At 30.9% G+C, this 57,671-nt stretch carries 50 protein-coding genes (1 of these 50 running past the window's edge); 46 read left to right on the forward strand and 4 right to left on the reverse strand.

What is annotated here, in order from left to right; all coding sequences use genetic code 11:
- Nucleotides 1-164 precede the first annotated feature (164 nt).
- The 10 genes from BD821_RS13400 to BD821_RS13405 all read left to right on the forward strand — a co-directional run bounded on the left by BD821_RS13400 (nucleotide 165) and on the right by BD821_RS13405 (nucleotide 7,962).
- Nucleotides 165-317, forward strand: coding sequence for a hypothetical protein (locus tag BD821_RS13400; RefSeq protein ID WP_169993997.1), 153 nt, complete (start codon nucleotides 165-167; stop codon nucleotides 315-317).
- On the forward strand, nucleotides 318-626 hold the full coding sequence (locus BD821_RS05020) for a PTS sugar transporter subunit IIB (protein WP_104409582.1): 309 nt from the start codon (nucleotides 318-320) through the stop codon (nucleotides 624-626).
- Nucleotides 627-786: 160 nt separating this feature from the next.
- Entirely contained in the window at nucleotides 787-2,091 is a 1,305-nt protein-coding gene (locus BD821_RS05025; protein WP_029452187.1) for a PTS sugar transporter subunit IIC, read from the forward strand.
- A gap of 58 nt (nucleotides 2,092-2,149) precedes the next feature.
- Entirely contained in the window at nucleotides 2,150-2,455 is a 306-nt protein-coding gene (locus tag BD821_RS05030; protein ID WP_104409583.1) for a PTS lactose/cellobiose transporter subunit IIA, read from the forward strand.
- An 11-nt stretch (nucleotides 2,456-2,466) separates the two neighbouring features.
- The gene (locus BD821_RS05035) at nucleotides 2,467-2,757 is read left to right on the forward strand and encodes a hypothetical protein (protein ID WP_035794306.1); all 291 of its coding nucleotides are present in this window, start codon (nucleotides 2,467-2,469) and stop codon (nucleotides 2,755-2,757) included.
- 13 nt (nucleotides 2,758-2,770) lie between these two features.
- Nucleotides 2,771-5,443: a sigma-54-dependent transcriptional regulator gene (locus BD821_RS05040; protein WP_104409584.1), complete on the forward strand. Its 2,673-nt coding sequence runs from the start codon at nucleotides 2,771-2,773 to the stop codon at nucleotides 5,441-5,443.
- A gap of 73 nt (nucleotides 5,444-5,516) precedes the next feature.
- Complete coding sequence (locus BD821_RS05045; protein WP_104409585.1) at nucleotides 5,517-6,428, forward strand: N-acetylglucosamine kinase; 912 nt, start codon at nucleotides 5,517-5,519, stop codon at nucleotides 6,426-6,428.
- 14 nt (nucleotides 6,429-6,442) lie between these two features.
- A complete protein-coding gene (locus tag BD821_RS05050; RefSeq protein WP_341456781.1) occupies nucleotides 6,443-6,571 on the forward strand; it encodes a hypothetical protein in 129 nt (42 codons plus the stop codon).
- Nucleotides 6,568-7,656, forward strand: coding sequence for a DUF871 domain-containing protein (locus BD821_RS05055; RefSeq protein WP_104409586.1), 1,089 nt, complete (start codon nucleotides 6,568-6,570; stop codon nucleotides 7,654-7,656). The genes BD821_RS05050 and BD821_RS05055 overlap by 4 nt, the downstream gene beginning before the upstream one ends.
- Nucleotides 7,657-7,788: 132 nt before the next feature.
- A complete protein-coding gene (locus tag BD821_RS13405; protein ID WP_169994000.1) occupies nucleotides 7,789-7,962 on the forward strand; it encodes a hypothetical protein in 174 nt (57 codons plus the stop codon).
- 22 nt (nucleotides 7,963-7,984) lie between these two features.
- Here BD821_RS13405 and BD821_RS05060 read toward each other — a convergent pair whose 3' ends face one another.
- On the reverse strand, nucleotides 7,985-9,058 hold the full coding sequence (locus BD821_RS05060; RefSeq protein ID WP_104409587.1) for a 2,3-butanediol dehydrogenase: 1,074 nt from the start codon (nucleotides 9,056-9,058) through the stop codon (nucleotides 7,985-7,987).
- A gap of 273 nt (nucleotides 9,059-9,331) precedes the next feature.
- Nucleotides 9,332-11,278: a sigma-54-dependent Fis family transcriptional regulator gene (locus BD821_RS05065; RefSeq protein WP_104409588.1), complete on the reverse strand. Its 1,947-nt coding sequence runs from the start codon at nucleotides 11,276-11,278 to the stop codon at nucleotides 9,332-9,334.
- A 444-nt stretch (nucleotides 11,279-11,722) separates the two neighbouring features.
- On the opposite strand from BD821_RS05065, the gene BD821_RS05070 reads away from it, so the two are divergent.
- From BD821_RS05070 to BD821_RS05100, 7 genes are all read left to right on the forward strand, one after another.
- Nucleotides 11,723-12,790, forward strand: coding sequence for a DUF3298 and DUF4163 domain-containing protein (locus BD821_RS05070; RefSeq protein WP_104409589.1), 1,068 nt, complete (start codon nucleotides 11,723-11,725; stop codon nucleotides 12,788-12,790).
- A gap of 183 nt (nucleotides 12,791-12,973) precedes the next feature.
- Nucleotides 12,974-13,906 carry an ABC transporter ATP-binding protein gene (locus BD821_RS05075; RefSeq protein WP_104409590.1) on the forward strand — a complete coding sequence of 311 codons (933 nt, stop codon included), beginning with the start codon at nucleotides 12,974-12,976 and terminating at the stop codon, nucleotides 13,904-13,906.
- 12 nt (nucleotides 13,907-13,918) lie between these two features.
- Nucleotides 13,919-15,067 (forward strand): ABC transporter permease, encoded by a 1,149-nt coding sequence (locus tag BD821_RS05080; protein ID WP_104409591.1) that lies wholly within the window; start codon nucleotides 13,919-13,921, stop codon nucleotides 15,065-15,067.
- Between the two features lie 27 nt (nucleotides 15,068-15,094).
- Nucleotides 15,095-16,207 (forward strand): ABC transporter permease, encoded by a 1,113-nt coding sequence (locus BD821_RS05085; protein ID WP_104409592.1) that lies wholly within the window; start codon nucleotides 15,095-15,097, stop codon nucleotides 16,205-16,207.
- Nucleotides 16,208-16,256: 49 nt separating this feature from the next.
- Nucleotides 16,257-17,339 carry a sensor histidine kinase gene (locus BD821_RS05090; protein WP_169994004.1) on the forward strand — a complete coding sequence of 361 codons (1,083 nt, stop codon included), beginning with the start codon at nucleotides 16,257-16,259 and terminating at the stop codon, nucleotides 17,337-17,339.
- A gap of 19 nt (nucleotides 17,340-17,358) precedes the next feature.
- Nucleotides 17,359-17,997: a response regulator transcription factor gene (locus BD821_RS05095; protein ID WP_104409594.1), complete on the forward strand. Its 639-nt coding sequence runs from the start codon at nucleotides 17,359-17,361 to the stop codon at nucleotides 17,995-17,997.
- A gap of 266 nt (nucleotides 17,998-18,263) precedes the next feature.
- The gene (locus BD821_RS05100) at nucleotides 18,264-18,587 is read left to right on the forward strand and encodes a hypothetical protein (RefSeq protein WP_104409595.1); all 324 of its coding nucleotides are present in this window, start codon (nucleotides 18,264-18,266) and stop codon (nucleotides 18,585-18,587) included.
- Between the two features lie 193 nt (nucleotides 18,588-18,780).
- Here BD821_RS05100 and brnQ read toward each other — a convergent pair whose 3' ends face one another.
- The gene (gene brnQ / locus BD821_RS05105) at nucleotides 18,781-20,091 is read right to left on the reverse strand and encodes a branched-chain amino acid transport system II carrier protein (RefSeq protein WP_104409596.1); all 1,311 of its coding nucleotides are present in this window, start codon (nucleotides 20,089-20,091) and stop codon (nucleotides 18,781-18,783) included.
- 307 nt (nucleotides 20,092-20,398) lie between these two features.
- On the opposite strand from brnQ, the gene BD821_RS05110 reads away from it, so the two are divergent.
- A complete protein-coding gene (locus tag BD821_RS05110; RefSeq protein ID WP_029452202.1) occupies nucleotides 20,399-20,740 on the forward strand; it encodes a single-stranded DNA-binding protein in 342 nt (113 codons plus the stop codon).
- Between the two features lie 195 nt (nucleotides 20,741-20,935).
- On the opposite strand, the gene BD821_RS05115 is transcribed toward BD821_RS05110, so the two are convergent.
- Nucleotides 20,936-23,593: an FAD-dependent oxidoreductase gene (locus BD821_RS05115; protein ID WP_104409597.1), complete on the reverse strand. Its 2,658-nt coding sequence runs from the start codon at nucleotides 23,591-23,593 to the stop codon at nucleotides 20,936-20,938.
- A gap of 579 nt (nucleotides 23,594-24,172) precedes the next feature.
- Here BD821_RS05115 and BD821_RS05120 point away from each other — a divergent pair.
- The 28 genes from BD821_RS05120 to BD821_RS05260 form a co-directional block, all read left to right on the forward strand.
- Nucleotides 24,173-24,643: a COG2426 family protein gene (locus BD821_RS05120; RefSeq protein ID WP_104409598.1), complete on the forward strand. Its 471-nt coding sequence runs from the start codon at nucleotides 24,173-24,175 to the stop codon at nucleotides 24,641-24,643.
- A gap of 310 nt (nucleotides 24,644-24,953) precedes the next feature.
- Complete coding sequence (locus tag BD821_RS05125) at nucleotides 24,954-25,904, forward strand: AAA family ATPase (RefSeq protein ID WP_104409599.1); 951 nt, start codon at nucleotides 24,954-24,956, stop codon at nucleotides 25,902-25,904.
- A 9-nt stretch (nucleotides 25,905-25,913) separates the two neighbouring features.
- Nucleotides 25,914-27,035, forward strand: coding sequence for a DUF58 domain-containing protein (locus BD821_RS05130; protein ID WP_104409600.1), 1,122 nt, complete (start codon nucleotides 25,914-25,916; stop codon nucleotides 27,033-27,035).
- Nucleotides 27,036-27,037: 2 nt separating this feature from the next.
- Nucleotides 27,038-28,318 (forward strand): hypothetical protein, encoded by a 1,281-nt coding sequence (locus BD821_RS05135; RefSeq protein WP_104409601.1) that lies wholly within the window; start codon nucleotides 27,038-27,040, stop codon nucleotides 28,316-28,318.
- Between the two features lie 291 nt (nucleotides 28,319-28,609).
- A complete protein-coding gene (locus BD821_RS05140) occupies nucleotides 28,610-28,963 on the forward strand; it encodes a DUF6514 family protein (RefSeq protein ID WP_104409602.1) in 354 nt (117 codons plus the stop codon).
- Nucleotides 28,964-29,309: 346 nt separating this feature from the next.
- Nucleotides 29,310-29,696 (forward strand): holo-ACP synthase, encoded by a 387-nt coding sequence (gene acpS / locus BD821_RS05145; protein WP_104409603.1) that lies wholly within the window; start codon nucleotides 29,310-29,312, stop codon nucleotides 29,694-29,696.
- A 115-nt stretch (nucleotides 29,697-29,811) separates the two neighbouring features.
- A complete protein-coding gene (locus tag BD821_RS05150; protein ID WP_104409604.1) occupies nucleotides 29,812-30,423 on the forward strand; it encodes a germination lipoprotein GerS-related protein in 612 nt (203 codons plus the stop codon).
- A gap of 632 nt (nucleotides 30,424-31,055) precedes the next feature.
- The gene (locus BD821_RS05160; RefSeq protein WP_029452212.1) at nucleotides 31,056-31,409 is read left to right on the forward strand and encodes a type II toxin-antitoxin system PemK/MazF family toxin; all 354 of its coding nucleotides are present in this window, start codon (nucleotides 31,056-31,058) and stop codon (nucleotides 31,407-31,409) included.
- A 369-nt stretch (nucleotides 31,410-31,778) separates the two neighbouring features.
- Nucleotides 31,779-32,621, forward strand: a complete 843-nt coding sequence (locus tag BD821_RS05165; RefSeq protein ID WP_104409605.1) for a YitT family protein — start codon at nucleotides 31,779-31,781, stop codon at nucleotides 32,619-32,621.
- Between the two features lie 309 nt (nucleotides 32,622-32,930).
- On the forward strand, nucleotides 32,931-33,626 hold the full coding sequence (ftsE, locus tag BD821_RS05170) for a cell division ATP-binding protein FtsE (RefSeq protein ID WP_104409606.1): 696 nt from the start codon (nucleotides 32,931-32,933) through the stop codon (nucleotides 33,624-33,626).
- Complete coding sequence (gene ftsX, locus BD821_RS05175) at nucleotides 33,607-34,497, forward strand: permease-like cell division protein FtsX (RefSeq protein WP_104409607.1); 891 nt, start codon at nucleotides 33,607-33,609, stop codon at nucleotides 34,495-34,497. The genes ftsE and ftsX overlap by 20 nt, the downstream gene beginning before the upstream one ends.
- Before the next feature lie 146 nt (nucleotides 34,498-34,643).
- Nucleotides 34,644-35,900, forward strand: coding sequence for a S41 family peptidase (locus BD821_RS05180; RefSeq protein WP_104409608.1), 1,257 nt, complete (start codon nucleotides 34,644-34,646; stop codon nucleotides 35,898-35,900).
- An 86-nt stretch (nucleotides 35,901-35,986) separates the two neighbouring features.
- Nucleotides 35,987-37,354 (forward strand): PDZ domain-containing protein, encoded by a 1,368-nt coding sequence (locus tag BD821_RS05185; RefSeq protein WP_242971464.1) that lies wholly within the window; start codon nucleotides 35,987-35,989, stop codon nucleotides 37,352-37,354.
- A 211-nt stretch (nucleotides 37,355-37,565) separates the two neighbouring features.
- The gene (gene uvrB / locus BD821_RS05190; RefSeq protein ID WP_104409609.1) at nucleotides 37,566-39,545 is read left to right on the forward strand and encodes an excinuclease ABC subunit UvrB; all 1,980 of its coding nucleotides are present in this window, start codon (nucleotides 37,566-37,568) and stop codon (nucleotides 39,543-39,545) included.
- A 38-nt stretch (nucleotides 39,546-39,583) separates the two neighbouring features.
- Nucleotides 39,584-42,409: an excinuclease ABC subunit UvrA gene (gene uvrA / locus BD821_RS05195; RefSeq protein WP_104409610.1), complete on the forward strand. Its 2,826-nt coding sequence runs from the start codon at nucleotides 39,584-39,586 to the stop codon at nucleotides 42,407-42,409.
- 272 nt (nucleotides 42,410-42,681) lie between these two features.
- Nucleotides 42,682-43,128, forward strand: a complete 447-nt coding sequence (locus BD821_RS05200) for an FHA domain-containing protein (protein ID WP_104409611.1) — start codon at nucleotides 42,682-42,684, stop codon at nucleotides 43,126-43,128.
- A 39-nt stretch (nucleotides 43,129-43,167) separates the two neighbouring features.
- Nucleotides 43,168-44,367 carry an FtsW/RodA/SpoVE family cell cycle protein gene (locus BD821_RS05205; RefSeq protein ID WP_029452221.1) on the forward strand — a complete coding sequence of 400 codons (1,200 nt, stop codon included), beginning with the start codon at nucleotides 43,168-43,170 and terminating at the stop codon, nucleotides 44,365-44,367.
- A 1-nt stretch (nucleotide 44,368) separates the two neighbouring features.
- The gene (locus tag BD821_RS05210; RefSeq protein WP_104409612.1) at nucleotides 44,369-45,847 is read left to right on the forward strand and encodes a peptidoglycan D,D-transpeptidase FtsI family protein; all 1,479 of its coding nucleotides are present in this window, start codon (nucleotides 44,369-44,371) and stop codon (nucleotides 45,845-45,847) included.
- 43 nt (nucleotides 45,848-45,890) lie between these two features.
- On the forward strand, nucleotides 45,891-47,756 hold the full coding sequence (gene uvrC, locus BD821_RS05215) for an excinuclease ABC subunit UvrC (RefSeq protein WP_104409613.1): 1,866 nt from the start codon (nucleotides 45,891-45,893) through the stop codon (nucleotides 47,754-47,756).
- A gap of 17 nt (nucleotides 47,757-47,773) precedes the next feature.
- Entirely contained in the window at nucleotides 47,774-48,502 is a 729-nt protein-coding gene (locus tag BD821_RS05220; RefSeq protein ID WP_104409614.1) for a phosphatase, read from the forward strand.
- Between the two features lie 95 nt (nucleotides 48,503-48,597).
- Complete coding sequence (gene murB, locus BD821_RS05225; protein WP_104409615.1) at nucleotides 48,598-49,512, forward strand: UDP-N-acetylmuramate dehydrogenase; 915 nt, start codon at nucleotides 48,598-48,600, stop codon at nucleotides 49,510-49,512.
- A 133-nt stretch (nucleotides 49,513-49,645) separates the two neighbouring features.
- Nucleotides 49,646-50,734, forward strand: coding sequence for a histidinol-phosphate transaminase (gene hisC, locus BD821_RS05230; RefSeq protein ID WP_104409616.1), 1,089 nt, complete (start codon nucleotides 49,646-49,648; stop codon nucleotides 50,732-50,734).
- A 207-nt stretch (nucleotides 50,735-50,941) separates the two neighbouring features.
- The gene (gene rapZ, locus BD821_RS05235) at nucleotides 50,942-51,826 is read left to right on the forward strand and encodes an RNase adapter RapZ (RefSeq protein WP_104409617.1); all 885 of its coding nucleotides are present in this window, start codon (nucleotides 50,942-50,944) and stop codon (nucleotides 51,824-51,826) included.
- Nucleotides 51,823-53,163, forward strand: a complete 1,341-nt coding sequence (locus BD821_RS05240; protein ID WP_104409618.1) for a gluconeogenesis factor YvcK family protein — start codon at nucleotides 51,823-51,825, stop codon at nucleotides 53,161-53,163. The genes rapZ and BD821_RS05240 overlap by 4 nt, the downstream gene beginning before the upstream one ends.
- Nucleotides 53,164-53,180: 17 nt before the next feature.
- Complete coding sequence (gene whiA / locus BD821_RS05245; protein ID WP_029452229.1) at nucleotides 53,181-54,134, forward strand: DNA-binding protein WhiA; 954 nt, start codon at nucleotides 53,181-53,183, stop codon at nucleotides 54,132-54,134.
- A 2-nt stretch (nucleotides 54,135-54,136) separates the two neighbouring features.
- Nucleotides 54,137-55,438: a DRTGG domain-containing protein gene (locus tag BD821_RS05250; RefSeq protein WP_104409619.1), complete on the forward strand. Its 1,302-nt coding sequence runs from the start codon at nucleotides 54,137-54,139 to the stop codon at nucleotides 55,436-55,438.
- 11 nt (nucleotides 55,439-55,449) lie between these two features.
- Complete coding sequence (locus BD821_RS05255; protein ID WP_104409620.1) at nucleotides 55,450-55,734, forward strand: Dabb family protein; 285 nt, start codon at nucleotides 55,450-55,452, stop codon at nucleotides 55,732-55,734.
- Between the two features lie 57 nt (nucleotides 55,735-55,791).
- Nucleotides 55,792-57,671, forward strand: partial view of a methyl-accepting chemotaxis protein gene (locus BD821_RS05260; protein WP_104409621.1) — the 5' portion only. Its footprint extends 133 nt past the window's final position; only the first 1,880 of its 2,013 coding nucleotides appear in the window; it begins with the start codon at nucleotides 55,792-55,794; its stop codon lies off the right edge, out of view.

Below are 57,671 nucleotides of genomic sequence, written 5' to 3' on the forward strand. Positions count from 1 at the left end.
AATGGATAATTTATGTATTGGGGAGATGTTTTTGCATCTCCTTTTATTTATATAGTTTTTTATACTAGTTCTGCCTACTAAAATTATACTCTAACTTAATTATACATCATAATGATAGAAAGTTTAATGGGTAAATGAAAATAGTTTCTGTATTTCCTTTTTTTGTGTATCAATTAATAAAACAAATAGTGTATCATAAAACTAAAAAGATGATACACTACTCATCAAAAGTAGATTTATCAATACTTAAAATAATTGGCATAATAATTGCTATAAATAATAATATAAAATATTTTAATGAAGGGTGGGGATTTTAAATGAAAGTTTTAATGGTTTGTTCAGGCGGAATGTCAAGTTCTATAGTGGTTAAAGCTATAAAACAGGAAGCAGATAAGAAGGACTTTTTACTAGAAATAAAAGCTGTTGGTACCAGTGATTTTGATGAGGAACTTAGAGAAGGTGGATACGATTTAGCCATAGTGGCACCTCAAGTAAAGCACAGATTTTCAACTTTTGAGGAAATAGCTAAGATGGCAAATGTACCTATAGAAATGGTAACACCAATGGGCTATACACCAATAGGAGCATCCAAGGTACTAGATCAAATTAGAAAATACTCAAAGTAAGGAATGTAAAACAAAATATTCAACGCGGAATATCTAAATAAGATACTTAAAATGAAATGTTCAAAGCAAGAAACTAAAAGAGCAAAATCCAAGAAAATATGCAAAACAAAATATTCAAAGTAAGATATCCAAAACAAAATACAAATATAGGAGGAAAGAAATGGAGAAGTTCTTAAAATGGATAGAAGAAAGTCTTATGCCACCAATGGCCAAGCTATCGGAGCAAAGACACTTAAAAGCTATAAGAGATGGGGTTATTTCCACATTATCTTTAATTATTGTAGGTTCATTCTTTTTAATAATTGCTCAGCCACCAGTACAATCTTGGGCAAAGGCTATTGCACCACATGTTGGTCAAATAATGATACCTTATAGATTAACTATGGGATTAATGTCACTATATGCGGCTTATGGTATGGGATATAGTCTTGCTAAATCTTACAAATTAGATGGTGTCAGTGGAGGAGTACTTTCACTTACTGCATTTTTATTTACAACTATACCACTAAATGTAGACGCTTTCGTAAAAACTGCAACAGCTGCAGGAATTGAAGGCGCAGCACCAATGGGTTGGGTATTACCAATGGCAAACCTCGGAGGATCAGGAATGTTTGCAGCTATTATTTCTATGATATTTGCTGTAGAAACTATGAGACTTTTGAAAAAGCATAATATAACTATAAAAATGCCAGAACAAGTTCCGGAATCAGTTTCTAGATCTTTTGAAGCATTAATTCCAGCTGCTGTTATTATAACTGTAGTTTGGTTTATAAGAGTTTGGTTAAATTTTGATATTCAAACTGCTATTATGAATTTATTTAAACCTATTGTAAATGTTGCAGGAAACAGCTTAGGTGGAGTTTTAATTCCAGTAATTTTCGTAACGTTACTTTGGTCAGCAGGGATTCATGGTATGTCTGTTATTGGATCTTTAGTTAGACCTATATGGCTTGTACTATTAGACCAAAACACAGCAGCTATTGCATCAGGAAGCGCACTTCCAAATATTGCAGTAGAACCATTTTTCCAATGGTTTATATGGATAGGTGGAGCTGGAGCGACTTTAAGTTTAGCTATAATTATGTGTTTTTCTAAATCAGAGTATTTAAAAAGAGTTGGAAGATTTTCAATTATACCAGGTATATTTAATATAAATGAACCACTAATATTTGGTGCACCAATAGTAATGAATCCAATTCTTGCAATACCATTTATACTTGGACCAGTTGTATCAGGAATTATAGCCTATGCAGCTACAGCGGCAGGACTAGTTTCTAAAGTTACAGTTATGGCACCTTGGACATTACCAGCCCCAATTGGAGCCTTCGTTGCTACAGGAGGAGACTGGAGAGCAGCAGTTCTTGTAATAATTAATATTGCAATTGTTGCAGTTATATATTATCCATTCTTTAAGGCTTATGAAAAAAAGATGATTTTAGAGGAAAAACAATCAGAAATTGCTTAAAAATCATAGTGCCGTAGTCTTTGATTGCGGCACTACTTACAAAATAGGAGGGCTTTCAATGGAACAAGAAATTTTTGAAATAATATCACATGCTGGAGATGCCAGAAATTTTGCATACGAATCATTAAAGGCAGCAAGAGAAAACAACATGGAGAAATCCAAAGACCTACTTAAAAATGCTCAAGAAGAATTAGATCTAGCTCATAATACTCAAACAAAGTTAATACAAGCAGAAATAAATGGTGAAGATCTTAAGATGTCCCTACTTATGGTTCATGCTCAAGATCAGTTAATGACTGCAATTTCAGAAAAAAGTCTTATAGAAGAAATGATAGAAATGTTAAAAATAATCCACAAGAAATAGAGGGGATATTTATGATATCAAAAATTGCTTATATTGTATTTTTAATAGTGGTAGTTCTAGGTTCTGTATACATTACAAAGCGCATCACTAAAAGATTTAATATAAATCGATGGATAATCGGTGGAGTGGCTCCACTAATTTTAATAATACCATCTCTACTTTTTAAAGAAATAAATCCAATAGTTTGGAACTTACTTCTTTTAATATTTAGTGTAATGTGCATAATGTTTTTTGAAATGACAAGAATAAAATTAGAAAAAAACGAAATAAAGGGTATAATAAATTATAACAAAAACAAATAAGGCGGGTTAAACAATGAAAATTGATATTGTTTATAATACACTAAGTGCACAATGTACTAAGCAATTAAGAGAACAAGGCAAAGTTACAGGCGTTAGTACTGAATATTTATCTAAGCTTTTGGATATGAAAAGAGCAAATGTAGCAAGGGAACTTGGAAAGCTTATAAATGAAGGTACTATTTCAAAAGGTGAGGGAAGACCAGTGCTTTATTATGTAAATAATAATAGCAAAGGTGATAAAGCTCAAAATGAAAACCTAAAGCAAAAACCTTCTGTATTTGACAGTATTATAGGTAAGAATTTTAGTTTAAAACATCCTATAGCCCTTGCAAAAGCTGCTATTGTATATCCACCAAAAGGTCTTCATACTTTAATTGTTGGAGAAACTGGAGTTGGAAAATCATTTTTTGCAAAATGTATGTTTAAATATTCTCTAGAAGTTAATAATATTAATAATAATGGAAGTTTTGCTGTACTTAATTGTGCGGACTATGCTAATAATCCACAACTTTTATTGTCACATCTTTTTGGAGTGGAAAAGGGGGCCTATACTGGGGCCACAGAAAATAAAGATGGAATTATTGAAAGGGCAAGAGATGGGATATTATTTTTGGACGAAGTTCATAGATTGCCATCAGAGGGCCAAGAAATGTTATTTACATTAATAGATGAAGGAAAATACACACCTCTTGGAAGCACAAGGGAGGTTACCATAAATACTATGATTATCTGTGCTACAACAGAAAACATAGAATCTTCACTTTTAAAGACTTTTAAAAGAAGGATACCAGTAACAATTACCCTTCCAAGCCTTAGAGAGAGAACAGCAGAGGAAAGAGCAAGTCTTATAGAAAACTTTTTTGAAGAAGAATCTAAAAGAATAGGCAAAAAGATAGATGTAGAAACAGATGCATTTACAGCACTTTTAAATTATGAGTGCCCAAATAATATAGGTGAACTTAAAGGAAATATACAAATTGGTTGCGCAAAAGCATTTTTACGAACTATGTTCACAGAAGAAAAGATGGAAATTACCATAGATGATTTCTCGGAAGAGGTTAGAGCAGGTCTTTTATTATCTAAAAAGATAAGTTCAAAAGATTTAAAGTTAAAAATTAATAATGATGCTGAGTTTGATGATGAATATATGGAAGATAAATATAGCCTTTCAAAGGATCTTTATGAATTCATTGACAAGGAAACAGAAAGTTTAAAAAAAAGAGGGCTTAAGGAAGATGAAATAAAGAATAAAATTTCAAATGAAGTTGAAGGCTTTATTAATAATTATCTATCTAGCATTAATAATAATTCAAGTGAAGATGATATAAAGAGAATAGTTAATAATGAACTCTATGACTTTTTAAGTAACTTTATGTATTTAGCTGAGTATAAATTAAAAAGAAATATTTCAAAAAACATCTTTTTAGGGCTATTGTTGCATATTGATACTTTTATTGGAAGAATAAGAGAAAATAGATTAATAGCTAATCCTAAAATAGATAAAATACGAAAAAGATATCCAGAAGAATTTAAAATAGCTATGATGCTTTCAGAAAAATTAGAACAAAAGTATGATTTTACGGTGCCTATGGATGAAATAGGTTTTATTACAATGTTTTTTGCAGCAGATATAGAAAAAGTAGAGGGTAGGGTAACGGTGATAGTTGCTATGCATGGTAAGTGTACTGCAACTTCTATGGCGGAAGTTACAAATCAACTTTTAAATGAAAATCATGCAATTGGTTTTGATATGCCTCTTTCTATGAAACCTGAGGTCGCTCTTAATAAAATAGAAAATATTATAAAAGAAAATCATGAGGGTGTTGGAGCTATACTTTTGGTGGATATGGGATCCCTTAAATTTTTTGATAAGATTATAAAATCAAATACTGGAATTGATGTAAAGGCTGTAGACATGGTTACTACCGCTACAGTTATTGAAGCTACAAGAAAAGCTCTTATGCATCAAAGTTTAGATGAAATAGTTAAGTCTGTGGATCTTGAAAGTAGATATGTTGGAAATTTTATAGGTAAAAGTATAGACAGCAAAAAGGAAGTAATAATAACTGCGTGTTCAACTGGAGAAGGTACGGCTCAAAAGCTTAAAGAGATTATATATAGCAAGTATAGTAAAGATAAATATGAGGTAATAAATTTAAGCATAAAAGATAAAGAAAAATTTAAAAAGGCAGTTGGAAATATAAGAAAGGATTCAAATATTATATCTATAATAAGTGCCTTTGATCTTAAAATTGAAGGAATACACTATATACCTATGGATAAGTTTTTTAAGGAATTTATGGGTGAAGACTTTGAGGAACATATTAAAGATGAGAAGTTAATAAAGGATATAAAAAATGTTTATAAGGATTATTTAGATTTACAAAAGGCTGATTATATAGTAAATAGTTTTATGGAACTTTTAACTACTATGAAATATTTGTTTGGTATACACTTAGATAGCGAAAAGTTAAATGGACTTTTAATGCATTTTGGATGCCTTATTCAACTACTTATAAATCGAGAAGAAAGAGAAGGGTGCAACAACCTAGAACTTATACTTTCAAGACATCAAGAAATTTTTAAGTACTTACAAGATGGACTTCAGGACTTAGAAGAAACTTTAAAGATAAAATTTACTGAAGATGATTTAGCAAATATAGTGGAGATACTAATTAAGTTATAAAATATAGTTATATATTAATTAAATTATAAAGCCTAGTGTTTAGATGAAGTATATTATAAAGGCTGGTGATTAAATGGATTATATTATAGGAGTTGATGGAGGAGGAACTAAAACTGAGGCTATAGCTTATAACCTAAAGGGAGAAGAGCTTGGAAGAGCCTATACAGGGTTTGGTAACCTCCTTCTTAACTTTGAAAAAGCCAATGAAAATATAGATTTAGCTATTACAAATTGTATGGATACCGTAAAAAATATAGATAATAAAGCAAATTGTGTATATATATGTCTTGGTGTTGCAGGTGTAGAGGCTTTAGATATAAAGCCTAAACTTCAAATTCATCTAGAAAATAAATTTTGTGTGCTAGTTAAAGTCACTAATGATGCAGAAATTGCTCTTGCATCTGTTTTAAAAGGTGAAGATGGAATTTTAACTATTTCTGGGACAGGATCTATTAGCTATGGTCTTTGCAATGGCAAAATGGAAAGAGTAGGTGGCTGGGGCCATCTTTTAGGAGATGAAGGTAGCGGTTATTATATTGCAATTGAAGGCTTTAAAAATATGATTGTAGAAGAGGATTCAAATCTACCTTATAGCTCTCTTACCAAGGCATTTATGAAAAAACTTAATATAGATAAGGTTAATGATATTAAGGGATTCATATATTCTTCTAATAAGGGAGATATTGCTGCCTTTGCACCAATTGTAGTAGAGAAGGCAACCCTAGGAGATAAAATCGCTAAAGAAATTTTGATTAATGCAGGTAAAAGTCTTGCTTTAACCACCTACAATTTATATAAAAAGTTAGGATTTAAAGGTGAGGTAAGCATTGGTATAAAGGGAAGTATATTAACAGAAGTTACAATGGTGAAAAGAGCTTTTGAGGAATCTTTAACAAGTCATATAGGAAGTTTTAAAATTGTTCAAGATGATGTTTCACCTACAAAAGGAGCTTTTTATTTAGCAAAGAAATTATTATATAAATAAAGATTAAAGAAACTATAGCTTTTGCAGCACTTGCAAATGAAACCTTAAATGGAATGGCGGGTAATGTTATAGGGGCTACAGGAGCTAAGGAAAGAGTTGTATTTGGAAATATAACAAAAGGAAGAAGGAGAGATGTTAAATGAGACAATTAGGAATATCAGTTTATCCAGGACATGCTGCTATGGAAGACAATTTAGCATATTTAAAACTTGCACATAAATATGGGTTTAAAAGAGTGTTTACCTGCCTTTTATCAGTTGATGGAGATAAAGAGAAAATAATAAAGGATTTTAAATTTGTAATTAATGAGGCCAGAAGTCTAGGTATGGAAGTTATTGCCGATGTAAGCCCAAGAGTTTTTGGGGACCTTAACATAAGTTATAGTGATTTAAGCTTTTTTAAAGATCTTGGAGCACATGGTATAAGGTTAGATGTAGGGTATAGTGGAAATGAAGAATCTCTTATGACATTTAATCCATATGATCTTTATATAGAAATAAATATGAGCAATGGAACTAAGTATTTGGAAAATATAATGACATATAAACCCAATACAGAAAAACTTTTAGGCTGCCATAACTTTTATCCACATAAATATTCAGGATTAAGCTATGATCACTTTATAAAATGTTCTAAGCAATTCAAAGAGTTTGGAATAAGAACAGCAGCTTTTGTATCCTCTAATGATGCCACATTTGGACCTTGGCCCGTTAATGAAGGCCTGTGTACCTTAGAAATGCATAGAAATATGATTGTAACAGCTCAAGCTAAGCATCTATTTGCAACAGGTTTAGTAGATGATGTAATTATAGCTAATGCCTTTGCATCTGAAAATGAATTAAAAGAATTAAGTAAGATAAATAAGGAAAAGTTAACCTTTGATGTGGAGCTTATAGATAATTTACCTGAAATAGAAAGGAAAATTGTGCTTGAAGAGCTTCACTTTAATAGAGGGGATGTATCAGATTATTTAATAAGATCCACCCAAAGTAGAGTTAAATATAAAGGCCATGAATTTATACCATTTAATACTCCTAGCATAAAGCGTGGGGATATTTTAATAGACACTTCCTTATACGGTCACTATGCAGGAGAACTTCAAATTGCCCTTAAAGATATGGATAACTCCGGTAAAACCAATGTGGTTGGAAGAATTGTAGAAGAAGAATTATTCCTTTTAGACTACATTGAAGCATGGCAAAAGTTTGGATTAGTTCTTAAAAACTAATAAGATAAAATTAAATATAAAAGAGAATATAAATATAAGAGAGATTTTACTAATAATTATCACAAAAAACCGACCTCCAATTGCTAGCTTTTTAGGCCTAACTTTTAGGGGTCGGTTCAATTATGTCTCTAGATGTTTTTTAAAATTTATAATAGGGGGTTAAAATTAACTGTAACTGTAACTGTAACTGTAACTGTAACTGTAACTGTAACTGTAACTGTAACTGTAATAATGCTGATAGTATTGGTAATAATAAGAGTAAAAGGTTATAAGAATTATTATTCTAGTTTATACTATGACTTATAACCTTTGAAGTTTAAAGTTTGGTTTATAGTAATGAGTTATCAGGGGTTACTAGAATCTTAACTTGTTGCTTTTTGTCAGGTCCTGTTAAGGTTCCAAAACCTTCTGTAACTACGTCTTCTAAAGATATCTTCTTTGTGATATATCCATCAGCTTTTATTCTGCCATCAGACATTTGAGCTATGGTTGCTGGGAATTCATGTCTGTAACCTATAGTTCCTACTATATTTTTTTCAGAGAATACTAACACATTAGGGTTGAACTTTATATCATCTTCCCAAATACTTGTTATAACTAAGGTTCCTTCAAATTTTAAGCTAGCAATTCCAGTATCAAAACCTATTTGAGCCCCTGTAGTTTCAAAGGCCATATCTACTCCAACACCATCTGTTAATTTAATTATTTCAGAAGCTATATCCACTTCATTAGGATCTAGGACAATATCTGCACCAGCTCTTTTTGCATATTCTTGTCTTATGGATTTTCTTTGAAGAACTACTATTTTACTAGCACCAGCAGCTTTCAAACATTCTATGGTAGCAAGTCCAATTGGACCTGAGCCAAGGACTAAAGCTGTGTCTCCAGTTTTGAATTTACCTACCCTAAGTGAGTGTAAAGCAACAGCCATAGGTTCTATAAGAGCAGCCTTTTCATAGCTCATAGAATCTGGTATCTTGTGAATGAAATCTTCATTGAAAACTGTGTATTCAGCTAATCCACCGCCGCCGCCGCATAGTCCATGGAAACCAAGTGAAGAACATAAGTTGTACTTACCTTCCTTACAAGCAGGACAAGTTCCACAGGCAACTATAGGTTCAACGGTTACTCTATCACCAATATTAAATTTTGTAACACCTTCACCAATTTCAACGATTTCTCCAGAAAATTCATGACCTAAAACTACAGGAGCTGTTTCACCACTTATAGGATGTTTTTTATCCACAGGTATAAAAATAGGACCTCCTAAATATTCATGTAAGTCAGAACCACAAATTCCACACCATTTCACTTTTATCTTTACAGTGCCTGGTCGTACCACAGGTTCCTCTATATTTTCCACTCTTACATCGTTTCTTGCATACCATAATGCTGCTCTCATATTAAATTCCTCCTTGAATGTTATTTTTATAACTAATTTATGCACTATATAATATATAAGCAATATTCATGCCAAGGGTTAAAACTGTGTAAATCCATGAAGTATTTTTAGCAAGTATCATTAATGATACAAATGTGTATCATTAATGATAAAATTTAAATAAAGTATCACATTTGAGAAATTATTTCTACAAGTACAAGTGATATTATTAAAATATAATATCAAAGATACGATATTAATGATAAAATAATGCGAAGTATTGTTAAATTTGTGTTAATGTAAGGATTTTAGTTCTTTTAAAGATATATTATATTTATTCATTCGTCTATAAAGGGTGGCTTTACTTAAATTTAAATTTTCACAACAGGTTTTAATTTGAAAATCACACCTTATGAGTTCTTCTATAAAGAATCTTTTTTCAAGATCTTCTAAGGATAAATATGCAGAACTTGAATCTGGTGTTTCTTTAATATATTTAGAGTTATCTAATATTATATATTTTTCTGTGATTATTTTTTCGTCACAAAGGTAGTAAGATCGTTCAACTACATTTTGGAGTTCCCGAACATTACCTGGCCAAGAATGATTTGTAAGTTTTTTAATGGAGGTTTCACTAAGAGATTTTTGTGTTAATTGGCCTTTGTTTAATTTATTTATGAAGTGATTTGATAAAAGTTCTATATCCTCTGGTCTATCTTTTAGCGGAATAATATTAATATTCATTACGTTTAGTCGATAATATAGGTCTTCTCTAAAATTTTTTTCGTTAACCTCATTGAAAAGATTTCTATTAGTAGCTGTAATTATTCTTACGTTTAGCTTTTTTTCGTAGGTGCCACCAATTCTACAGATTTTTTTATTATCTAAAACTCTTAAAAGTTTAGACTGCATATCTAGTGGCATTTCCCCTATTTCATCAAGAAAAATGGTTCCACCTTCTGCTAATTCAAATTTACCCATGTGACCATCTTTTGAAGCTCCTGTAAATGCGCCTTTTTCATATCCAAAGAGCTCGCTTTCCATTAGTTCTTTTGGAATAGAAGCGCAATTAATAGCTACAAAGGGCTCCTTAGACCTTTCACTATAGTTATGAATAGATTGAGCAAAAAGCTCTTTACCTGTACCACTAGCTCCTTGAATTAGCACATTACACTGACTTAAGGCAGCTTTTTTTGCATATTCTATAGTGCTTTTAATGTGGTTACTTCTTGTTATTATATCTTGGAATCTATATATGGCAGGAAACCCTATAACTTTATTCAAAAATTTATTTACAACCTGTGAAGTTCTAAAGGTTATTAGGATGGTGCTATTTGTCCCTAAGGTGGAAATAGGCACAGCATTTATTGTACATTTTATTAGATTGTCCTTAAAATCATAAAAATCACAATCTAGATCATAGTAACTATTAGAATGAAAAATGATTTTATTTAAAAAGTCAGTTTCTTTTATAATGTCTTTTATATTTCTATGTATAAGGTCTGAGGATTCATATCCTAGGGTTTCAAAAGCTTTAGCATTAGCTCTTATTATATTTAAATCCCTTCCTATTATAAGCATTCCGTCAGTTATAGATTGAAAAGTAGCATTAATTAGCTTATTTGATTTTATTAAAGCTAATTGATTTTCTATAGAATATGCACCTGTAAGTACCATGCCTAGGGTATGTGGATGTGCCCCTGTATAACTTCCAGACATATTTAAGCATCCAATTATTTCTCCATTTTCATTATGGATTGTTGTAGCAGAGCAGGACCAGCTATGATGCTTTATACAATAATGTTCAGGTCCCATAGTTTGAAGAGGCTTGTCTAGATAAATTGAGGTGCCTATAGCATTAGTTCCAACAGCTTCTTCAGACCAAAGAGTTCCCTTAATAAAATTAAGAGCATCAGCCTTTTTCATTATATTTTCATCACCTATAACATCTAAGATAAACCCTTCTTTATCCGTTAAAAGTATAGAAAAGCTAGAACCAGCAACTACTTTATACATATTTTCCATTATAGGTTTTGCCACATTAATAAGTTCACTATTTTGTTTTAACTTCTCATCTATATCTATAGTAGGTAGCTTTTGTCCCTTACCAGAAAGAGGATCTATATTTAAGTCTTTGCATCTTATCCAGGACTCTGATATTTCTTTTCTTACAGTAGAATCTATTATGTTATTGTTTATAAAATTATTATAAGAAGCTTTTATTAATTGATACCTTTTCACAGCGTCACATCCTTACTGCTTAATTGCAATTATTAAAAATGAAAATATTTGAAGATGTTTGAAGAGGGTTGAATATATTTGAAGATATTTGTAATAAAAATATTTGTAAGTATGTTTAGTTAATTATATCACAATCTATATGGGAAATAACAAAAAAACAAGGAGTTTGAGATTTATTAGATTAATTTTGAAAGTTTCATTATATCTAAAATGTAATTAATAGAGGTATTTGTACAAAAGGTGGCACATATATAAAGCTTTGAAAGTTGGATAAATAGAATTTAAAACGGGAAAACTAATTTTGATAAAAAATATTTAAAATGCAAAGTTAATTTAAACAAATAAAATTTAAAATAGCAAAACTAAGGAAAAATAAAGTTTATAAAAGGAGGTAGCGTTACATTAAAACTAAGCTTTTTATAAGTTTTATGTAACGGTGATTTTATGGAGAAGAAGCCTAAAATTTTAGCATTAATCATTTTGATTGTTGGACTATTGGTATTCGTTTATAATAAGTCGATTTCTAGGGAAGGCATAGGTAGGGAAGGCGGAGTTGAAAATGGCATAGAAAAGAGTATAGAAAATGATATGGATACAAAGAAGGATAAGGATAAAATAAAAAAAGACAACCCTGAAGAAGGCAGTAGTAATAGTAATAGTAATAGTTTATATGAAGATTTAGCAGAAAAATCAGAGAAAGAACTATGGAAAGAAACATGGAAAAGGTCAGACAAAGAAATGTGGGAAATATCAGATAAAGAAACATGGAGCAGGTTAGAGAAAGCAGATAATAGGAGGGCTACAAGTCAGTGCAATGCTTATAAAATTTGTATTGAGGGCTGTGAAAATACTCCTGTAAATTCACCATCTAAAGGTAAAGGTGTACAGATAGAATCTAAAGAACTAAACTACTCTAATAATAAGGTAGAGGTAGATATTAAATTTCCTAAGATTCAATTAAAAGGACAATCAACAAAAGAGCCAAAAGCACAGTTGCCAGATATAAAAGAGGACATAGCTCTTAAGATTAACAAAGAAATAGAAGATTATACTATGGCATTTAAAAATAAAGTAGAAAAAGGTGCAGCAGAGTATAAAAAGCAGTGTGATAAAAGTGGTCAAGATTTTAATATACAGGTAGCACAAAGTGACTATACGGTAACATACAATAGTGACGATATATTAAGTATAGTAATTGAATATTATGAGTACACCGGAGGCGCCCATGGCATGACCTACAAGATTAATTTTAATTATTATATAGATACAGGAGAGAGAATAAAACTTTCATCCTTATTTAAAGAAGATTTTAATTACAAAGAACATGTGGATAAGGCTATAAAAGAAGCAATGGATAAAACACCTGAAGTTTATTTTGAAGATAAGTTCCAAGGGATAAATGATGACACAAGTTTTTACATTACTAAAGAAGGGATAGTAATATACTTCCCACTTTATGAAATAGCCCCATACTCCACAGGAATACCAGAGTTCCCCATATCCATGCAATGATGTGTAAAAATGTGGCAGCACCCCAGAGGTGCAGCCAATTTATGGCAGCACCTCTGGGGTGCTCCCATTTTATGGAGATGGGAAGGCTGTGACATTTGTCATAGCCTTTTTGTTATATATGTAACTATTTATTTGTATAAAATTAGGATAGTATAAGATTAAGAAGTGAAGGGATGTGTTTTTATGATAGTGCAGGTAGAAAACTTAATTAAAAGATATGATAATATGTTGGCTATTGATAATTTAAGCTTGGATATAAGGGAAGGAGATATATTTGGTCTTCTTGGACCTAATGGGGCAGGTAAAACTACACTTATAAACTCAATGCTTGGACTAACTAAAGTGGATAGTGGAAGTATAAAGATATTTGGAAAAGACATAAAAGAGCATGAGATGTATGTAAAGAAGAATATAGGAATTGTGCCACAAGAAATAGCACTTTATGAGGACCTTACAGCTTATGAAAATCTAATGTTTTTTGGGAGGCTATACGGACTTAGGGGAAAAGGTTTAAAGGAAGCTGTAGAATCTGCTTTTGAATTTACAGCAATAGAGGGCAGAAAAAATGAAATTGTGAAGCAGTATTCTGGTGGTATGCAAAGAAGGCTTAATATCGCTTGTGCCATAGTACATAAGCCTAAACTTGTAATTATGGACGAACCTACTGTAGGTATTGATCCACAGTCTAGAAATCAAATATTAAATTCTATTAAAAGGTTAAGGGATAATGGTGCTACTATAATTTACACATCTCATTACATGGAAGAGGTGGAGAGCATTTGTAATGATGTAGCTATAATTGATAAGGGTCGAGTTATAGCAAAGGGCAGCAAAGAAGAGTTGAAAGATTTTGTTTATACAGAAGAAAAGATAATTATAAGAGTATCTGCTGTAAGTTTTACCTTAGTAAATAATATAAAAGCTATTAAGGGAATTAAGGAATGTGAGGTAGAAGAAAACCTATTAAATATTACTTCAGAAAAGAACGAGGTAGGTATTTCATCTATACTTACAATAATAGAACAATCAGGAGTAGAAATTTTAAGCGTAAATATAGAAAAACCTACATTAGAAAGTGTATTTATAACCCTTACAGGAAGGAAAATAAGAGATTAAGGAGGGGATTTTATGAATATAATAACCATAGCTTTAGTTGATATAAAAAGAGCCTTAAGAGACAAAAAGGCAATGATGTACATGCTTCTTTTACCTATAATTTTAATCTCTATTTTAGGTACAGCCCTAGGGTCAGTTTTTTCTGTAGATAGCTTAGATAAGATAAATATAGGGTATATAAATGAAGATAAAGGAGACGTATCCAAAGGTTTTGAGGAATTTTTAGAAGATAAAGAAATAAAAGAGATATTAAACTATAAGAAAATTGTCAGTTTAGAGGAAGGGCAAAAGCTACTAGAAAATAAAAGCATAAGCGCTATAGTTCATATAGGACAGGATTATAGTAAAACATTAAAAGAAAATAATGAAACCTTAATAGAAATAATAGGAATAGATAGTGGTTCATTTAATTATACCCTTGTTAAAAACGTTATAGAAAGTTACATCGAATATACTAATTCATATATGGCTATTAGCAATATAGATACACAAAAGGTAAACTTTGAAAAGTATGATGTTATAAAAAATGAGAGCATTGCAACTGAGGGCAACATGCCAAGGGCTATTGATTATTATGCTGTTACAATGATGGTTATGATTATACTTTATGGGGCAAGTTATGGGACACAATTCATAGTTGAACTAAAAAGCCTTCCTATAGGCAAAAGAGTTTCAGCAGCACCTATAAATACTAGGGACATGGTAATAGGTAAGGCCTTAGCAGCAATGATGTCAATGTTTTTGCAGGTGGTAGCTTTAATAGGATTTTCTAAATATGTTTATAAGGCGAATTTTGGCGAAGACATGAAGACTGTTTTATTTATATGCTTTACACTAATAGTCTTTTCCATAACATTAGGAGTGGTTTTAACGAGTATATTTCATAATGAATTATTAGCAAATAAGGTTCTAAGCATGTTAATACCTATATCTACGTTATTATCTGGTGGTTATTTTAAGATAACCGCTCCAGATTCATCCATATTGAATTCTAAAATCATGTATCTTTCACCAAGTTATTTAGCACAAAGAGCTTTATTTAGCAGTATTTATAAGGGCAAAACCTTGTATATTAAAGAAGCAATTTTTATACTTTGGGGATTTTCTATAGTATTTTTATTAGTTTCAATTATATTTCAAAGGAAGAAAGAGTATGCTTAGAGAAATTAATAGAGAGGGGATAAAAATATGACCATAGTAATCAATAATATAAGGCGAATATTAAAAGATAAGATGGCATTAAGTTTTATGATAGTTTGGCCAATTTTAATTATTGTCTTTTTAAACATTTCAAACCCTAAATCCCAGTCTATTAACATAGGGGTTATTGATGAAGATAATAGCAAGGTTTCATCTATGATTAAGGATAATTTAAATAATCTTTCAAAATTTAAAACTTATGAGACAAAACAAGAGGATATAAAGGAAGAGTTAATAGATGAAAAGTCAGATTATATTATTTATATAGAAAAAGGGTATGAAGAGAACTTATTAAAGGGGAATAAACCTATAATTAAAAGTTATAGTTTAAGTGGTGGGAATGTAGAAATACCTGTTAAAATATCTTTAGAGAACTATGGGAATGTATTAAATAATATAGCTCAGAGCACCATTGGAAGTGAAGAGAAGTTTTATGAGGCTATGAGGAATTATGAGGAGGGGAACTTAAAGCTTTTAGATAAAACCATTGATAAAGGTATGGCATCTAGTAGAAAGGTATTTCAATATCTAGGGTTTTTAGTAATGGGAATACTTTCACTTGGAACGGTGGGGTGCTCTTTTATAGTTGAGGATAAAAAGGGTAATATGGATGAAAGATTATTTTCAGCACCATTAAGCCGTAAAAGTTATATGATTCAAAATATACTGAGTGGAATATTAATAGCATTTATTCAAATAACAATTTTAATGGTATTTTTAAAGGTTTTATTAAAAATCAATCTAGATTATAAATTTCTACAATTATATTTTATTATGATGTTATTTGGTTTAGTTTCTGTGTCCTTAGGTATATTTTTAAATAGTATATCTAAAAATTCTAGGCAGTTTTCACTTATAGGTACTATGATTTTAACCCCTTTTTGTATGCTTGGTGGCTGCTTTTGGCCAAGGGAAGTAATGCCAAATATTTTGATTAATATATCAAAATTTATTCCAACAACCTGGGCTATGGAGGCTTCCAGAAGGGCATTGAGTGGGAATAATATGGGAGATTTGTTTTATGAAATAGCTATATTACTTTTATTTGCAGTTGTATTTTTAATATTAAGTTCCTGGAAGCCTAGTGAAATGAAAAGATAGATTAAGGGATAGTTTTAATTAATCAATTAAATTTAAAGGGATGGGACTAATGAAAAAGATTTGGCTTAATCTTATAATATTATTTTTTTATGTTTTCGAAATAATAATTGGTGGAGAAATAACCCCAGGGCATGTACTATTAATTCTTGTATTTTTGTCCGTAGATATGATTAGAGAAAAGTATTTAAATAATAATACATCTAAAATTCTAGAAATTATAATCATAATTATAATTATTTTAAAGGATATAAAGGGTACTTTGTTACTGGGAATTCTTATTTTAACCATAGAGGATGAAAAAGATGCATTAGTTCCTACAACAGCAATTATTCTAGGCTTAGGATTTTTATATTATAGGGGTTGTTATAATTATATAGCAGTATTTGGCTTTTATGTAGTATTGTGTCTTATTATAGGAAAACAGCGAAAAGACATTAAATATATGACGGATCTTTATAATAATACTTATGATAAGGAACGTAGATACATATATGAGCTTGAGAGAAGTAAACAAGAGCTCATTAATAATTCTAATGAAATTATGTATCTTACAGAGGTTAAGGAAAGAAATAGGATAGCAAGGTCACTTCATGACAATTTAGGTCATAAAATAGCAGGTGTCTTAATACAACTTAGAGCCTGTAGAGTTTTAGCTATAAAAGATAAGGAAAAGGCCTTAGACCTTTTAGATGGATCCATAGAGGCTATGGCTGAATCTTTAGATTTAATAAGGGAAACTGTTCATAATATTAAACCTAAAGAAAATGTAGGTATAGAGTATATTAAAGAGTTGGTAGAGGGTTTTAAGTATTGTGAGGTAGAATTTATGCAAGAAGGTGATTTTAATAATTTAAATTCCTATGAAATGCAGATAATTTTATCTACGTTAAAAGAAGCTTTGACTAATATATCAAAACATTCAAAGGCCTCAAAGGTGGTTATAAGAATAGAGTCAAATAATAATTTTATACGCCTTTATATTAAGGATAACGGCATAGGGTGTGGACTTATAAATGAGGGGCTAGGTATTAGTGGTATGAAGGAGAGGACCTTAAATATAGGAGGAAAATTGTCCATTTCATCAGAAGAAGGTTTTATAATAGTTCTAGTAATTCCAAGGAAGACTAAGTAAGAAAAAGGTAGGTGTTTTTATGGATATATTAATTGCAGATGATGATTCACTTATAAGGGAAGGATTAAAGATAATATTAGAAAATGAACCTGGATTTCAGGTTGTTGCATTAGCTGTTAATGGACAAGAAGCCTTCCACTTATGCAAAGAGAAAAAACCAAATATAGTAATGATGGATATAAGAATGCCTATAATGGACGGTGTTATTAGTACAAGGCTCATAAAACAAAGTTTTAAAGATATAAAAATAGTAATGCTTACAACTTTTAAAGATGAAGAATATATAAAAGAGGCAATAAAAAACGGAGCAGATGGATATATCTTAAAAAGCCAATCTTCAGAGGCAATAATCGAAACTATTAAAATCATAAACAAAGGAAATGCAGTATTTGAAAAAGATATTATGAAAAGTTTATCTGAAATGATAAATAAGAATTCACATAAACCCCATATAAAACAACGGCACTTAAAGGAAGCTGAACTAACTGAAAGAGAAATAGATATACTTAGACTTATAGGAGAGGGCATGTCCAATAAGGAAATTGCAATCAAACTTTATTTAGGAGAAGGCACAGTGAGAAATTATGTAACAAAGCTTTTAGAAAAGTTAGACCTAAGAGACAGAACTCAACTAGCTATATACTATCTAAATACCTAGTAAATGTAAGCACCCCAGAGGTACAGCCAATTTATGGCAGCACCTCTGGGGTGCAGCCATTTTATGGGTAAGACCAGCCAGTGAATAAACCACAATTTATTGGTCATAATTATTTAACGAAGTAATTAACGGGTATGATAATAATATAAAACAACATAAAAGATAAATTAAAAATAAAAATTGAATTAGTTATTTAATTATACTCAATTTAATGTTAATATATATATATTACTTTTATATTTGTGCTTTGGAAAAGAGGGATAATGTTGAAATTTAGAAAAGAAATAAAAAGTTTAGATGATCTTACACTCATACGGTTTATAGTGAAAAAAGATTGTGGTACATATTTTAAGGCAAAGGGATATAACGAAGAAAAATACATAATAATTAAAAATAATGCATCTCAGCATTTGAAAGAAGAAAGTGATGTATCCTTTCATGCAATAAAGGAGGAAAAAGGAGTATTAATAAAAAAGCAAGTTTACTACCCAATAAGCTCAACGGAATTTGAAGAGTTATTTTATAAGTTTAATCCAGATGGAACTACATCAATAAAAGATTTAAATGATTTTGGAGACCTTGCAAAGTAATCAATAAATTCTTATATTACAGTTAAATTCACTAAAAAATATAAAATGCTAAAAAATAAAGCTTAAGGCCTGGTTAAAGGCATATAAGCTTTATTTATTGTGTTCCTAAATAATGGATGCACCTCTGGGGTGCTGACAGTTTATGGATGCACCCCAGAGGTGCATCCATTTTATTACATCAGCTTGTGTAAACTTAATCTGCAAATATGGTGGATTTTGTGGGGCTGTTGTTTAGGAGGGTAAAGGATACTATAAACATTACTATAGTTGGTATAACCCACACGAAGCCACTATCGTATAAAGGTAATTGAGTTAATAGGTTAATAGTTTTAATGTTGTAGGTGTTTAGATATTTCACACTAGAAATGGTGCTTAATATGCTAAATAGTAGTGAAGTATATACAGTTACTTTAAATACATTATTATTTTTAATTAAACCTTTAATAAGTGTAAGGATTATTAAAGTTATAGCCATAGGATAAAGTATATTAAGTATAGGACCTGCAAATTTTACTATTTGCTCTACTCCTGAGGATCCTATTATTACTCCAATAATGCTCATGACTACAGCGTTAAACTTATAAGGTAGTCTTCCATTGGTTAGATCTTCAAAAAAGGATGAACCGGAAGATATGAGGCCTACTGAAGTTGTGAAACAGGCAACACCAATTGCTATACCTATTAATACACTTCCTATAGATCCTAGATTACGTTGTGAAATTTCTAGGAGTAGGAAGGTTTTCGACACATCAGCACCAAATACGCTGCTAGTTTGTGCACCAAGATGCATTAAACCTGAGTATACAAGTGCTAGTCCTATTATTGCTATGGCTCCCGATTTTAATGTCATACCCATGACTTTCTCTTCGCCGTAGCCTTTAGCTAAAATAGATTTAAACACTATAGAAGAAAAAACCAATGCAGCTAAGGCATCCATGGTTTGGTATCCTTCTTTAAGGCCTGAAGCAATTGGAAGGGCCTTACCTGTATCTATAATAGGCGATACAGGCCAGAATATACCTTTTACTATTAATATAGATAGAGTTATTAATAATATAGGGGTTAGATATTTCCCGATAAGATCCATAATTTGCGATGGATTTAGTACAAAGACTAAATTTAAGGCAAAGTAAAATATTACAAAGGCAAGAGCTGGTACCTTTGGGAATACAGGAAATATGGCAAGCTCATAAGTTGTAGCTGCGGTTCGTGGTATTGCAAGCAAAGGTCCAATAGTCAAAAATAAAGATATAGAAAATATCTTAGTGAAAATTGGGCCTACAGGTCGTCCTATATTTTCAAAATCACCATTAACCTTTGTACAAGCTATAATTCCTAGAAGCGGTAGTCCTACCCCTGTAAGTATAAAACCTACAGCAGAAAGTATGTAATTACTTCCAAATATGTTTCCAAGATAGGGTGGGAATATCAGGTTACCTGCACCAAAAAACATGGCAAATAGTGCAAAACCTATTATTATGATATCTTTTGTTGATTTTTTCATTGGAGCACCTCAATTCATAAAATTTATATTATTTCATAGCTGATATTAGGATTTAGTTAGTAGTATATTTTGCTTAGAAATGATTCTATTTCCAGAAGATTCATGCAGATTTAAAAATAAAGTTAAGCCTATGTTACCATCTCTATTAATAAAATTCAATAAAAATGCAAAAAAAACTAATAAATATTCATAATAATTTATACAAATGTTGTTAAATTATTGTATAAGAATTGTTAATGTGGCAATAATCTTATATATAAATAGAAGTAAATGTTTACAAAAATAAAGGTGAAATATGGAGGTAAATATGAATAAGATTTTATTAGTTGGTAGGCTCGTAAAGGACCCAGAAATTAAAGTTTTACAAGAAGGGGAAAGGATGGTTGCAAAGTTCACTGTAGCTGTTAATAGAAATTATAAAAATTCAGATGGTGAAAATAAGGCAGATTTTGTTCCAGTTTCCGTATGGGGAAAAAGAGCAGAAATTATAATGAAGTATCTTCAAAAAGGTAGTTTTGTAAGCATAAGTGGAAGACTTAATACAGGAAGTTATGAAGATAAAGAAGGCAACAGAAGATATACTTATGAAGTTGTAGCAGAAGATTTTCATTTCGTAGAAAACAGAAAGAAGGATGAAGTAGCACAATAATTGTAATAAGTGCTATGGTAACCTGCTTATACCGGCACCGGTAGGCTAAATAGGGGGGCACTGCACAATAAATATAGCAAATGTAATAAGTGCCATGGTAATCCTACAAAAATGCCAAATGTGCCAAAAATGAAAATCAATAAGACAAAAAAAAGATAGCCCTGAAATGCACAGGAACTATCTTTTTTTAGATATCTACAGAAGGTTACCTTTAATTACCTCTTCTAAGGTATAACCATTTTTTATACCAGCTATAATTTTAGCAGATTTTGATAAATCTCCAATTAGAAGACCGCCTACTAAGGTATCTTCTTTAAAGAATAGCTTTTTATAAATTCCTTTATCTAAATCTTTAAAAGCTAGTTGTTCTAATGAGTTATCGTCAAGATTTATTAATCCTGCAGAGAATATTTTAGCATTTAAAGCGTTAAATATAACGGAGGATACAAAGCTATTGAAGACTACATCATCACCAGCTGCATTAGCTCCAGCAATTTTACCCATTTCTATTGCTGCAGGCCAGTTGCCAAAGATGGTGCCTTTTAATTCTGCAATGTCTCCAGCAGCATAAATATCTTTGATATTTGTTTCCATCTTATCATTAACCCTAACACCTTTATCAGATGCTAAGCCTGCCTTTTCAGCTAGATACTTTTTAGGTCTTATTCCTACAGAAAATAAGATCATATCAGTTTCTAAGATTAGGCCACTTTTTAATTTTAAGCCCACAATCTTAGGCTTTTTAATAAAATCATGATTTGAAATTGGTACCATGCACATATCTGCAATTATTTCATCAGCAGATTCACCTAATAATAGATTAATACCAGATTTATCTGCTATTTTCTTAAACAAAGCAGCCCCTTCGTTGTCTAATTGTCTTGGAAGGAGTCTTGTGCTAAATTCTACAACAGTTACATCTAAGCCTTTTTGTTTTAGATTCCAAGCAGCTTCAAGGCCTAGAAGACCTCCACCGATGATAACAGCTTTTTTAGATTTTTCCATATAGGATTTAATGTTTATGGCATCATCCAATTCTTTTAGAGTAAAGAGACCATCTACTTCTTTATAATTTTCAAAAGTTAGAACTAGATTTCCAATTGTACTCTTAAGTTCATCACAAGCAACCTTTATAGGTGGTATAAAGTTATAACTACCATTGGCTAGTATTAATTTATCATATTCTAAAGTTGTACCATTATTTAAAAGTATTTTCTTGCTGTCAGGGATTATTTCATCTACATATGCCCCAAGGGTTTGCTTTATGTTATTATCCTCATACCAATCGCTTTTTGCTATATAAAAGTTTTTGTCAGGAATAGTGGTTGTTATATAATCTGAAAGTTGAGGTCTAAAGTAAGACATAGACTTTTCTTTAGATACTATTTCTATAGAACATTTTGGATTTCTTTCTCTTATAGCCTTTGCAGCATAGAATCCAGCAGCTCCATTTCCGATTATAACAAACCTTTCCTTAGTTTCTTTTTTGAATTTAGTATTTGAAGAGATTACTTCTACAAATTGATCCTTAGAAGCTCCACATACAGGACATATTTCTGGAGGGAAGTCACCTTCAAATATTTCTCCACAAATAACACATTTCCAAAGTCTTGTTTTCTTTTTTACTGCAGGAGTGTTGGAAACCTTACCCTTTTCTAATAACTTTTCTGCAAAAGCTTCACCAAAGTTAAAGGCTTTTGTAAGTTCGTCTTCAGAAGGTTTAAAGTTTGCCTTAAGCCCTGGAGTTAGAATATTCATTCTTAATTCTTTAAGTCTTCTTTCTATACTAGGTACAGCTTCTCCACTCCAACCATAAGAACCAAAAGCAGCTGCAACCTTTCCACCATGAACTAGTGGATTTAGCTTTGTTAGCACATCACGTATAGGTTCAAGAAGCTCACTATTAATAGTAGGTGAACCAAAAAGTACACCCTCAGATTCAGTTATATCATTTATGATGTCATCCATATTACTTTTGATTACGTCATAAGATTTTATCTCAAAGTTACCCTTAGATTTTATTCCTTCTGCGATTTTATCACCCATGGATTTAGTATAACCATAAGCGGATACATAGGAGATGGTTACCTTTGGTATTTCAGCCTTAGGCTTTGGTGTGCTCCACTCTTTATAAAGTTCTACTATTTTACCTGGGTTTTCCCTTAATATAGGGCCATGACCTGTACAAATTGTATCTATATCTAATTTTTCTATTTTATCTATAGCTTTAAGTACATAAGGCTTAAAAGGTCCCATTATGCAGTCAAAGTAATATTTTAATGATTCCATATAATGTTCTTGATTTTCAATTAGATCATTAAATACATTTTCAGTGCAATAATGTGTTCCAAAGGAGTCACAAGTAAATAATATCTTATCCTCAGGTACAAAGGTGTAAATTGTATCTGGCCAATGTAAAAATGGTGCAGCTATAAATTGTAGTGTTTTATTGCCAAGGGATAAGGTTGAACCATCTTCTACCACTATAGATTCAAAGGGTACATTAGCTATCTTGCCTAAAAATTTTATGGCAGCAGCAGATCCTACTATTTTGGCATGGGGAGAAAGTTCAAGAATCTTTGCAACGGAACCTGCGTGATCTGGCTCAGTATGGTCTACTATAATGTAGTCTATTTTATGAATATCTATGTCTAAGGATTTTAATCTGTCTAAGTATTGATCAAAAAATTCAAGCTTTACAGTTTCAAGTAAAGCAACCTTTTCATTTCCTCGTATTACATAGGAATTATATGTTGTTCCATAAGGTGTATACATTATTATGTCGAAAACTCTAAGTCCTGGATCTAAGGCTCCAACCCAATAAATATCTTTTTTAATTTCTAAAGATCTCATATTCATCATTCCTTTCAATAATGCTATAAAAGTATGTATTAATTATATCATCTAATCAATATTATTGTTTAATATACTATGATTTAGTGCGCTAATACCTTAAATTTTGATTTTAGTCATCACAAAGATCCTATTGTTAGTTTAAGCAATAATATAAGATTTTAAACTGAGGTATTTTAATAACTTACAATGACTTATAATAACTTATAATAGATTGTAGGGAATTGTAAATGTATGTATAATTAAAGTTTTAACAAAACAAAATAAGCGATAGTAGTTATTAGCTACTATGAACTATTATAAAGGAAACCATAGATTTGGTCAATATAATTAAGCACTTTTAAGAGATTGTGATATTTGATTATGTTTTAAGGTGATTTTAATAATATTTAATGAAATTTTAAGGAGAATTTAATAAATAATATCTTGATGATTTAGGTAATAATCTTTATAATAGAGTCATTGCATAGAATCCACAATAGGCACACAGTAATTATAGAACACATCATGCATTAATAAAACATATGATTAATACAGTAAATTGAATTACATAAAATATAATCACAAGGAGTTTAAATTATGAATTTTTCACAATTACTTAAGGTTTTTATTTTCTCGGCAATACCCCTTACAGAGCAAAGAGCGGCAATACCTATAGGCATTGCTCAATATGGATTAGATCCAGTTGCAACTATGATAGCTAGTTTTCTTGGAAGTTTACTTCCGGTGCCTTTTATATTATTACTTTTTAATGTTATATTTAAATGGATGAAAAAATATAAGTTTTTTGCTCCATTAAATAGAATAATAGAAGATAAAATTCAAAAGGGTACAGGGAAGATTGAGAAATATAAAGAAATAGGGCTTATAATATTTATAGGAATTCCACTACCTACTACAGGGCTTTGGACTGGTAGTGCAGTGGCGGCGGTACTAGGTCTTGACTTTAAAAAGTCAATGCTTTGCGCTGCTATAGGAGGGTTAATGTCAGCTATTATAGTAACATTAATTACTATTAGCGTCGGAAGTTTTGCTTCACTATTTTCGTAAACTTAGTGTAAAACATGAGTTTTATTTTGAAATTTTAATTGAATCTAAATTTAATATATTCTTCACACTAAAAGATAACTTTTCATGTAAAATGTTATTTTTTTTGTAAATTTATATATAAATTTTAATAATTATAGGATTTGCAGAGTATATTTACAATTTAGATTTATTTGAATATTTGTATAGAAGAAACAAATGACACTATGATATAATAATCTTATCACAGTTTGAAATACATATATGGAAGGAGGATTTATTTAATTGGTCTATATTTTGATGAAAGGGCCCGTTAGATAATTAGTTATTGAATATGGAAGTTAATAATTTTGTTGAATTTAGAGAAAAGGTTTTAGAAAATGTGGGTAAGGTTATAGTAGGTAAGAAGAGCAAAATAGATAGAATAATGGTTGCTTTTATATGCTCAGGACATGTTCTTTTAGAAGACGTTCCAGGACTTGGAAAGACTAAACTTGCAAGAGCTTTATCTCAAACGTTAAACTGTTCTTTTAAAAGAATTCAATTCACTCCAGACCTTTTGCCTTCAGACCTTACAGGAATATATTATTACAATCAAAAGACCATGGAATTTGAATTTAAAAAAGGCCCTTTATTAAGTCAATTTGTATTAGCAGATGAAATTAATAGAGCAACTCCAAGAACACAATCTGCATTACTTGAGTGCATGGAGGAAAGGCAGATAACTGTAGAAGGAAATACATTAAAACTAGACAAGCCGTTTTTTGTTATTGCTACAGAAAATCCTATAGAACAATTTGGAACCTTTCCACTACCAGAGGCCCAGTTAGACAGATTTTTCATGAAATTATCTATGGGATATCCATCTTATAGTGAAGAAATTGATATATTAGATAGATATAAAGAAAAGGATCCATTAGAAGATTTAAAGCCAGTTGTAACTTTAGAGGAAATACAATATCTTCAAAAGAACTTTGTGTATGTTGAAGTAAAAGATGAGATAAGAAGATATATATTAGATATAGTAAATGAGACCCGTAGACATAAGGATATTGAACTTGGTGCATCACCAAGAGCTACAATAGCACTTATGAAAGGCTGCCAAGCTTACGCAGCAATACAAGGTAGGGACTATGTTATAACAGAAGATGTTAAGTCTATTGCTCCAGATGTTTTAAGCCATAGAATTATATTAAAAGCTGGAGGACGAACCTTAGGAGATAAATCTCATGAGGCCATTGGAGATATATTAAATAATATTAATACACCTTTAGAAGAAATTTAAGGTGATATTATGAAGAGTTACGCTATATTTATCTTAGCTGTAATAGCTTTTTATATCTTCTCCAGGTACACAATGAGCATGGGATTTAAAGATATAGAGGTAATAAGAAGTTTAGATAAAGCCCGTATCTTTCCAGGGGATCAATTTAATGTAATTACAAAGATTGAAAATAAAAGAAGGTGGCCTATAGCATTTTTAAATATAAAAGAGCAATATCCAGAAGGCTTTGAAAGAATGCAGTCGTCACCAGATTTTAGAAATCCAAATGTTACTTATTACACAAGTAGCTATAGTATTTTAGGTCATGAAAGGGTAAAGAGGTATTATAATTCTACTATAGATAAAAGGGGAGTTTATTACCTTAAATATTTAACCTTGTCTTTAGGAGATTTGTTTGGGATTTTTAATATAGAAGAGGAACAAGAAGATCTTTTAGAGGTAATAGTATATCCAAAAGTTGTGGATGCAAGTCAAATAGAGTTTGAAAATAAAAGTATCCAGGGAGATTCTGTAGTAAGAAGGTGGATATTTTCTGACCCAGTTTACGTAAGGGGCCTTAGGGAATACGTAAGAGGGGACAGGATGAAGGATATTCACTGGAATTCTAGCCTTAGGATGAACAAACTTGTGGTAAAGGAATATGAATACACCTCAGAAAGACAAGTGGTTTTTATTGCAAATGTTCAGTGTGCCAAGCCTTATTGGAGCGCTATTGATGGTGAAGCTATAGAAAAGGCTGTGAAGATAGTGGCTTCTCTCTCTAATTTTACTATAGAGCAAGGTATTCCGACAGGGGTTATGACAAATGCAAATATGATAAGTTCATCTGGAAATTTTAGCAATGAATTATTACCTGGAATTAATAATTTTAAAGAGATATTAGAGTTTTGTGCTAGGATAGACAAGCTTCCTAAGGTAGATTTTAGTGAATTTTTAAGAGAAAAGGGAAGCTATTTTAATTCAAATTCAATTTATATAATATTAACACCTTATATGAATGATGAAATTATAAGTGAAATGATTAAACTTAAACGATATGGAATCATTATGAAGGTTATAGATGTTTCAGAAAAAGGATCTCTTCCCGAATTAAATCATATAGAAAAAATATATTATGGGGGGAAGGGGTAATTATGAGTTTACAAAAAAATATCAGAACATTATTTTATACCTCTAAGATAATAGCTATATTTATAATATATTCTATGATTTCTAATGGCCTTGGACAGATGACACCAGGATATTTAGACTTTTTAATTGCTTTTTTCATTATGATTATTATGCAAATTTTAGAATATAGGAATGTAAATAGATACGTAGTAATATTGATTCCACTTTTTATGAGCTTTGCAGGATTTTTTCTACTTCATGGAAGGGAACACTTTGTACCTTATTCAGTTTTAGGCTTAATTACAGTACTTACACTTCCAAGGTATGATGCAGAAAGTATTTCTTCTTATAAATATATACTAAAAAATCTTAAAAACAGTCTTTTTATGTTAATAGGATCTTTAGTATTATATTTAAAAGTAGATAAATCATTTGGAAACAGCTTATTAAGATATTATATTGCTTTTTTAGTAATAGCTATAATAACTTTAAGAGAAGGTAGAAAGTTTGAATATGATATAAAGAGAAAAAAAGAAGATGACATGGTTAACTTTGGCATACTTATAGCTGTAATAGTGATATCTTCTAACTTTGTATATAACATTTGTAAAACTATAATCTTTAGCATACTTAAATTAATAGCATTTATTGCAGAAAAGATTTTGGTGGGCTTTGTTTATATCATAACTGTTCCTTTAAATGCCTTGGTAAATTATATTCAAAACCTTTTAAAAAGAAATGCAGGAAATCCTAATGTACAAATATCAGACAAAAAGGATGGACTAGAGGAATTAAAAGATATAGTAAATGACCAACAGGTGTCTTATGTCATTGTAGAAAATATAATAAAAATTATTATAATTGCAGCCATTATTTACTTAATATACTTTGTTATAAAAAAATATAGATATAGTAAAGTTATAAAAGAAGAGGGAATAGTTGAAGTAAGGGAAAAGATATCTGTAGAAAAGCCTGCAAAGAAAAAGACAGTTAAAGATAAGCTAAAGGATATTATAGGAGCCAAAACCTTAAATGAAAAGATATTAAATATTTACAAAGACTTTGAAAAGATAACCTTTAAAAAAGGTTGGTTTAAGCCCTATATGACACCAAGACAACTTTATAAGGTTACAAGAATCCATATAGAAGAAAAGAAAAAGATAAAGTATATAACTAAAATGTATAACGAAGCAAAGTTTTCTAGCCATGAAATTAGTGAAGATGAATTTGTGAAATACAAAGAATATTATGGTGATATAAAAGATAAGATAAAAGATGTACAACAAGAAGATAAAAGAAAATAAGAAAAAATGATTCAACATAAGATAAGGTAAATAAAAAATGCAATAACAATATGAAATTTAAAGAAAAAACTTATCGACAAATAATTCTATAATTCTACAAAATTCGCCTAGGAAACGAAGGATTTCCTAGGCTATCTTTCGTTAATAAAGTCAGGGAGCCCTTTATAAGATGGAATGTGTCAAAATATAGATTAAGTATTCTGAATATTGAAGACAAGCTATGACAAGGTTTTCATTAATGTCATGGTAATATAAAAAGTAGGTAAATTTAGTATTGGGGGGTAATCAAAAATGGTTATTGTTGAAAATTTATGTAGAAGCGAACTTTCAGAAAACGGAGTGCATATATATTCCTATAGGATGACTAAAGGAAATATTACATTCTCAATTGAAGGGGAGAAAACTGAGGTTCAATCCTATGGAATTGAAGTTGAAAGGCAAGATGTATTAGATGGGGTTGTAACAAATATTGAAAGGGATGCATTAGAAAGTATAAGTCCTCAAAGATATAAGATACATAATCTTTTGAAAATCTTGTACGATGGAAGGGTATCACCATATCACTTTATAGATATTATTGGTGAATATGTAGATAGCTATGTTGAAGACTTTGAAGAGGGATTTTGTGATGTAGCTACTAATTAATTATAATATAAATTTTAAATCATAATATAAATTTTAAATCATAATATAAAACTGCAATTTTTTAATAATTAATATTAGATAGATTCAGGTGTCATAAACTTTATTTTAACCTTAAAAAATTCATAATATATAAGTATAAAGACGTAGTATTATCTTTAGAATTACTAAGGGTGAATACTACGTTTTCTTATGTTATAATATATCAAATGTATTAAACAATAATAGCTAAGTTTTAAATGGGCCTAAAAAAGCATTAGAACAATTTAAGTTAAAAGTGTACTTTAAGCAATAAACAAAAGTAAATAATCAAAAGTCAAGAAACAATAAACTTAAAAGAGGAAGTAGTATGGGGATAAAAGGAATTGGCACAGACATAATAGAAATAGATAGAATAAAAAATGCAGATTTAAGAAATGCTAAGTTTGCCCTTAGAATATTTACAAAAAAGGAATTAGAGTATTATAATAAAAAAAACTATGAGAGCATGGCTGGGGGATTTGCAGCTAAAGAAGCTATAAGTAAAGCTATAGGAACAGGGTTTAGAGGCTTTAACTTTAAAGATATAGAAGTGCTTAGAGATACATTAGGAAGGCCCTATGTAATTTTATCAAAAACCGCAGAAAAGATTTTAAGAGATAAGTTTAATTTAAAGGGTAAAGATTATGCTATTCACATTTCTATATCTCATAACAATAGTATGGCCATAGCTTATTCCATAATAGAGGGAATTTAAATTAAAATCATAATACATAAAAGACAGGCTATAAAATAAATAACAATAGAATAATTTAAAGCATAAAGGAATAACAATAGTAGTGAAATATTATATATTATATTAGGAGGAACTTTTGAGAAAAGATATTAAGCTTATGATATTATTCCTTTGCCTTATTTGTTTACCGGTTATAAATGTTTCCTGTAAGAAACCAGCAAAAAATGTGGATGAAGTCATAGATTATATTAAATCTATTAAAAGCTATGAAAGTAATGTAGAGTACACTATTAAAAATAGCAAAAGAACTGAGGTTAAAAATTACACACAATATTTTCAAAAAGATCAGGGATATAGGCTTGAACTAGGAGACAAAAGATCTTATATATATAAAGAAGATGAAATACTAGTAGAAGATATAGCTAATAATGCAAAATATAGCTTAGATAAAGACTTTGATGAGGTTTATAAGTTTACCTTTATAGGTGAATTTATAAGACAACTATATACCAACGAAGATATAAAATATTTTTGTAAAAAAATAGAAGGTAAAAGCTATATGGTTGTAGAATTAGTAATCACAGGGGCTAACAATAATCTAAAAACTGCCTTTATGTATATCGACCTTACAACAAATCTTCCAGAAAAAGTAGCCATATTTGATAAGGGGGGTGAAGAGAGAATAGTTGCAATATACAAAGATTTAAAGATAAACATAGATTTAGATGAAGAACTTTTTAAGCAGTAATATAAAACAGGTTTTCAAAACATAAGATCAAACATAGGTTAAAAACTAGTGTAACTATTAATACTAATATAATACAACTTAAAGACTAGAAAAATTAAAGAATACATAGATTATAATAGAGGGTTTAAAGGTGTATGTTAAATATTTAAAGTAAAAGAATTATCAAAATATACTTAAAAATAATAAAAGCTTACAGGCTCGAATTATTCTAACTCCTATAAAAGGGCAAAAAAACACACTTTATGTAAGATAAAAATTTTACCATTAATCTTTTTGTAATAATTTGATGAAAAATAGTATAAAATCTTTGACATAGTGACAAACTTTGCACTATAATTGTAATGTACATATTTACGCTTTGTAAAATAGGAGGTAAGTATAAGGTATGTCAAGATGTAAGAGATTAATGGTTACCCTCTCAGGTATACTCAAAGATGATAAAAAAAATAGTCAATTTATCATGAGGTCTGTAATACTATATAGAGACAATGAAAATAATACAAAAGGAAACATGGAAAGTGGATATCTTGAAATGGCATCCATCAACTTAGAGTACTCGGAATTTGGTTGTGAATGCGAATATAAAGAGTGTTTAGAATATGAGACGTGGCTTTCGGAGAGTGATTTGTCGAATGACAACAATAGTAGTAAAAAGAGGCGATATTTATTATGCTGATCTGAGCCCTGTGGTTGGTTCAGAACAAGGTGGGATCAGACCAGTTATAATTATACAAAATGACATTGGTAATAAATATAGTCCAACTGTCATCGTTGGAGCCATAACCTCTCAGATTAATAAAGCAAAACTTCCAACTCATGTTGAGATATCCTCAGAAGAATACGGATTAAATAAGGATTCCGTAGTTCTATTAGAGCAAGTGAGAACCTTGGATAAAAAAAGGTTAAAAGAAAAAATTGGTCATATGACTGATCTAGACATGGGGAAGGTTGATAAAGCTTTATTAACAAGTTTGGGGCTTAATTGACATACTAAGGTTAAAATCAAAATTAAAATATAATTTTAAAGTTGAAGATATAAAAAGGGGGCCATGTCATGGCCTCCTTTTAAATTAATAAATAAATTTAAATTAGTAAATAAGTAAAAATTCTTCTATGTTTTTGCTTAGAAGAAGTTTTTCTTTCATTATTATTTGCAATATCATATATATAAATTTTACTGTTTAATTATATGTATCTATAGCTTATAATATCTTTGGCTAAGTTATTTTGTTTTCACCTAGCTAGTCCCTCTATTTTTAGAAGTAGGGGGATTAGCTAGGGTGGAGGATTTACTTATAATCCCAATATCTGTTGGGAAGTCACTATAGAAAAGTTATCATGAGGAGGAAATACAAATGAAAAAGACTTTTAAGGAATATGGCTTAATAACAATTGGAGTATTTATGGTGGCTTTTGCAGCCCAGTATATTACAATTCCCAATGAAATCGCTGGCGGAGGTGTCACAGGACTTTCCGTTGTTACTCACCAATATTTTCAGAATATATCTATAGAATTATTTTCCTATATATTTAATTTCTTTTTGTTTATAGTAGGATTCATATTTATAGGTAGAGAATTTGGTATTAAAACTGTTTATGCCGCATTTTCATTATCCACATCACTTTGGTTAATTAAGGTATTATTAAATCCAGGGGCTATTACTAATGATTTAATTTTAGTAGTAATCCTAGGTTCAGCTATAACAGGTACAGGGCTTGCCATAGTATTTAATCAAAGCGCATCTACAGGTGGTACGGACATAATAGCTAAGATACTCAATAAATATATTCATTTAGATCTTGGAAAGGGTATGCTTGCAGCAGATTTATTGGTAACAATTGCTTCAGGATTAACTTTTGGTTGGGAAAAAGGTATGTATGCATTGGTATTTGTTTTCTTAAATGGAACTATAATAGATAAGGTAATACAAGGATTTAATGTAACAAAACAAGTTTTAATAGTAAGTGAGGAAAGAGATACCATATCAAAGTATATAACTGAAGATTTAAATAGGGGCTGTACCACTTTTGATGGTAAGGGTGCTTATAGTAAAAATCATGTTTATATGCTCTATAGTATAATGGGAAGAAAAGAATTTATAAAACTTAAAGGCTATATGAAGGAAATAGATCCAAAGGCATTTATAACAGTTAATGAAGTTTATGAAGTATTAGGTCAAGGCTTTAATGAGATATAATAAGATAAACCTTATTTTTTAGAGAATTAAAAGCCATTAAAAAACAGATGATTTATATGAATTAATATGGTAATATAAAATAATGAGTAGGCATAAAGAGTAGATAACATAATTACTACTCTTTATTTGCATATAAAATCAGAAAAGTAATTTAATGGGGAGGTGCTAGCATAGGAGTTGTTAACAGTAATTTAATAAAAAGTTTTTTTGCTTCAATGAATGGTGTGCTATAATATCTGTAGCCTACAAATTAAAAAGATTTAGTAATTAGAGAAAAAATGTGATAGTTTCACATAGGGGGATTTACATATGATTGAGTTTAAGAATGTAAGTAAAACATATAATAATAATGTTAACGCATTAATGAATGTTGATATTTCTATAGATAAAGGCGAATTTGTATTTTTGGTTGGCCCAAGTGGCGCTGGTAAATCTACTTTTATAAAGATGCTTATAAAAGAGATTGAACCTACAAAGGGTGAGATAGTAATAAGTGGAATAAATTTATCTAAAATAAAGAGAAAAGATGTACCTAATTATAGAAGAAAGATAGGTATGGTTTTCCAAGACTTTAGATTAATCCAAAATCTTAATGTATATGAAAATGTAGCTTTTGCTATGAGAGTTGTAGAAGCTTCAGAAAAAGAAATAAGAAGAAGAGTACCTACAGTTTTAGCATTAGTAGGATTATCAGATAAATACAAGATGTTTCCAACTGAACTTTCCGGAGGAGAGCAACAAAGAGTATCTCTTGCAAGGGCAATGGTTAATAACCCTGCAATATTAATTGCAGATGAACCTACAGGTAATTTGGATCCAGAAACAGCTATGGAAATAATGCATATATTAGATGACATAAATAGGACTGGAACTACAATTTTAATGGCAACTCATGCTAAAGAAATAGTTAACAACATGAAAAAGAGAGTAATTGCCATAGAAAAAGGCAGCATTGCAAGAGACGAAAAGAGAGGTGGATACGGAAATGAAAATAAACACCGTTAAAGGGTTTTTTACAGATGCGTTTAAGAGTATAAGAAGAAATAGGACAATAAGTTTTGCATCAATTATAACAGTATCTGCTACACTTTTTATATTTGGTATATTTATAATGCTTGCCCTAAATGTAAAAGGATTTGTAGGTGAGGTTGAATCTAAGGTAGAAATAAAAGTATTCTTAAAAGATGGTATAAATATTTCGGATCAAAAGGCCATAGAAGATAAACTTCGAGCTACAGAGGGTGTTAAAGAAGTAAAGTATGAAAGTAAAAGTGATGCTCTTCAAAAATTTAAAGATCAATTAAAAGGTAATGCAAGTTTATTGAGTGGATATGATGCAACAAAAAATCCTATGCCAAGCTCCTTTATTGTGAGACTTACGGCGCCAGAAGCAGCAGACAAAATAAGTGAAGAAGTAGTAGATATGTCTGGTGTGGATGAGGTAGGAAATGATGAGGATTTAATAAAGAAAATAATAACTATATCTAATAGCTTAAAGTGGGTAGGTATAATATTATTTATAATGCTTGTGGGGGTATCCTTATTCTTAATAGGAAACACCATTAAGCTAACAGTTTTCTCGAGAAGAAGAGAAGTTGGTATAATGAAATTTGTAGGTGCTACAGATTGGTTTATAAGGTGGCCATTTATTATAGAAGGAATGATGATGGGTATAATAGGTGCTATAATAGCTGACATTGTACTATATTATGTATATAGATTTGGTTTCATAAAAATAACAGAAGATCTTTTAACAGCACAATTAATTTCTCCGCAGTACGTTTTAAATCCGCTATTTGCTGCATTTGTTTTAGCCGGCATCCTAATAGGGGGTATTGGAAGTACATTATCTTTAAGAAAGTTCTTAGACGTTTAATTTAAAGTTTATGGCTCTGTTTTTAGTTTTAGAAAACAGAGCCATAAAATTATTTATTAATATGATCCTTTTAGCATATACTATATAATAAGTTAGTTTTAATTAATATATGTATGCTTTAGAATTTAAGAAAGGGTGGCTATTTTATGGATTTTCACAATAATGAAACAGGTAGTGGATTTAATAAAAAAAATAAGAGGTCAAGTAAAACTATATGGATTGTTATAGCTTTATTAGTTATAACAAATGTGGGAACCTTCTTTATAGGAAGTGCTTACTCACAATTTGTGCCTAGGTCAGTAAAGTCTAGTCCGGAATTTACAAAGTCTATGGAAAATATAAAGGATGTAGACAAATTCAAAAAGATATTTAGTATAAGGGAAATGTTATATAAACTATATGATGGTCCAATGGAAGATGGAGAAATGCTAGATGGTGCATTAAAAGGCATGACAGCTTCTTTAAAGGATCCTTATACTGTGTTTTTAGATGAAAAGGATTTTGCAGATTTAATGGAAAAAAATGAGGGAGCTTATGTTGGACTTGGCATACAAGTAGGAGTTAAGGATAATAAAATAGTTGTAATTTCAGTCTTCGAGGGATCACCTGCTGAAAAGTCAGGAATAGTTTCTGGAGATATAATCCAAAAGGTAAATGGTGAAGATTTCACTGGGGCTGACATGGAAAAGGCAGTATCCATGATGAAGGGTAAAGAAAAAACAGAAGTACCAATAACTATTTATAGAGAAGGCAAGGGTGCCTTTGATGTAAGTGTTAAAAGAGATACTATAAATATGGTTACGGTAAAGGGCGAAATGCTTGATGATAGTATAGCTTATATCCAAATATCAATGTTTGATGAGCATACAGGAGATGAGTTTAATAAAAAGTTAGGAGAATTAAAAGACAAAGGGGCAAAATCTTTAGTTATGGATTTAAGATCTAATCCTGGTGGACTTTTAAATGAATGTGTAAAGGTAGCTTCTAATTTTATAGATAAAGACAAGGTAATAGTGTCTACAAAGGACAAATATGGCGAAGAAGAAAAATATAATTCTACAGGTGGAAGTTATATAGGAATGCCTTTAGTGTTACTTACAGATGAGGGAACAGCTAGTGCATCTGAAATAGTAGCTGGAGCCATTAGAGACTATGAGGCAGGAACTTTAGTTGGAGAAAAGACCTTTGGTAAAGGTATAGTTCAAAGAGTATTAGACCTTAAGGATGGCACTGGTCTTAAAGTCACAGTATCAAAATATTATACACCAAATGGCGAAAATATTCATAAAATAGGTATCAGTCCAAATGTAGAAGTTAAGATTAGTGATGAAATGAAACAAAAACCTTATGACAGAGGTACGGATCCTCAATTTAATAAGGCATTAGAGATACTAAAAAAATAAGAGTATTCAAAAGTAATAATTACTACAAATAAAATAATGAGTGTTATTTTTTTGGTACCTAAGTTAAAGTAGGAGGAAGTTTTTTGATGGGTATTGCAGGATATACATTAAAGGCTGTAGCCTTTGCTATGGTCAGCCCACAATTTGCAATTACGCTTATAATGCTTGCGTTTATATTTTATGGTAAAAATAAAAGAACCGTACTAATGCAAAAGATGATTCTAGGGGAACAGGTAAACTCTCCCCTAGAACTTACTATGTCGCAGCTGGTTTTAGGAATAATAGGTGGGGTAATGTCCAGCCTTATTTTATCTTATTTAGGAGTAATGTTTGGAGAAAATTCAGGAATACACCTAATGTTCGTATTTTCTTTATTATTATTATTTTTCAGTCCTAGATTTATATGCTTTTCTTATTCCGGGGCTTTGCTTGGTCTTTTAAGTATAATATTAAATTTAATTAAGGACCCACTTTTAACTATGTACCCTACTATAGAAATTATAAATAGACCCTTTTATATAGATATTGCAGCACTTATGACCTTAGTTGGTGTACTTCATATAGTAGAAGGATTGCTAGTTTCAGTAGATGGACATAGAGGGGCTATACCTATATTTACTAATAGAGACGGAAAGATACTTGGAGGATTTGCACTTAAGCGGTATTGGGCTATGCCTATTGCCATATTAATGATTTTAAGTAATGAAACAGGAACTATTGGTCAAAACATTATTACACCTAGTTGGTGGCCAATTATGAGGAATCCTTTAACCTTAAGTATGTTAACTATGGCTGTAGTTTCCATTATGCCTTTTTATGGAGTGCTTGGTTATAACTCCATTACATTTACTAGGTCTAAGGGAGAAAAGTCTGCCATGTCAGGTATAGGAATATTAATATATGGTATTACACTTACTCTTGTAGCTCAATTAGCAAGAATAAGTCTATCCTTACAACTTTTTGTTATATTATTTGCTCCTTTAGCACATGAGATTATGTTAAATACTCAAAAGATTATAGAATCAAAGACTGTACCAAAGTTTATTAGTGATGAAGAAGGACTTATGGTATTAGATGTAGCACATCAGTCCATTGCATATAATGCAGGCATAAGAAGTGGAGACAAGCTTTTAGAAATAAATAATAGTAAAATTGAAAATGAATCATATTTTTATAAAACTTTAAATGAAGGTATTGAAGAAGTTAAATTTAAATTAAAAGATTCTAAAGGGAATATAAAACAGTTAGTATTAAATAAGGGTAAAAGAAACAAAATAGGGTTAGTTATAGTTCCAAGAGCAATTGTATCTGAAGACCAATCAGAAGATAATACAAAGGATGAAGATACAACTAATAAATCAAAGAATGAATATACAGAGAATAAGGATAAAGAATTTAAGGATATACTAGAAGATATAAAGAAACATGAAGATAAAGACGGAAATGGTGATTAGACTTAGTACTTCTATGAACTAGACAGTGGTTATGTTTTATTTTTGATGGGGTTAAATTAAGTTTAATCATCAAGGTTTAAAACATAGCCATTTTTTAATTCATAAAGAAAGGTTTTTAGGGAATTATGGTTATTGACAGGTTATAATATTAAGTATAATATAGAGATATATGCAACGAACAGACGTTCAAAATCAGAATGGAGATGATTAAATGGGAGAGTTTAAAATATCCTCGAAATTTAAACCTACTGGAGATCAGCCTCAAGCAATAAATGAGATAGTTAAGTCTATTGAAGACGGAAATAAATTTCAAACTCTTCTTGGGGTTACAGGTTCAGGAAAGACCTTTACTATGGCTAACATAATAGAAAGGGTTCAAAGACCTACATTGATTTTAGCTCATAATAAAACCTTAGCAGCACAGTTATGCTCAGAATTTAGAGAGTTTTTTCCAACTAGTGCTGTAGAGTATTTTGTGTCTTATTACGATTATTACCAACCAGAAGCCTACATGGCGCAGACAGACACCTTCATAGAAAAAGATGCATCTATAAATGATGAAATAGACAAACTAAGACACTCAGCTACATCAGCTTTATTTGAAAGAAGAGATGTTATAATTGTGGCCTCGGTTTCTTGTATTTATGGACTAGGTAACCCTGATGAATATAAAAAGCTTACTATATCCTTAAGACCAGGTATGGTAAAGGACAGAGACGAAGTAATTAAAAAATTAGTAGAAATTCAATATGAAAGAAATGAAATAGATTTTTCTAGAGGTACATTTAGAGTAAGAGGAGATGTTTTAGATATAGTTCCAGCCTCTTCAGAAAGTAAAGGAATAAGAATAGAATTTTTTGGCGATGAAATAGATAAGATAAAAGAATTTGATATATTAACAGGTCACATAATAGGGGAAAGAAATCATGTATCTATATTCCCAGCTTCTCACTTTGCTACATCTAAAGATAAATTAGATATAGCCATAGAAAAGATAGAAGAAGAATTAGAAAAAAGATTAAAGGAACTTATATCGGAAGATAAATTATTAGAAGCTCAAAGGCTAAGACAAAGAACTAATTTTGATGTGGAAATGATAAAAGAGATGGGATATTGTAGCGGAATCGAAAATTATTCCAGAATATTAGATGGAAGAGCAGCAGGGACTCCACCACAGACCTTAATTGATTATTTTCCAGATGACTTTTTGTTTTTTATAGATGAAAGTCATGTAACGCTGCCACAGGTAAGGGCTATGTACGGCGGAGATAGATCAAGGAAGAATTCCTTAGTGGATTATGGCTTTAGACTACCTTCAGCCTTTGATAATAGACCTCTTCAGTTCCCAGAATTTGAAAATAAATTAAATCAAGTATTATTTGTAAGTGCCACACCAGCTGTTTATGAACTGGAACATTCAAAGGTTATAGCAGAACAGATAATAAGGCCTACAGGGCTTTTAGACCCAGAAATAACTATAAGACCAGTTAAAGGACAAATAGATGACTTATATGAAGAAATTCAAAAGACTATAAAAAAGGGATATAGAGTATTAGTTACAACTCTTACAAAAAGGATGTCAGAGGATCTTACTAAATATTTAAAAGAACTTAATGTAAAGACCACCTACCTTCACTCAGATATAGATACTATAGAACGTATGAGGATAATAAGGGATTTAAGAGTAGGCACCTTTGATGTACTAGTTGGTATTAACCTTTTAAGGGAAGGACTAGACATTCCAGAAGTAGCTTTAGTTGGAATATTAGATGCAGATAAGGAAGGATTTTTAAGATCCGAGACCTCTTTAATTCAAACCATAGGAAGAGCTGCTAGAAATGTAGATAGCAAGGTTATAATGTATGCAGATGTTATAACAAAATCAATTAAAAAGGCATTAGATGAAACTAATAGAAGAAGGACTATTCAAACCGCATATAACGAAGAACATAATATAACTCCAACCTCAATTAAAAAGGATGTTAGAGATATAATAGAGACAACTAAGATAGCAGAAGAAAAGTCGGAATATGACAGCCTAGAAGATGCTATTAATGCAAATAAAGAAAACTTAGAAAAACTTATAGAAGATTATACAAAGGAAATGAGAGAAGCCTCTAAGAATTTACAATTTGAAAGGGCAGCAGAACTTAGAGATATAATATACAAACTTAACAAAAAGAAAAAATAACTAGCTAAGAAAATTTAGAGATAGGATGGTAAGCATGCATGCAAGATAAAATAGTTATAAAAGGTGCAAAGGTTAATAATCTTAAAAATGTAGATTTAGTAATACCTAGAGATAAGCTAGTAGTGTTCACAGGACTTTCAGGCTCTGGAAAGTCTTCACTAGCCTTCGACACTCTTTATGCAGAAGGACAAAGAAGATATGTGGAGTCTTTATCTTCTTATGCAAGGCAATTTCTAGGACAGATGGATAAACCAGATGTGGAATATATAGAGGGACTTTCCCCGGCAATTTCCATAGACCAAAAAACTACCAGCAGAAACCCAAGATCTACAGTAGGTACAGTAACTGAAATATATGATTATTTAAGGCTTTTATATGCTAGAGTTGGTATCCCACACTGTCCTAAATGTGGGAAGGAAATAACTCAGCAATCTATAGATCAAATGGTAGATAAGATTATGGAACTAGAAGAGAGGACTAAAATACAGATATTATCACCTATAATAAGAGGAAGAAAGGGTAGCCATGAAAAGGTATTAGATAATATAAAAAGAAATGGTTTTGTAAGAGCTAAGATAGATGGAAATATGGTAGAACTTACAGAAGAAGAGATAGCACTTGAAAAGAATATAAAACATAGTATAGAAGCAGTAGTGGATAGATTAGTTATTAAAGATGATATAAGAAGTAGACTTTCAGAGTCTATAGAAACTGCATTGAAGCTTTCAGAAGGTCTTGTAATTATAGATGTAATTGGTAAAGAACCTATGCTATTTAGTGAGAAGTTTGCATGTGCTGACTGCTCTATAAGTATAGATGAATTAGCTCCTAGATTATTTTCATTTAACTCACCCTTTGGAAAATGCGATAAATGTGATGGACTTGGAACCTTAATGGAAATAGATGAAAATTTAGTAATACCAGATAGAAGCAAAAGTATAAGGGGCGGGGCTATAGTAACCTGGGGAGAAGGAAGATTAAAGGAAGATTCTTGGACCTTTAGTGTGCTTCAAGCCTTAGTTAAAAAGCTTAAATTTAGCTTAGATACACCTATAGAAGATTTGCCTAAAAATGTAGTGGACATCTTACTTTATGGATTAAAAGATGAAAAGCTTAAGGTACACTATGAAAAAGAGTTCTCAACAGGACAGTTTAATCATAATTATGAGGGTATTATAAACTCATTAAAGAGAAGATATATGGAAACAAATTCTGATTATATAAAGTCTGAAATAGAGCAGTATATGAGTGATAACCCATGTCCTAAATGCAAGGGTGCTAGATTAAAACCAGAGGCTCTTGCTGTTACTGTAGGAGATAAAAGCATATTTGAATTTTGCAAGCTACCTATAAGAGACGAATTGGACTTCATACAAAATGTTGAGTTGTCAGAAAAGAATAAGATCATAAGTGATCAAATAATAAAAGAAATAAATAATAGATTAAAGTTTTTAATAGATGTAGGACTTGACTATCTTAATTTATCTCGAACTTCAGGTACTCTATCTGGAGGAGAGGCTCAAAGAATAAGGCTTGCAACTCAGATAGGATCTAGCCTTATGGGAGTTTTATATATCTTAGATGAACCTAGTATAGGACTTCATCAAAGAGATAATGATAGGCTTATAAAGACTCTGAAGCACCTAAGAGACCTTGGAAATACTTTAGTTGTGGTGGAACATGACGAGGATACTATAAGAGAAGCAGACTTTATAGTAGACATAGGACCTGGTGCTGGTGAGCATGGAGGAGAAGTAGTAGTTGCAGGAACTTTAGACAAGGTTAAAAAGTGCAAAAAATCTATAACAGGTCAATATTTAATAGGGAAGAAAACCATAGAAATTCCAGAGGAAAGAAGAAAAGGTAATGGTAATTTTATAAAGATAAAAGGTGCAAAAGAAAACAACCTTAAAAATGTAAATGTAGACATACCTCTTGGCACTCTTACCTTAGTAACAGGGGTTTCAGGTTCAGGTAAAAGTACTTTAATAAATGAAATACTTTATAAAGGCTTAAATAAGATAATAAATAAGGCCAAAGTTTATCCAGGAAGCCACAAAGAAATTTTAGGTTATGAAAATATAGATAAGATAATAGATATAAACCAAGGCCCTATAGGTAGAACTCCAAGATCTAACCCAGCTACTTATACAGGAGTCTTTGATATAATAAGAGATGTATTTTCTAAGACACCTGAATCAAAAATGAGAGGCTATAAGCCAGGACGTTTTAGTTTTAATGTAAAGGGCGGAAGATGCGAGGCTTGCAGTGGAGATGGAATCATAAAAATAGAGATGCAATTTTTATCTGATGTATATGTACCTTGTGATGTATGCAAGGGTAAAAGATATAATAGAGAGACCTTAGAGGTTAAATATAAGGGTAAAAATATTCATAACATACTAGAAATGACAGTAGAAGAATCTCTAAGCTTTTTTGAAAATATACCAAGAATAAAAAATAAGATGCAGACTTTGTATGATGTAGGACTAGGATATATAAGACTAGGTCAACCTTCTACCCAGCTTTCAGGAGGAGAGGCCCAAAGAATAAAACTGGCCTCAGAATTATCAAAAAGAAGTACAGGAAAGACACTATTTATTCTAGATGAACCAACAACAGGACTTCATATAGATGATGTAAGTAGGCTCATATTAATACTACAAAGGCTAGTAGATGCTGGAAACACTGTGGTAGTAATAGAACATAACTTAGATGTCATAAAGAGTGCAGATTATATAATTGACATTGGACCTGAGGGTGGAGAAAAAGGTGGACGAATACTTGTAAGTGGAACTCCAGAAGAAATATCAAAAAATAAGGAATCCTATACAGGAGATTATCTAAAAAGATTACTTCCATAATATAGACATTCAATGTCTTTTAGTTTATTACAACGAAGAAAATTGATTTTATTTATTGAAAATTATTAAAAGGCGATGTTGTCGCCTTTTTTTAAAAGAGATGTATTAATAAAGTAAGATTTATTAACGTAAAATTCATATAATAATGATATAATAATTAAAGTCTATGGTCATAAATGGCTACAAATACGTATAATTGTATAGAGGTATTATAAAAATCAAATGGAATAATATTTAGAGTCATAATATTAATTAAGATAAGAGGTGAAAGTATGAGGTTTAATAGACTTTTCGGTCTTCTATTTACTGTTATATTTATTATAATTTTATATGTAATAATCATTTTAGCCTTAAGAATAATGTATAAGGACGTAAAAAATGGTGGAAAGAGTAGTGGAAAGAAAAAGCAGTTAGGTAAGTCATTAGGGCTTGTGGTAGAAGAGCAAGGAGATAACCTTGCGCTAAAAAAAGGAAGCGTAATACCCATAAGAGGATCTATTACCTTAGGTAGAACAGAAGAAAATAACGTGGTTTTATCTGATAAATATGTATCTAGTACACATGCTAAAATTTACTCTAAGAACGATAAATACTTTTTAGAGGATTTAAAAAGCACTAATGGTACAATACTTAATGGAGTAAAAATAAATGGTATGGTTGAAATATTCGTAGGTGACCAGATTCAAATAGGAAGTTTAACTTTTAAAGTTATAGGATGATAAAAGAATTACAAGTTATATATAAAAGAAGGTGAATATGTGGATAGTATTAAAGATGAAAGAAAGCTATTATTGCTTACTTATTTATTGTGTATGGCAATGTTTCTTAACCTAGGATTTTTAAAAGATCCTTTTGATACAGGCGCTTTAATTATGGGTGGAGTTTTATGCATTCTTATTGGCTATGCTTATTTTATAATAAGAAGGTTCTTCAATGAGGGAGATAAGTTCATGCTTATTTTTGCCTGTCTCTTATCTGTTATTGGTATTGCTATGTTATACAGATTAAAAAGCGTTGATGCAATTAAGCAGACGGTTTGGTTTGCTATTTCAATAACTACCTATATATTGGTAGTGGTTTTATTGCCTGATCTTAAAACTTTTTCAAAGTATAAAAAGATATATATGGTAGGTACATTGATATTTATGTCTATGGCTACATTTATAGGTACAGAAGTATATGGGGCTAAAAACTGGGTATTCATAGGCCCCATTAGCTTTCAACCTTCAGAAGCTGGAAAGCTGTTTTTAGCAGCCTATTTAGCCTCTAGCTTAAAGGATTATAAAACCTTTAAAGACTTAATAGAGCCAGCTATAGTTGTAATTGTATCTTTAGCTTTTATGGTATATCAAAAGGATTTAGGCTCTGTTTTAATTTTCTTTGGTATATCAATAACCATGCTTTACATGGCTACGTCAAAAGTAAAATATATTGTAACTGCATTTGGATTATCTATTATAGGGTCTTTAGCTAGTTATAAGATGTTTCCCCATGTAAGAAAGAGAATTATGATATGGCAGGACCCGTGGAAGTACGCAAGTGATGAGAGCTTTCAAATAATTCAAGGCTTGTTTGCTATATCCTCAGGGGGATTATTTGGTTCAGGATTTGGTCTTGGGCTTCCAGGACTTGTACCTGTACGTACCACTGACTTTATATTTGCTGTAATATGTGAAGAGCTAGGAGTTATAATGGGATTTGGTATTATAATATTGTACTTTTTACTCTTTTATAGGTGCATGAGAACTGCAATATATGTAGATGATAAATTTTCACAGCTTATTACAGTGGGCTATAGTGCTATGATAGCAAGTCAAGCCTTAGTAATAATAGGTGGAGTTATGAATGTAATACCATTAACAGGAATAACCCTTCCCTTTGTAAGTTACGGGGGTAGCTCTATACTAACCATGTTCTTTGCTTTAGCTATAATACAAAAGGTGTCAGAGGAGGGGTAATATGAAAAATCATAGCAAGGATGAAATTTTTAAAAATATCAGAAATATATTAGTGATTTTCTTATTATGTTTCTTGGCACTCATAACCTACATAGCATATTTTACAGCTATTAAGGCACCAGATATAGCAAGTATGCCAGAAAACAAAAGGATGCAAGCTAAAAGAAATGAAGTTTTACGTGGAACTATCTACGATAGAAATATGCAAAACCTAACTAAAAGTGAAAAAAAAGATGCCACTACACAAATAAGAGAATATACTGGAGGAGCCATGTTTGTTCATGCCTTAGGATATTCAGATATAACCTATGGACTTACAGGCCTTGAAAAAGAATACGATGAAGAGCTTATGAGTGATAGTAGACTTTCTGTAGATTATGAAGCACTAAAAAATTATTTTAAAAATAGAGAGTTTATGAAGATATTTGGTAAGGGAAAAGAAAAGGTAGGAAATGGTGTAGTTACTACCTTGGATTATAATATTCAAAAGGCAGCCTATGATGTACTAGGCAATGAAAAAGGATCTATAGTAGTATTAAATGTTAAAACAGGAGAGGTCTTAGCTATGGTATCTAAACCAGCCTATGATCCTAATGACCTAAGTGGCGTATGGGATTCCATAGCGAAGGATGAAGAAAATACACCAATGTTAAATAGAGCTGTAGCAGGCCTTTACGCACCAGGATCTACATTTAAAGTAGTAACTACAGCTAGTGCATTAGAAAACCTTCAAGGGGTTACACAAAGAGTATTTAAAGACGAAGGTAAGCTTGTATTCAATAGCAAGGATTCTTTAAGCAACTTAAATAATGTGGCCTTTGGAGACTTAAAGTTAGATGCTGCATTTAGACATTCAAGTAATGTGGTTTTTGGAACTTTAGCTTTAGATTTAGGTAATGCTAAGTTAAAGGATACTGCTGAAAAGTTTTATTTTAACAAAAATATACCTGCAGATGGGTTTATAATAAATAAGGGAAGATTTCCAGAACTCAAAAAAGATGAAAAAGGAAACATAGCCCAAACAGGTATAGGACAGAGTAGTATTTTAGCAAGTCCTATGCAAATGGCTTTAATTGCAAGCACTATTGGTAATAATGGTACTATGATGAAGCCACATTTAGTTAAGAGTATAGTAACTCCAGAAGGTACTAAGATAAAAGATATAGAAAGCCAGCCTCTTGATAATACTGTATCCAAAGAAAATGCACAGATCATAAAAGATTATATGAGGTCTGTGATAACTGGTGGAACAGGTGGTCCTGGAGCCTTTGATGGAACTAATGCTGCAGGTAAAACAGGTACAGCAGACTATAAAGATAAAAATGGAAATGATGCAGCACCACACTCTTGGTTTATTGGCTTTGCACCTTACGAAGACCCAGAGGTTGCTATTGCTGTAATAGTAGAGGGTGGAGGAGCTGGAGGCGGCAAGGCAGCTAAGGCTGCTGGAAAAGTTTTAAAGACAGCTCTTTCTAAGTAATATTAAAAGTTAAGGCTGTGCTTTATATTAGAGGTGATTAATAATGTTTGATTTTGAATATCAGCTTAAGATATTACCAGATAAACCTGGAGTTTATATAATGAAAAATTCCTTAGGTGAGGTATTATATGTAGGTAAGGCAAAGATACTTAAAAATAGAGTAAGGCAGTATTTCCAAAGTTCAAAGAACCATTCTGAAAAAGTTAAAGCTATGGTAAGTCACGTAGCTGAATTTGAATATATAGTGACAGATTCAGAAATGGAAGCTTTAATATTAGAATGTAACCTTATTAAAAAATATAAGCCTAAATATAATATATTATTAAAGGATGATAAACACTATCCTTTTATAAAAATAACTACTAATGAGGAATTCCCAAGGGTTTTTGTAACAAGGAGCATGGCAAAGGATGGCAATAAGTATTTTGGACCATACACAGATGTATCAGCTGTATATGAAACCATAGAACTTATACAAAAGATCTTTCCTATTAGAAATTGTAAGCTTACAATAAAGGAAGATGGAATTAAGTATAGACCTTGTTTAAACTACCAAATAAAGCTTTGCACAGGGCCTTGTGCAGGTTATATCAGTAAAGAAGATTATAAAAAGCTTATAGATGACATAATTGATTTATTAAATGGCAAGAATAGTAAGATAGTGCAACAACTAAAAAGCGAAATGGATATAGCAGCAGAGGAACTGAAATTTGAAAAGGCAGCATCAGCTAGAGATAAGATGCTAGCTGTAGAAAAGATTGCAGAAAAACAAAAGATATTCTTAGGTCACTTTGAAAATGAAGATTTTATAAATATGTATGGAGACGAGAAAGACACCTGCATGCAGATATTTTTCTTTAGAGAAGGAAAGTTAATTGGAAGAGAACACTTTATGCTTGAAGATACTGCAGGATTTAAAGATTCAGAGATAGTATCCCAGTTTATAAAAAGCTTTTACGGAGGTACTGCCCATATACCTAAAAGTATTTATGTGCCAGAAATAGAAGATGGAGAACTTTTAGAAGAGTGGCTTTCCATAAAAAGAGGTAGCAAAGTTGAGCTTAAGATTCCTCAAAAGGGAGAAAAAAAGCGACTTTTAGATATGGTAGAAAAAAATGCAAAGCTCACACTAGAGCAATTTAAATCTAAGATGTTAAGAGATAAAGAAATTCATAAGGTGGCACTTACAGAACTTGCAGATTTGTTAAATTTAGATTATATTCCACATAGGATAGAAAGTTATGATATTTCAAATATACAGGGTATGGATTCTGTGGGAAGTATGATAGTATTTGAAGATGGTAGAGCTAAAAATAGCGACTACAGAAGATTTAAGATAAACACTGTAAAAGGTGCCAATGATTATGAAAGCATGAAAGAAATACTAACTAGAAGATTTAATCGTGGACTATCAGAAGTTAAAAGCATACAAGAGAGAAATATTAAATTAAGTGAAGGCAAGTTTCATGTATTTCCTGAAATCATAATGATGGATGGAGGAAAAGGTCAAGTAAATATAGCACTAGATGTGCTAAAAGATTTAAATATAAATATTCCAGTTTGCGGTATGGTGAAAGATGATAACCACAAAACAAGAGGGCTTATATTTAATAATGAAGAGCTAATAATACCAATGAGTTCTAATGTTATGCAACTTATAACAAGGATGCAAGATGAAGTCCATAGATTTGCAATAACTTATCATAGGACTTTAAGAGATAAAAGAATACTTCATTCTATATTAGACGATATACCAAACATAGGAGACAAAAGAAGAAAAGAACTTCTCAAAAAATTTAAAGGCATCGATAATATTAAAAATGCAACCTATGAAGAGCTTATAGAAACTCCATCTATAGACAAAAGGGCTGCAATTAGTATTATAGAGTTCTTTAAAAATCAGAAATAGCAAACAGGAGGAATTTAATGAAATACGTTTTAGATACACATACTCATACAATAAAAAGTGGGCATGCATACAGCACTATTTTAGAAAATGTAAGATGGGCAGCAGATCATGGGATTAAGCTTTTATGTACCACAGATCATGGTCCTAAAATGCCAGGAGGACCTCATGAATTTTACTTTTCAAATCTTAGGGTTTTACCATTTTACATGGAGGGCATAATCCACCTTAAGGGCTGCGAAGCTAATATAATAGATTTTGATGGTACTTTAGATATATCACCTAGGATTCAATCAAGATTAGATATTATGATAGCAAGCCTTCATGACAATTGTATAACTTCAAGAGGTAGGGAAGAAAATACAAAGGCTATATTAAGAGTTATGGATAATCCTAATGTAGATATAATAGGTCACCTAGGTAATCCTTCATTTCCAATAATAGAAGAATTAGTGGTAAAGGCAGCTAAAGAAAAAAATGTTTTAATTGAAATAAATAATAGCTCCTTTAAGTCAAGACCAGGATGCGAAGAAAATTGCATGAAAATAGCTTCACTTTGCAGGGATTATAATGTAAATATTGTAATGGGCAGTGATGCTCATATTTGTTATGATATAGGTAAATTTGACAAATCCGAAGAAATATTAAAAAAAGCAAAGGTGCCAGATGAGCTTATAATGAATTTAGATGAAAAAAGATTAATTAAATATTTAAAATACAAAGGAAAACTTAAAGATTATAACCTATAATAGACTAATAAATATAAATATATTATAATATATTTATTGTTATGAAATTAAATAATAAAAACACTATAACATAAGTAAGTTTGAGGAGAAGTAGAATGAATCATTATAGTTGCTTAATTTCTAAATTAGAAAAGTTATTAGATAAAGAAGACATTTTATTAAATGAATCAATGAAAAACCATACTTATTTCAAAGTAGGGGGAAAAGCAGATATTTTAATTACCCCAAAAACTACAGAAGAACTAATTGCATCAATAAAGATATGTGATGATGAAAAGACTTTATATTATATCATAGGCAACGGATCCAATCTATTAGTTAAAGATGGTGGATTTAGAGGAGTTATAATAAAGCTTAGTAAATTAGACAAGATAACTGTAGATGAAGATAAAATAATTGCTCTTGGAGGAGCAAAGTTAAAAGATATGTCAGGTTGTGCCCTTAAACACAATCTAACAGGCTTTGAATTTGCCTGTGGAATTCCAGGTAGTGTAGGTGGAGCAGTTACAATGAATGCAGGAGCCTACGATGGGGAAATGGTGAATGTTGTAACAGAAGCAGTGGTTATGGATAAAGATTGCAACATTATAACTTTGAAAAATGAGGATTTAGAGCTTGGTTATAGAACTAGTGCAGTTATGAAATATAATTACATTGTTCTAAGTGTAACTATAAAGCTTAAAAAGGCAGATCCTTTGAAGATAAAGGCTAGAATTGATGAACTCACATATAGAAGAGAAGATAAACAGCCCTTAGAATATCCTTCAGCAGGTAGCACATTTAAAAGACCAGAAGGACATTTTGCAGGGAAGCTTATAGAAGATTCTGGACTAAAAGGAACAGTACTTGGAGGGGCAGCGGTATCAGAAAAACACTCAGGATTCATAATAAACAAAAAAAATGCAACTGCAAAAGATATATTAGATCTTATAGAACTCGTCCAAAAAACTGTATCAAAAAACTTTAATGTAGATTTACATCCAGAGGTTAGAATAATAGGAGAAGACTAGAACTAACTACACCTTATTCTTAAAATTTTAGTTTCTAAATTGAGTAGCTTTAAGCTATATTCAATAAGAATATATAAATAAGGGGGGTGAATCTATCTCTTATATGATCTACTTTTATAAGAGGTAGGGGATTATGAGTTATTCTATCAGAAAAGAAGTACTAAACGTTGAAAAGTATGTGGCTGGAAAGCCTATTAGTGAGGTAAAAAGAGAGCTTGGATTGGATAGTGTTATAAAACTTGCATCTAATGAAAATCCATTAGGTTGTTCTCCTAAAGCTAAAGAAGTTATCAAAAACATGATAAATGATTCGGCACTTTATCCTGATTCAGCTAGTTATGAGCTAAAGCTTGCCCTAAGTAAAAAGTTAAATGTTAATAAGGATCAAATATTTTGTGGCGCAGGCTCAGACTCATTAATAAAGGTTTTATGTAATACCCTTTTATCAGAAGATGATGAAAGTATAATGGCAAATGTTACCTTCCCAAGATATGATACTAACACAAGACTTATGGGAGCTAAATCCATAAAGATACCTATGAAAAACAACGGACTAGACATTGAAGCTATGGTAGATGCAATAACAGATAAGACAAAGATAATTTGGTTTTGTAATCCTAACAATCCTACAGGAAATATATTCAAAAAAGAAGAATTTGACAAGGTTTTAAAAAGAATACCAGAAAGAGTTATTATAGTGATGGACGAGGCTTACGTTGAATATGTAGAATCTGATGATTTCCCAGATTCCATAGAACTTTTAAAAGAAAATCCTAACATAATAGTATTAAGAACATTTTCTAAGGCTTATGGACTTGCTTCACTGAGATGTGGATATGGAGTTGCAACAGAAGAATTAGTAGGATATTTAAATAGAGTAATTAATCCTTTTGATGTGAATCTTTTTGCTCAAAATGCTGCTATTGCTGCTCTTTTAGATGAAGAATTCCTAAATAAGGTATGTGAAACTAATCATGAAGAAAAGATCTTTTTATATGATGAATTCGAAAAAATGAAATTAGATTATATAAAAACTCATACTAACTTTATTATGGTGAACTTAAATAGAGATGATAAACCAATATATGATGCACTTCTAAAAAAAGGCATAATAATAAGACCAGGGTTTTTACTAGACATGCCTCAGTGGTTAAGAATAACTATTGGAACTAGAGATCAAAATGAAAAGATGATTAAAGCATTAAAAGAGGTCATGGGATAAAATTAAAATAAAAGTATATATGAGATTAAACTGTTACTTTTAGAGGCATTTAAGCTTTAAAATAGACTTTGTTACTATAAATATTTATTATTGTAGTAGCATAGTCTATTTTTTTTAGATTAACATAATATAGATACTTTAAATTATTATAAATAAGAGCCATATGTGTTATAATAAATTTAATTAGCAGGGTATGGGAGTGATACTATGAGATTTTTAATTGTGACAGGCTTATCAGGAGCAGGAAAAAGTGAAGCAACGAGAAATTTAGAGGATTTAGGCTATTTTTGCGTAGATAATTTACCACCAACTTTGATACCTAAATTTGCAGAGGTTTGTATACAAAGTCAAGGTAAACTTGAAAAAATAGCATTGGTTATCGATATACGAGGAGGTCTGTTTTTTGATGCCCTTTTCGAAAGTTTAGTATATCTTAAGAAAAATGATTTTAAATATGAAATATTATTTCTAGAGGCCACAGATGAGGTTTTAGTAAAAAGATTCAAGGAATCTAGAAGAAGTCATCCTTTAGCAAAGGATGGAAGACTAACTAAGGGCATAGCTCTTGAGCGAGGTAGACTAAAAGAGGTAAAAGAAAAATCAGATAATATTATCGATACTTCAAATTTATCCATAAAAGAGCTTCGTGAAAAGATAAATTCTATTTATGGAGATGGAGGAGATAAATCCAAATATTTAAGTATCACTATACTTTCTTTTGGATTTAAGTATGGGATACCTTTAGATGCTGATTTAGTTTTTGATGTAAGATTTATACCTAATCCCTTTTATATACCTGAACTAAAAAAGTTTTCAGGACTTGATAATCAGGTTAAAGAATATGTATTAAAACATGATGAAACAAAAGGTTTTGTAAGTAGACTTGAAGATATGCTGGAATTTCTAATACCAAACTATATAAAGGAAGGAAAAAAGCAACTCATTGTTGCCATAGGTTGTACAGGTGGAAGACATAGATCTGTAGCTATATCTAGACTTATATATGATAACTTGGTAAGTGAAGGAATAAATGCCAACATAGATCATCGAGATATAAATGAAGATACAAATAAAGGTGGAAAAAGGTTATGAAATTTAGAGATTGGCTAAGACCTGGTATAAAGGTAAAGAGGTGGGTTGTTTTTGCTATATTTGGGATCATCCTTATTATATTTGGCTTGAATGAGCTTTCTAGACATATGCTTTATAACTGGTACTATAAAGGCTTTTATATACTACTTAATGTAACAGGTATTTTTATCTTATATATATCTGTAACAGAAGGTATAAAGTCTATAATGGCACTTATAAATAGCGGATATCTGAAATTTTCTATAGACTCAAAAAAATTAGAAAGTTTGATTTATGAAAAACGATTACTTGTTAAAGGGCCTAAGATAGTTGTAATCGGAGGTGGTACAGGACTCTCTACTATGCTTAGAGGTCTTAAGTATTACACCTCTAATATTACAGCCATAGTAACTGTAGCAGATGATGGTGGAGGCTCAGGAGACCTTAGGGAAGATCTTGGAATTCTGCCACCGGGAGACATAAGGAACTGTATTTTAGCCTTGGCAGATACAGAGCCACTAATGGAAGAACTTTTGCAATATAGGTTTGAAGAAGGAAGACTTAAAGATCAAAGTTTTGGAAATTTATTTTTAGCAGCTATGGATGGTATTTCAGATAACTTTGAAGAAGCTGTTAAAAAGATGAGTTCAGTTTTAGCAGTTACAGGAAAGGTTATGCCAGTAACTCTAGAAAACATGGTTCTTAAGTGCGAACTTAAAAATGGTAACATTGTAAAAGGGGAATCAAATATACCAAAAGAGGCAATAAGTCAAAAAAGTTCTATTAGTAAAATTATGATTGAACCAAAGGATGCTAAGGCCTTAGTAGATTCTGTGGAGGCCATAAAAACTGCAGATGCTATAATACTCGGACCTGGAAGTCTATATACTAGTGTAATTCCAAATTTATTGGTAAAAGATATAGGAGAGGCGATCAAGAAAACTTCTGCTATTAAAATATATGTTTCTAACATAATGACTCAACCTGGTGAAACAGATGACTACACTGTAGTTGATCATGTTAAAGCTATTATTGACCATTCCTATGATGGAGTAATTGATTATGTAATTGCAAATATAGGAGAAATAGGAAAGGAACTTGAAGAAAAGTATTTAGAGGAAAAATCTAAATTAGTAACTAAAGATGAAAAAGAACTTGAAAAGTTAAATATAAAATTAATAGAATCTGATTTTGTAAAGACAACAAAAGGACTTATAAGACACGATTCTGAAAAGTTAGCTTCTGTAATAGTAGAAACTATAATGGATAAAAAGTTATTTTATGATAGAAAGAAGATAATTGAGTACTTCTATCTTTCAGAAAGATTAAAGCAAAAGCAAAATCAAAAGAAAAAGTAGAATTAGGAGAATGAGATATGTCGTTTTCATCACAGGTAAAAGGTGAGCTATGTAGAATTGAAAAGGTAACAAAGGAAGAAGCTTTAGCACAAATATCAGCTATAATGAAGGTCAGTGGGACGCTTACATTTGCTGGGAATAAGCAACTTAGCTTTAAAATAGCAACAGAAAATCCAGCTACAGCAAGATTGATATTTACATTATTAAAAGAATATTTTAAGATACATGCAAGGCTTTTAGTGAAAAAAAGTAATTCCTTAAAGAAAAATAATTTATATATTGTAATGATTACAGAAGAAATGGGAGTAAGAAGCTTTTTGAAACTTTCTAGTATATTAAAAGAAGAAGAAGGAGTAATATCCTTAGATTATGGAATAAAAGAAGAGTTAGTTAAAGAGGATACTGCTCGTAAAGCATATATAAGAGGAGCATTTTTAGGAGGGGGAAGCATAAGTAACCCTGAAAAGACTTATCACCTAGAATTTGTAACTCATAACATAGAGTACGCAGAGGATTTAAGTAATCTTATAAATACCTATGGCCTAAACTCTAAATTTATACAAAGAAAAAATAGTTATATAGTATATATTAAAGAGGGAGAACAAATAGTAGACTTATTAAATATAATAGGCGCCCATAATTCCTTATTAGAACTTGAAAATATTAGAATAATGAAGGAAATGAGAAATAATGTAAATAGACTTGTTAACTGCGAAACAGCTAACCTTAGTAAGACAGTTAATGCAGCTGTAAGACAGGTAGAATGTATTAACTTTATTGAAAGTGAAATAGGACTTGGCAGACTTCCTAAAAATTTAAGAGAAATTGCAGAACTAAGATTAAAATTTCCAGATGAATCCTTAAAGGAGCTTGGTGAAATGTTAGTACCACCTGTAGGAAAATCAGGAATAAATCATAGACTAAGAAAAATAGAAAAAATAGCAGAAGAATTAAGAAAAGAAGGAAGGTAAACATGTCTAAGCATAGCAAAACTGTTGATTATATACTTTCATTAGAACCAGGGCATAAGATATCAGTTAGAGGCATAGCAATTGAACTTGGCATTAGTGAAGGTACTGCATATAAGGCTATAAAAGAATGTGATGAAAAGGGTATAGTATCCACCATACCTAGAGTAGGCACTATTAGAGTTGATAAATTAAAAAGGAAAAAAAGTGAATCTTTAACCTTTGCTGACGTAGTTAATATAGTTGGAGGCAGTATAATAGCTGGAAGAAGCGGTATACATAAATCCCTAAAAAAGCTAGCCATAGGAGCTATGACTATAGAGGCTATGTCTAAATATATAGAACAAGGATCACTTCTTATAGTTGGAAATCGCGACCTTGCACAAGAATTAGCTCTTAATAATGGAGCCGCAGTACTTATAACAGGTGGATTTCAGTGCAATGAAAAAGTAAAAAGATTAGCAGATGAAAAGTCCTTACCTATTATTTCCTCTAAATATGATAGTTTCATTACCGCCACTATGATAAATAAGGCCATGACTGAAAATACCATGAAGAAAGATATTATATTAGTGGAAGACATAATGAAAAAGGATCCCTATTATTTAAAGGTAAATCATACCCTAAATGATTGGAAGAAGATGGTTAGTGACACCAACTTTGTAAGGTATCCAGTGGTAGATGAACATATGAAGGTTGTAGGTATAATAACATCTAAAGATTTATCTTTAGATGTAGATATAAATCAGCCCATAGGAAAGATAATGTCTAAAAATCCTATAACAGTGACACCAAAGACTACAGTTGCCTATGCAGCTTATGTTATGGGACTTGAAGATATTGAACTTTGCCCCGTAATAGATGGGAAAAAGCTTATAGGCATAATAAAAAGAGATGATGTTACAGACACCTTTGCATATATGACAAGGCAGCCTCAAAGGTCAGAAAGCCTAGAAGAATTAATATTAGCAAATTTTGAATATGAAGTTATAGGAGATAAAACTATATTTACAGGTAATATAGCATCGGAGATGATAGATTCCATTGGAACAGCTTCTTGGAGTTCTCTTAATATGCTATTATCAGCAGCAGCTATTACAGCTTTAAGAGAAAGAGATATAAATGTTTCTGTAGATAATATAAGCACTTATTTCATGAAACCACTTCAACTAGATACTAAAGTTACCTTAGAAGCAGACATAGTTGATATGGGAAGAAATTACTGCAAGGTAGAAGTTAATATGATAAATTTTAAAAGACAGCTTATAGGTAAGAGCATGTTATCAGCAAAAATGTTAGGAAATTAAAGGAGGATATTATGTTTACTCATATAGTGTTATTTAAATTAAAAAACGCCACAAAAGAAAACATGGAAGAGGCTAATTTAATATTAAGTTCTATGGAAGGCAAGATAGAAGAACTTAAATATCTTGAGGTAGGCGTGGATATCATACGAAGTGAAAGATCTTATGATATAGCATTAATAACAAGATTTAATAGTAAAGAAGACATGGATAAGTACCAAGTAAGTGAGTACCATGTAAATCATGTACTAAAGAATTTAAAACCATTGCTTCAATCATCAGTTGCATTAGATTACTAATTGTAAGTGAAAAGGTTTTTATATTAACATAATGTTAGACATAATGGAGGGGTTATAATGAATGAAAAAAAGAGGTCAAGTATTAAGGTAAGAATGGTAATAAGCCTTGTTTTATTAATAGCAATAGTTTGTGGTTCTCTTGGGGCTACATCTTTTAGCAGAAGTAAGAAAGCTGTAACTGAAACAGCTCAAAATTTAATGGAAACTTTGAGTAAACAAATGGCAACTAATATTCAAGGGGATATAAAAAGTAAGTATCAATTATTAGAAGCAGTAGCTAATGATAGTGATGTTAAAGATTTTGATATTAAATTTGATGAAAAGAAAGTTATATTAGAAGAAGAGGTTAAAGCTCATGGACATATGACTATAGGCATATCAAATTTATCAGGAGATATAAACTACACTAATGGAATAACAGAGAACATAAAAGGTACGGATTATTTTCAAAGGGCTCTTAGAAGTGAAAATGCAGTGTCTGAACCTTTTGTAACTAAAACAGGTAATAATGAGTTAGTTATGGCCTATGCTGTGCCTATAAAGAATAACAATAATGTGGTAGGGGTATTAGTAGCATTAAGAGACGGAAATGAAATTGCAAAATTAAACGATACAGTTGAATTTGGAAAAACTGGACGAGCTTATGTTATTGGAAAAAATGGTGATGTAATTGCTCATGAAGATAAAGAAAAGGTTATAAGCAAAGAAAATACCATAGCATTACAAGCGCAAGATAAAGATTTAGTTAGTAGAGCTATGATTGAACAAAAGATGGTAGATAGAGAAAGCGGAATAGGAAAGTATACATATGGGGGTATGAGTAAGTATATGGCTTATGCTCCAATTAAAGATACAGATTGGTCCTTAGGGGTATATGCTGAAGAAAAAGATGTTTTAAGTAGTCTTGATGCACTTAAAATCAGTATAGCTATAGTATCTTTAGCATTCATAATTTTAGCTATAGTTGTTATCTGGTTGTTGTCTGATAAGCTAGCTAAAAGTTTGAATAATATAAAAGAATATATAAATGTAATGGCTACTGGAGACTTTAGTATGGATGTGCCACAAAAACATCAAGATAAAAAAGATGAAACAGGCATTATGGCAAGAGCACTTCAAACAAGTAAGGATTCTGTAGGTAAGATGATATCTAATATAAAGAAAAACTCTAATGATATACAGGGCAGCTCTAAAGATTTAGTTAAAGTTTCTGAAGAATTTAATGAAAGCTCTCAAAATATATATGCAGCTATAGACCAAGTAGCAGAAGGAGCTTCTCAGCAGGCTCAAGATTTAGTATCTATAGTTGATATGTTAGAAAACTTTAGTGTAGGCTTAGAGGCAATGAATGGATCTATTGGTGAAATAGACTCCTTATCTGAAGGTATAAGTAAAAAGGCAGATGTAAGTAATGAAGATATGTTGAAGATAACAGCATCTTTAGATGAATTAGTAAATAATTTCAGCGGATTTACAATGAAGATATCAAAGATGAGTGAGAGCATAGAAAAAGTAAATGAAATAACAGATTTAATTAATAATATAGCAGAACAAACTAATTTACTTGCACTAAATGCAGCTATTGAAGCAGCTAGAGCAGGAGAAGCTGGAAGAGGTTTTGCTGTAGTTGCAGAAGAAATAAGAAACCTAGCAGAAAAGAGCAAAGAATCTTCAACTACAATTTATGATCTTGTTAGAAATGTATTAGAAGATGCCAATATTATTGAAAATGGTACAACTGAAATGAATTCCAAGCTTCAAGAACAAAAGGTTAGTATAGAAAATAGCATGGAATCATTTAAATCTATATCCACTTCAATGATAACAATTACCCCTAAAATAAATTTACTTACCGAAGGCTTTGAACAGCTTAACGAAAAGAAAAAAGACATACTATATAAGACAGAGGCAATATCCGCTATTTCCGAAGAAATATC

Origin of the sequence: Clostridium algidicarnis DSM 15099, assembly GCF_002934235.1 — a bacterium.
Classification (GTDB): Bacteria; Bacillota; Clostridia; order Clostridiales; family Clostridiaceae; genus Clostridium_L; species Clostridium_L algidicarnis.

Bases quoted from the DNA above. Each gene is read 5' to 3' on its own strand.
- BD821_RS05020 (WP_104409582.1), top strand. From the start codon at position 318: ATGAAAGTTTTAATGGTTTGTTCAGGCGGAATGTCAAGTTCTATAGTG.
- BD821_RS05025 (WP_029452187.1), top strand. From the start codon at position 787: ATGGAGAAGTTCTTAAAATGGATAGAAGAAAGTCTTATGCCACCAATG.
- BD821_RS05030 (WP_104409583.1), top strand. From the start codon at position 2,150: ATGGAACAAGAAATTTTTGAAATAATATCACATGCTGGAGATGCCAGA.
- BD821_RS05035 (WP_035794306.1), top strand. From the start codon at position 2,467: ATGATATCAAAAATTGCTTATATTGTATTTTTAATAGTGGTAGTTCTA.
- BD821_RS05040 (WP_104409584.1), top strand. From the start codon at position 2,771: ATGAAAATTGATATTGTTTATAATACACTAAGTGCACAATGTACTAAG.
- BD821_RS05045 (WP_104409585.1), top strand. From the start codon at position 5,517: ATGGATTATATTATAGGAGTTGATGGAGGAGGAACTAAAACTGAGGCT.
- BD821_RS05055 (WP_104409586.1), top strand. From the start codon at position 6,568: ATGAGACAATTAGGAATATCAGTTTATCCAGGACATGCTGCTATGGAA.
- BD821_RS13405 (WP_169994000.1), top strand. From the start codon at position 7,789: ATGTTTTTTAAAATTTATAATAGGGGGTTAAAATTAACTGTAACTGTA.
- BD821_RS05060 (WP_104409587.1), bottom strand. From the start codon at position 9,058: ATGAGAGCAGCATTATGGTATGCAAGAAACGATGTAAGAGTGGAAAAT.
- BD821_RS05070 (WP_104409589.1), top strand. From the start codon at position 11,723: ATGGAGAAGAAGCCTAAAATTTTAGCATTAATCATTTTGATTGTTGGA.
- BD821_RS05075 (WP_104409590.1), top strand. From the start codon at position 12,974: ATGATAGTGCAGGTAGAAAACTTAATTAAAAGATATGATAATATGTTG.
- BD821_RS05080 (WP_104409591.1), top strand. From the start codon at position 13,919: ATGAATATAATAACCATAGCTTTAGTTGATATAAAAAGAGCCTTAAGA.
- BD821_RS05085 (WP_104409592.1), top strand. From the start codon at position 15,095: ATGACCATAGTAATCAATAATATAAGGCGAATATTAAAAGATAAGATG.
- BD821_RS05090 (WP_169994004.1), top strand. From the start codon at position 16,257: ATGAAAAAGATTTGGCTTAATCTTATAATATTATTTTTTTATGTTTTC.
- BD821_RS05095 (WP_104409594.1), top strand. From the start codon at position 17,359: ATGGATATATTAATTGCAGATGATGATTCACTTATAAGGGAAGGATTA.
- brnQ (WP_104409596.1), bottom strand. From the start codon at position 20,091: ATGAAAAAATCAACAAAAGATATCATAATAATAGGTTTTGCACTATTT.
- BD821_RS05110 (WP_029452202.1), top strand. From the start codon at position 20,399: ATGAATAAGATTTTATTAGTTGGTAGGCTCGTAAAGGACCCAGAAATT.
- BD821_RS05115 (WP_104409597.1), bottom strand. From the start codon at position 23,593: ATGAGATCTTTAGAAATTAAAAAAGATATTTATTGGGTTGGAGCCTTA.
- BD821_RS05120 (WP_104409598.1), top strand. From the start codon at position 24,173: ATGAATTTTTCACAATTACTTAAGGTTTTTATTTTCTCGGCAATACCC.
- BD821_RS05125 (WP_104409599.1), top strand. From the start codon at position 24,954: ATGGAAGTTAATAATTTTGTTGAATTTAGAGAAAAGGTTTTAGAAAAT.
- BD821_RS05130 (WP_104409600.1), top strand. From the start codon at position 25,914: ATGAAGAGTTACGCTATATTTATCTTAGCTGTAATAGCTTTTTATATC.
- BD821_RS05135 (WP_104409601.1), top strand. From the start codon at position 27,038: ATGAGTTTACAAAAAAATATCAGAACATTATTTTATACCTCTAAGATA.
- BD821_RS05140 (WP_104409602.1), top strand. From the start codon at position 28,610: ATGGTTATTGTTGAAAATTTATGTAGAAGCGAACTTTCAGAAAACGGA.
- acpS (WP_104409603.1), top strand. From the start codon at position 29,310: ATGGGGATAAAAGGAATTGGCACAGACATAATAGAAATAGATAGAATA.
- BD821_RS05160 (WP_029452212.1), top strand. From the start codon at position 31,056: ATGACAACAATAGTAGTAAAAAGAGGCGATATTTATTATGCTGATCTG.
- BD821_RS05165 (WP_104409605.1), top strand. From the start codon at position 31,779: ATGAAAAAGACTTTTAAGGAATATGGCTTAATAACAATTGGAGTATTT.
- ftsE (WP_104409606.1), top strand. From the start codon at position 32,931: ATGATTGAGTTTAAGAATGTAAGTAAAACATATAATAATAATGTTAAC.
- ftsX (WP_104409607.1), top strand. From the start codon at position 33,607: ATGAAAATAAACACCGTTAAAGGGTTTTTTACAGATGCGTTTAAGAGT.
- BD821_RS05180 (WP_104409608.1), top strand. From the start codon at position 34,644: ATGGATTTTCACAATAATGAAACAGGTAGTGGATTTAATAAAAAAAAT.
- BD821_RS05185 (WP_242971464.1), top strand. From the start codon at position 35,987: ATGGGTATTGCAGGATATACATTAAAGGCTGTAGCCTTTGCTATGGTC.
- uvrB (WP_104409609.1), top strand. From the start codon at position 37,566: ATGGGAGAGTTTAAAATATCCTCGAAATTTAAACCTACTGGAGATCAG.
- uvrA (WP_104409610.1), top strand. From the start codon at position 39,584: ATGCAAGATAAAATAGTTATAAAAGGTGCAAAGGTTAATAATCTTAAA.
- BD821_RS05200 (WP_104409611.1), top strand. From the start codon at position 42,682: ATGAGGTTTAATAGACTTTTCGGTCTTCTATTTACTGTTATATTTATT.
- BD821_RS05210 (WP_104409612.1), top strand. From the start codon at position 44,369: ATGAAAAATCATAGCAAGGATGAAATTTTTAAAAATATCAGAAATATA.
- uvrC (WP_104409613.1), top strand. From the start codon at position 45,891: ATGTTTGATTTTGAATATCAGCTTAAGATATTACCAGATAAACCTGGA.
- BD821_RS05220 (WP_104409614.1), top strand. From the start codon at position 47,774: ATGAAATACGTTTTAGATACACATACTCATACAATAAAAAGTGGGCAT.
- murB (WP_104409615.1), top strand. From the start codon at position 48,598: ATGAATCATTATAGTTGCTTAATTTCTAAATTAGAAAAGTTATTAGAT.
- hisC (WP_104409616.1), top strand. From the start codon at position 49,646: ATGAGTTATTCTATCAGAAAAGAAGTACTAAACGTTGAAAAGTATGTG.
- rapZ (WP_104409617.1), top strand. From the start codon at position 50,942: ATGAGATTTTTAATTGTGACAGGCTTATCAGGAGCAGGAAAAAGTGAA.
- BD821_RS05240 (WP_104409618.1), top strand. From the start codon at position 51,823: ATGAAATTTAGAGATTGGCTAAGACCTGGTATAAAGGTAAAGAGGTGG.
- whiA (WP_029452229.1), top strand. From the start codon at position 53,181: ATGTCGTTTTCATCACAGGTAAAAGGTGAGCTATGTAGAATTGAAAAG.
- BD821_RS05250 (WP_104409619.1), top strand. From the start codon at position 54,137: ATGTCTAAGCATAGCAAAACTGTTGATTATATACTTTCATTAGAACCA.
- BD821_RS05255 (WP_104409620.1), top strand. From the start codon at position 55,450: ATGTTTACTCATATAGTGTTATTTAAATTAAAAAACGCCACAAAAGAA.